Source organism: Staphylococcus sp. FSL W8-0304, from assembly GCF_038006565.1.
Lineage (GTDB): Bacteria > Bacillota > Bacilli > Staphylococcales > Staphylococcaceae > Staphylococcus > Staphylococcus epidermidis.
The window spans coordinates 1,211,104-1,268,774 of the sequence record NZ_JBBOVL010000001.1 but is presented as its reverse complement, the minus strand read 5'-3'; the positions used below and the strand labels follow the sequence as shown (position 1 = coordinate 1,268,774).

The following is a 57,671-nucleotide window of genomic DNA, read 5'->3' as shown; positions in this document are numbered from 1 at the left end:
CTATTTAGTTATAAGTAAAAATTTTGAATACGAATAAAGCTCCTATCTTAAGTTTTAACAACAAAAGATAGGAGCTTTTTATTGATAAATTTATTTTAAGATCTTTCATTATAATAGAAATCTTTTTACAATGAATCTTTTTCTAATCTATTTAATTGGTTTATTAATTTTTGACTTTTAAAAAACATACCAGCATACTCACGATAAAGCATGATAAGTAGTTCAGACATTTCATTTAATATGTCTTGCTGAATATTTAAATGATTCATCTTACTTATAGGTAATTGCTGCAGGATATTAAGAAGATATAAGGTGCGATTAGAGAGATGAAAAGCATGTTGATCCTGATATAATGCAGATTCTGAAATAGCACCGTCAAATTTAAAACTATACGCTATAAGTTTTGATTGATCTTGAATGCCGGTAATTGCACAGTGATCAAATGAAGCTGTGAATCCAAATTTAGACATATTTTTTAATAAGACGATTACAGACATTAATTGTGCAGGGGTTCCTTCGTTAATTTTGGAAAGAACAAATTGAAGTAAGTCATAGTTATATTTTGAAACCTCATTCTCTTCCATTGATCGGTCAATTGTTTCAGCACATAAAGATGCATAGCTACTTTCAAATAAGTCGAGTTGGAGTTCATAATGTTGATTAATCACATCAACAGAATTTAGTGTTCCCATGCCTCGCCATTTATTATATATAAATAAGCCATATACGAAAAGCTGTGTATTTGCTTGAAGTCCAGACTTAACTTTTTTTGCTCGTCTGGCCATTAGTGGTATTTTAGCTCCGTATTCATTTAAAATTGTAATGATTTTGTCTGATTCACCATAATCAACAGATTTGATAATGATGCCCTTTTGTTTCATTAGCATCAGTTGATCACCAACCTTCTATTGATTAATCTTGATCTTCAACATATCCAATTTGTCTTATAAAATTGACCTTATTTCTCCAATCACGTTGTACTTTCACCCATAATTCAAGATAAACTTTCGAGCCAAGTAACATCTCGATATCTCTACGTGCACGTTTACCCACTTCTTTAAGCTTTTTACCACCTTTACCTATTACTATACCTTTTTGTGAATCTCTTTCAACATAAATTGTCGTCTCAATACGTACTCTATCTTCATCCTCTTTAATCATACGATCGACATTGACACCAATTGCATGTGGAATTTCTTCACTAGTCAAATGTAGAATTTTTTCTCTAATGATTTCACTCACCACAAATTGCTCAGGATGGTCTGAAATTTGATTGTCAGGATAATATTTAGGCCCTTCTGGTAAAAAAGATTTTAATACATCAATAAAGTGATCAACATTCAACCCTTCTAAAGCAGAAATTGGAATTATGTCTGTAAAATCCATATATGACTGATATTGTTCAATTTTTGGCATCAATGTATCTGGATGAACCAAATCAATTTTATTTAAAACTAAAAATATAGGTGTTTTGACGTTTTTTAGCATTTCCATTATATACTCGTCTCCTCTACCTATATCTTCATTTACATTAACCATAAACATAATAGCATCAATTTCAGAAAGTGTGTTTTTAGCTACTCTCATCATGTAATCTCCCAATTTATGTTTAGGCTTATGGATACCAGGTGTATCGATAAAGATGATTTGAGCATCATCTCTTGTCATCACACCTTGTATTTTATTTCTAGTCGTCTGAGCTTTATCTGACATAATAGCAATTTTATGTCCTATTACTCTGTTTACAAAGGTAGATTTACCTACATTAGGTCTACCGATAATTGAAACAAATCCTGATTTATGTTCTGTCATTAATTTAAATCCTTTCCAGAAAATCCTAATGGTAATAATTCATCAACTGTAGCTTCTATCATATCTCCGTTTTGATTGGTCATATATACAGGCATATCTTTATCACAAAGTTCCATCATCACCTGGCGACATGCGCCACATGGGGATGATGGTTTATCAGCATCGACAGTAACTGTAATGGATTCAAAATCACCTGGTTGATAACCTTCTGATATAGCGCTTACTAAACTTGATCTTTCTGCACATATTCCCATCGGATATGCAGCGTTCTCAACATTTGCTCCATAAAAACATCGACCATCTTTCGTCTTTAAATAAGCACCAACTTTAAAGTTACTGTATGGTGCGTAAGCATTTTTTTGTGCCTCTCGGACTTCTTTAAAGTAGTGTGATTGATAACTCATTACATTCCTCCCTTAAATATTTCTAATATATATGGTAAAAAAACGATTAACCCAATACATATTGAAACGATTGAAACGATGACAACACTAAACGCAGCTATATCTTTAGCGTATTTTGCATATTCATGATAGTCAGTTGTAATTAGGTCAACAACAAATTCAATTGAGGTATTAATAGCTTCAAAACTTAAAACAAGTCCTATAGCTACGATGATTAATATCCAATCTATACGATCAATATTTAACACAAATCCTAATATGATAATAATTATGGCCGCTAAAATGTGTAATAAGAAATTTTGGTCTTTTTTTAAAATTGCGCAAAAACCCTCATATGCATATTTAAAACGTTTCATATTAATTTCTAGTTAGACCAAATTCGTTTAGTATAGCATCTTGTCGACCAAACATTTCTTTTTCATCATTATCATTCATATGATCATATCCTAGCAAATGTAAAAAGCCATGTAATGCTAAAAATCCTAATTCACGCTCAAATGAGTGTCCGTAGCTTTCTGATTGTTCTTTGGCAACATCTGTACATATAATAATATCACCTAGAACACGTGGTATATCAAAGTCATTGAAATCTATTTCTGGTTCATCTTCTTCTAGAGCAAATGAGATGACATCAGTAACTTTATCTTTGTCGCGATATACTTTATTTATATTTTGAATTTCATCTTTATCTACAAAAGTTACTGACAATTCGGCATCATTATGAATATTTTCTTTCTTCTTAGCGAATGTTAATAATTGATCTATTTGGTCCAACCAAGACGTTTCTACTAGACCTGTATGGTCACTAAAATCTATAGTAAACATTTATTCAACTCCTTCATAACGATTAATAATTTTACTTACAAGTGGATGTCTAACTACATCACTTTGATCCATTTTCATGATACTTATGCCGCTGACACCACTTAGTTTTTTTACCGCTTCTTTCAAACCACTTTTTACACCTTTTGGTAAATCGATTTGAGTTTGATCACCAGTGACAACCATTTTTGATCCAAATCCTAAGCGGGTAAGAAACATTTTCATTTGTGCATGTGTCGTATTTTGAGCTTCATCTAATATAACAAATGCATCATCTAGGGTTCTACCTCTCATATATGCTAATGGCGCAATTTCTATTACACCTCGTTCGATGAGTCTTTGAGTTTGCTCTCTACCTAAAACAGTATTTAACCCATCGTAAAGAGGTCTTAAATATGGATCTACTTTTTCTTTTAAATCGCCTGGTAGAAATCCTAGAGATTCACCTGCTTCAACAGCAGGTCTCGTTAGAACAATACGCTTAACAGATCCTTTACGTAGTTGTTTAGCCGCATATACGACTGCTAAAAAGGTTTTACCAGTTCCAGCTGGACCAATGCCAAATACTAAATCATTACGTTTCATAGCATTAATATATATACGTTGTCCCATAGTCTTAGCACGAATTGTTTTACCATAAGCATCTTTTGTAATTTCTTCATCGTATAAATCTAATAAATGATGAATTGTATTATTGTCGGCCATTTTTATAGCAGCTTCTACATCTTTAAGCGTAATTGTATTACCTAATTCAATTACTTTAAGTAAATTCTTTAGAACTAATTCTGCTTTTTCAACATGCTCTATTTTTTCACCTTTAACAGCAATTTCTTGACCTCTAGCATGTATTACGACATTAAAATGTGCTTCAATCGCTTTTAGGTTTTCATCGTTATTTCCTATTAAAGCTTGAGATTGATTAATATCGTCAATTTGAATTATTCCTGGCATAAACGCGCTCCTTTTCAAGTTACGTAAATTTAATGTTTCATCAACATGAGATAAATTTCATAATATAAATTTTAGCTTGATACATCAATATTGTATCATGCTTGCTATAAATAAATGTTGAATTAAACTCTTATTATCATTCATAGCTAAAATTCATTTTAAATCTTAATTAAATTTTACTAAAATACGTGTTTTTAGACAAACTAAAAAGAGAGTATACCGTAATAAATTACAATATACTCTCTTATATGCTTAAATATTTAAATTAATGTTTGAAAAAAATAATTAAAGCTGTTTTGGTTTATTTAAAATTTCTGACCAAATAATACCATTAATAACTTCATCACTATCATATTGAAAAGCAGAGCGCGACATGTTTTTCTCAACATTCCTAGAATTTAGTAGTTGTTTTATTCTATATCGTTTTGTTCTTTCTGAAAGATATTTATCGTTGATAATGTCTTGAGCTTTCCTCTCAATCATAACAAGTTGCTTTTCTTTTTCTTTATCAATTTCTTTACGTACGTCAATTAAATTTTTAGTTACATCTTGTTCAAGTTCTTGCTTAAGTTTTTCATAATTATCATCTCTTGATGTTGTTTTATCTGGCTGAGGGATATTTTGATGTTCATGAGTAGACGTTGTTTGACGTTTGGATTGTGAAGTATTTTGTTTTTCTTTATGATGTGATGTTTTTTTCTTTTCATTTTCATTCCAATCTTCGTTCAGTGGTGGTAATGAAGTTTCAAAAGGTTTACTCTGTTTTTTTTCAGGTTCATCATTTAATTCGTCACTAATTTCTTGAAAAGTTTTTTCTAATTTTTCAAAGAAACCACCTTCTTGATGTTGCTCGTTTGAGGTTTTTTGATTGGGTCTTTGATTTTGTCTGTCCTCGTGACTTTTATCTCGTAATGCGCTAACACCTGTAATTATCACAGATATGATGAAAATGATAATGCCAATATTCATCTTATCACCTCTTCATTATTGTTGTGGTGATTCATCATCGTTTTGATCAGTGCGCTTATTTATTGCATTTCTCATACCTGTATCCGCTTCAATATTTTTAAGGTTATAATAATCTTTAACTCCAATATTGCCTGATCTTAATGCTTCCGCCATAGCTAAAGGCACTTCGGATTCAGCTTCAACAACTTTAGCTCTCATTTCTTGAACACGCGCTTTCATTTCTTGTTCAGAAGCAACAGCCATTGCGCGACGTTCTTCTGCTTTAGCTTGTGCAATGTTCTTATCAGCAAGTGCTTGTTCTGTTTGTAAATCAGCACCGATGTTTTTGCTAATATCAACATCGGCAATATCGATAGATAGAATTTCGAATGCAGTTCCAGAGTCCAAACCTTTACTTAGTACTGTTTTTGAGATATTATCTGGATTCTCGAGCACTTCTGTATGATGCTCACTAGAACCAATTGTAGATACTATACCTTCTCCGACCCTAGCAATGATTGTTTCTTCACCAGCACCACCAACAAGTCTTGCTATGTTAGCGCGTACGGTAATACGAGCTTTCGCCTTAACTTCGATACCATTCATCGCTACACCTGCAATAAATGGCGTTTCAATAACTTTTGGATTAACTGACATTTGTACTGCTTCTAATACATCTCTACCTGCTAAATCAATGGCAGCGCCTCGCTCAAATGGTAAGTCGATATCTGCTCGTTGTGCTGCAATGTTTGCATCTACAACACGATCAACATTACCGCCTGCTAGGTAATGAGACTCAAGTTGATTTGTAGTTAAGTTTAAACCAGCTTTATGCGCTTTGATCAGAGGTGCGATAACTTTTCTTGGTGAAACCCGTCTTAAACGCATCCCCACAAGTGTGCCTATTCCAACATGTACTCCAGCAGCTAGTGCTGAAATCCATAATCCGACCGGAACAAATGAAAACAGAATGAGTAGTGCAACTACTATAATGACTGCAATGATTATAAAACCAATACTAAACATTAAATCGCTCCTTTTTATTTTTCGATTTCTCTAACAACAACACGTGTACCTTCAACTTCAAGAATCTTAACTTGTCGATTACGTAAAATAAATGATCCATCAGATACTGCGTCTATTCGATCATTGTCACAAGTTATAATTCCTGCTGGTCTTAAATCGGTAACAGTATGTGCAGTTTTTCCTACAAGATGAGAGCGGTCGTCATGTGAACGATAACCTGCTTCAGAATTTGTTGAATCCTTTAAAATAACTTTATCTAAAAATGGAATTTTTCTATTGAATATTTTCACTAAAATCACCCATTCTACAATTGATAATATTAATGCAACTATAACATTTCCAAGCATTAATAAAATATTGTCACCAAGTATAATAATACTTAGTGTTATTAGAATAATACCAATAATACCTATTACAGCGCCTATAACAAATAATTCAACAATCAGTAGTATGAGGCCAATTGTAAACAGTAATACTGACATCACATTGACATCGCCATTAATTAGGAATGCTAAAAATAAAAGTAGTAAAGCAAGTAATGCTATTATTCCCATTAAGTTTATGCGCTTTGAATATAGTTGGTATAAAAAGCCAATAAATATAATACAAGTGAAAATAAGAGAAACAAAAGGTTGAGTGATAAACTGTGCAAGGTTTTCAACCCAATTCATTCCATTTAAAGGTTTTGCCATAAATAGCATATGTATTAGATGTAAGTTATCCATTTTTTCACCTCGCCCTCAAAATAATTATACATGAAATGAAACATATCATATAGTCATTTACTTATCTATAATAAAAATAGTATGTTAATTTAGTAAAATAAAAACGCAATATTAGACAATATAAAATCAAAGCATTTTAACTATTACTCAAACGCATTTAGATTTAGTTACAACAGTTTGTTATAGGTACAAGCGTGAAGTCGGGGCATAAAAATAAAAAACTGAGCATAATTAATAACACACGCTTGAAAAGAATGGAAACTTTCTATCATAGTATTATGGTAATTTAGATATGCACAATACTTTTATTATCAGTTTGGATAGATATTTTAGTTTTAAGTGCTCCACTAATTCAATCATTTTTGCTGATACCGTTTTTTCATTACCTTATACTCTTTTAATCTCCAATTCTATATCTTTTCTGATATTTTCTAGTATGTTGAGAAAATGTGTAGCTTATAATATTTTTATATCATCGCCAACAATACTTAACTTGTGTATGATTTTGAATATTCAATGGTTCCATAATTGTTTTAAATTATACTCATCTACTTTCATTTCAACTACTTGATATTTTGTTTCTATTGAATAAGATTTCCTTTTAATAGAAAAACACTTTCGCATGAATCAATTTTAATATGAATTCAACGAAAGTGTTTTTTTCGATATTTGGGACATTGTCCCAAGTTTTTTACTTATTAACAATTAAAGACCAGAACTGAAATAAGTTAAAAACAAATAAATCAGTTCTAGTCTTCATTTTTCGATAGAACAGTGAATTCAATTCAAATTCTGTCCTAATATATAATTAACATTCTTGTTGAGGGAGTCAACAGAGCTATTAATTATTTGAACTTACGTTTACGTGCAGCTTCAGATTTCTTTTTACGTTTTACGCTTGGTTTTTCGTAAAATTCACGTTTACGTACTTCTTGAATAGTTCCACTTTTTGATACTGAACGTTTAAATCTACGTAAAGCATCTTCTAGTGATTCATTTTTACGTACTACTGTTTTAGACATCTGTATTTCCCTCCCTCCAAATATCAACGGAACTTTATAGTCATTGCATAGTAAAACTATGCAGTTATTAGTATAATATAACTCTAAATGACGGTCAATCAGTAAAATTTACAATTTTTTATTAATTAAACAAGTACTTCTTTTTCAGATTGATTCGTTGCATGTTTAACAACACGTATTGCTTTGCCTTCATTAATTGGATAATTGGCTTTAACTATCTTGACCTTTACTATTTGACCTATTAATGAGTCATCTCCTTCAAATCTTACCTTCATATAATTGTCAGCATAGCCAACAAGTGTATGTGGTTCTTCACCCATTTCTTCAGGTATAACTTCTAAAACTTCATCTTCAAATTTAGAAGCATATTCTTTGGCTAATTGATTACTTAGACTAATTAGTTTGTGTACACGAACATTTTTTGTTTCTTCATCAATTTGATTGTCCATTCTTGCAGCAGGCGTTCCTATTCTAGGAGAATAAGGGAATACGTGTAACTCTGAAAAATGATGATTTACGATGAAATCGTAAGTTTCTTGGAATTCATCTTCAGATTCTCCAGGGAAACCAACGATTACATCACTAGTAACTGCTAAATCAGGTAATGCTTGATGTAATTTTGTCAATCTTTCTGAAAAATGTGCCATGGTATATTTACGTCTCATACGTTTTAACACATCATCAGACCCAGATTGTAGCGGTATATGTAAATGACGTACCACCTTATTTGAGTTTCCAATGACATCAATAACTTCATCAGTAAGTTGACTTGCTTCAATAGAAGAAATACGTATACGTTCAAGCCCTTCAATAGTATCTAAATCTCTTAGCAATTGTGCTAGATTATAATTTTTAAGGTCTTGCCCATAACCACCAGTGTGAATACCTGTTAATACAATCTCCTTATAACCAGAGTTAACAAGTTGAGTAGCTTGTTCTACTACTTTTTCTGGATCTCTAGAACGCATCAATCCACGTGCCCACGGGATAATACAGAACGTGCAAAAATTATTGCAGCCTTCCTGTATTTTTAATGAAGCACGTGTTCTATCAGTAAAGTAAGGAACTTCTAATTCTTCATAAGTTCTATTTTTCATGATATTGCCTACACCATTAATAGGTTGTCTCTCGTCCTGAAATTGTTGTATATAGTCTAACAATTTATGTCGGTCTTGAGTACCTACAACGATGTCAACACCAGGGATTTCCATAATTTCGGCAGATGATGTTTGTGCGTAACACCCAGTTACACAAACGACTGCATCAGGATTTTGTCTAATAGCTCTTCTTATTATCTGACGACTTTTTTTATCCCCTGTATTTGTCACCGTACATGTATTAATAACAAATACATCAGCATTTGTTTCAAATTCTACTCTTTCATAATTTGCATCTTTAAATAATTGCCAAATTGCTTCAGTTTCGTAATGGTTTACTTTACAACCTAATGTGTGAAACGCAACTGTTGACATAATCTTCACCCCAATAATTCTTTTTCATAACTTACTGCACTTAAAGCGTAAAGAGGTGCAGTTTCAGCACGCAAGATACGTGGACCTAATCCAACTATAGTACTTACATCACCGAATAATGAAATTTCACTATCTGATAGCCCACCTTCAGGTCCAAATATGATTAAAACACGATCCTGTGTCTTAAATTGTTTAATTGTTTGCTTAAATTGACTTAATTCACCGTGCTTTGCTTGTTCTTCATATGCTATAAGAACATAGTCATATTGACTTATCATACCATAAATTTCTTTTAAATTCGACTTAAATTTTATATTTGGTATTGTTAAACGATAACTTTGTTCTGCAGCTTCCTTTATAATTTTTTGCCATCTCGATAATTTCTTTTCTACTTTAGAATCATTGAGCTTGACCACAGAACGTTCCATGGCTACAGCTATAAACTCATTTGCCCCCATTTCAGTTGCTTTTTGTATCATCCATTCATATTTGTCTGCTTTGATTAAACCACTACATATTGTAATGTTCTGAGGTAGTTCAGTGTTAATTTGTTGCTTTTCTACTAATTTAATTTCAATCGATTGATCGTTTATTGAAATAATTTTACATTTGAATACATTTTCATCTGAAAAAGTGACAATAATATTTTGTCCTTCTTTATAGCGCATAACATTCACGATATGATGATAGTCTTCTTTGTTTTCAATAAAAAAGCACTGATTTTCATCAGCGCTTTGATTCATAAAATATCTTTGCAAATTATCCACTCACTTTCTGACCAACTATACAAACCCAGCCATTGTCATGTTCTACTGAAATAATTTTGAAACCAATACGCTTCATTTGTGATTCTATATCTTGATACTTTTCTTCAATAATACCTGATGTGATAAAATAACCATCTTCAATTAAAGTATTATAAGTATCTTCAATCATTTCTTCAATAATATGAGCAAGAATATTTGCAATAACGATATTAAATTTCTCATTTTCATTTTTTAATAAATTACCTGGAACTGCTTCAATTGCATCATCACAATGATTTTTCTTAAAGTTTTCTTTTGCCACATTTACAGCCATTTCATCTATATCTAATGCCTTTATTCTTTGAACTCCAAGTAAATGACTAGCAATACTTAAAATGCCTGACCCTGTTCCAACGTCGATAACTGAATCAGTTGGTTTTACAAAAGTTTCAATTGCTTTTAAACACATACTTGTCGTTGGATGATCACCTGTTCCAAAAGCCATACCTGGATCTAATTCAATGCACAATTCGTTATCATTTTCTTTAACATATGATTCCCAACTTGGTACTATCGTAAATTGTTTTGAAGCTCTAAATGGATGAAAATAATTCTTCCATTCATTTTCCCAATCTACTTCGGCAATAAGTTTTTCCTGGTAATCATAAATTGTTTTATCAATTTGCTGAAGACTTAATATTTCATAATTGATGTTAGATTTTAAGTTTTCATTATAAGTGAACTCATTAAAGTAAGCTTTTAATCGAACTCCTTTTTCAGGATAGTCTTCAGGGTTTAAGTCATAAATTTCTCCAAACTTATCAACAGGTTGTTCTTCTAAAATATTTGAATCTTCAATTACAACTCCATTAGAGCCATAACTTTCAAGAATTTCTGTAACATCGTATTCTACTTCGTGATTAACTACAATTGAGAGTTCCATCCAATTCATTGACTATTCTCCTTTAAAGAATCTTTTCGCTCTATCTTTGAAATTAGAGGACTGTTCATTTATATTTTCACCATTAATTTCAGCAAATTCTTTTAATAATTCTTTTTGACGGTCATTTAATTTTGTTGGTGTAACCACTTTTATGTTGACAAATAAGTCCCCGTAGCCATAACCATGAACATTCTTTACACCTTTATCTTTAAGTCGGAATTGTTTACCCGTTTGTGTACCTGCCGGAATGGTTAAAACAACATTACTTTTTAATGTAGGTATCTTAATTTCATCACCTAGTGCAGCCTGTGAAAAGCTAATATCTAGATTATAGTAGATATCGTCTCCATCACGTTCAAATGTATTGGATGGTTTAACTCTGAACACCACATATAGGTCACCATGTGGTCCTCCGTTAACACCAGGTGAACCTTCTCCAGCTAAACGAACTTGTTGTTCGTTATCTACACCTTCAGGAACAGTTACTTCTAGTTTAACTGTTTTATTTTCAGTACCTTTTCCTTTACATGTTGGACATGGTTCTTCAAATTCTTGTCCACTACCTTCACATTTAGGACAAACTTGTTCAGTTCTCACTCTACCCAAAATAGTATTTTGTTCAACAGAAACACGACCAGCGCCATTACAATAGCTACAAGTTTTTTTACTTGTACCAGGTTTAGCCCCATCACCGTTACATGTATGACATGTTACATCTTTTTTTATTGATATTTCTTTTTTTGTTCCGAATACAGCCTCTTCAAATGTTATTGTCATTGTGTATTGAAGGTCATCACCTTTGCGAGGTGCATTAGGATCTCTTTGACGTGAACCGCCACCAAAGAATGAGCTGAAAATATCTTCAAATCCACCAAAGTCACTGCCACCAAAGCCTTGACTACCAAATCCACCTTGTGGTCCGTCATGACCAAATTGATCATAATTTGCACGTTTGTTTTCATCACTTAAAACTTCATATGCTTCGGAGATTTCTTTGAATTTTTCGTCTGCGCCTTCTTCTTTATTTATATCTGGATGGTATTTTTTTGATAATTTACGATAAGCTTTTTTAATTTCGTCTTTAGAAGCGCTTTTGCTTACGCCTAAGACCTCATAATAGTCTCTTTTGGCCATAATTACCTCTCCTTTTATACGTTTAACAAGAATAGTTTATCTAATTGTTTCTTAATATCCAAATAAAAAGTCAAAGTCAATGATCGATTGACTTTGACTTTTTTACTAAAAACTTAATAGATAATTATAAGTTAAATACTAAACTTATTTTTTATCTTCGTCATCTTTAACTTCTTTAAAGTCTGCATCTTCAACAGTACTATCTTGAGAACCTTGTTCTTCTTGAGCTTGTTGTTGTGCTTGTTGAGCTTGTTCATAAACTTTTGCAGATAATTCTTGAATTACTTTTTCAAGTTCTTCTTTTTTAGCTTTAATATCATCGATGTCTTCACCTTCTAATGCTGTTTTAAGTGCATCTTTTTTCTCTTCAGCATTTTTCTTATCTTCATCACTAATATTTTCGCCTAAGTCTTTAACTGTTTTTTCAACTTGGAATACTAGACTATCTGCTTCGTTTCTCAAGTCAACTTCTTCACGACGTTTTTTATCTGCTTCAGCATTTTCTTCAGCATCTTTAACCATGCGATCAATTTCTTCATCAGATAGAGATGAGCTTGATTGTATTGTGATATTTTGTTCTTTATTAGTACCTAAATCTTTAGCTGTAACGTTAACAATACCGTTTTTATCGATATCAAATGTTACTTCGATTTGAGGTACACCACGTGGTGCAGGTGGAATGTCAGTTAATTGGAATCTTCCTAAAGTTTTGTTGTCAGATGCCATTGGACGTTCACCTTGTAATACATGAATATCTACCGCTGGTTGATTGTCAGCTGCTGTAGAATAAACTTGTGATTTGGATGTTGGAATAGTAGTATTACGTTCAATTAATGTGTTCATACGTCCACCCATAATTTCGATACCTAAAGATAATGGCGTAACATCAAGTAATACCACATCTTTAACATCACCAGTGATTACACCAGCTTGAATAGCAGCACCCATTGCTACAACTTCATCTGGGTTAACACCTTTATGTGGTTCTTTACCAATTTCTTTTTTAACAGCTTCTTGAACGGCCGGAATACGTGTTGAACCACCAACTAAAATAACTTCATCTATTTCTGAAGTAGATAAACCAGCATCTTTTAATGCTTGACGAGTCGGTTCCATAGTTTTTTTGATTAATGAATCAGCTAATTCTTCAAATTTAGAACGAGTCAAACTAATTTCTAGGTGTAATGGTCCATTTTCTCCAGCAGAAATGAATGGTAATGAAATTTGAGTTTGAGAAACACCTGATAAATCTTTTTTAGCTTTTTCAGCAGCATCTTTTAATCTTTGTAATGCCATTTTATCTTGTGATAAATCAACACCATTCTCTTTCTTGAATTCTGAAACAAGATAATCAATAATTACTTGGTCAAAGTCATCGCCACCAAGTTTATTATCTCCGGCAGTTGATAATACTTCAAATACACCGTCGCCTAACTCTAGAATAGATACGTCAAATGTTCCCCCACCTAAGTCAAATACGAGAACTTTTTGATCTGTTTCAGTTTTATCTAACCCATAAGCAAGTGCAGCAGCTGTAGGTTCGTTGATAATACGTTCAACTTCTAAGCCTGCAATTTTACCAGCATCTTTAGTTGCTTGACGTTCACCATCATTGAAATAAGCAGGGACAGTGATAACAGCTTTGTCTACTGTATCTCCTAAATAGTTTTCTGCAGTGCTTTTTAAGTTTTGTAAAATCATTGCTGAAAGCTCTTGTGGTGTATAAGATTTACCTTCAATATCTACTTTATAATCTGTACCCATATGACGTTTAATAGACTGTACAGTGTTAGGATTTGTGATAGCTTGTCGTTTTGCTACTTCACCTACTTGAGTTTCACCATTTTTAAATGCAACCACTGATGGTGTAGTACGTGCACCTTCTGGGTTTTGAATTACTTTTGGTTCATCTCCTTCTAAGATAGAAACACAAGAGTTAGTTGTACCTAAATCAATTCCAATTACTTTACCCATAATATAATTCCTCCAATTTAATCATTTTATTTATTTCAATGTATTTTCAATCTAATTATTGATTTACTTTTACCATTGATGGTCTTAAAACACGATCCTTAAGTTTGTATCCTTTTTGCAATTCTTGAGTAACTTCACCTGATTTAAAATCAGGATTGTCATCTTGAACGACAGCTTGATGTAAATTAGGATCGAATTCCTTACCTTCAGCTAAAATTTCTTCAAGACCATTGTCTTTTAAAGCTCTTAGTAAACTTTCATGAACCATCTGCACTCCTTTTTGAAGTGATTTGAACGATTCATCATCACCTTCAATTTGTAGTGCACGCTCAATATTATCTATAGACGGTAAAATGTCAGTTAAAACACCTTGAGCTTTATAAGTAGCATTAATTTGATTTTCTTTTTGAATTCGGCGTTTATAATTTTCGAATTCAGCATATAATCTTAAATATTTTTCTTCATTATCATTTGCAAGCTTTTCTAATTCTTTAATTTTAGTATCTTGAGACTCTGACTCTTCATCCTTGATACTTTCTTCTGAATTATTTTCTGAATCGCTAGCATTAGCTTCACTATTATCTGTGTTAGATACTGAGTTTTCAATCTTTGTATCATTCTGATTATCTTCAGTTTCTACATTAATATCTTCCTCAGTATTATTCACTGACTGATCTTTTTCTGACATAGTCTGACCTCCAATACATTTCCAATTACTACCATATACGGTTTAATAATTGAATTACATTTTGATAATGCATTGCAGTTGGTCCGATTACTGCAATTTGACCTTTTAGTGACTCATCAAAATGATACTGACTAGTCACAATTGATATATCGCTTAAACTATCATCAATCTCTTTACCAATTCGGACACTGATTTGAGATGTTGATATATCTTCTAATAATTCAGTTATTTTATTTGATTCTATATATTGAAGAATCGGTTGAATAGATGAAACGTTGGACTCATTTAACGCATCAATAAGTTTAACCTTTCCACCCATATAAATGCTATTACTTTGATTACCAATTTGTAAATTTATCATCTCAACTACTTCATTTGCAAGCAATAGCTCTTCTTTTTGACTAAAGTAAGACTCGATGTTTTGAGTTAGTACTTTGCGATTAAAACTGAAATGTTCAGTCAAAAAGTTTGCTATTTTATTTAAATTAATATTATTTAGTTGAGCATGCGATACAAAATGTATATTTTCAACATGTCCAGAAGAAAATACCATTACTAAAATAATCAAATGGTTGTTAGCACGAATTAGATGTATATCATTTATAACATCTTGCTTGTGATTCGGGCGGACTACCAACGTTGCATATTGAGATTTCATAGATAATTCATGTGCAAAGTTTGAAAGTGCAGTCGAACTATCATAATGATTCTCAATTAATAATTGATTTAAACGTTGAATTTTGTTTTGACTTTGATGAGATGTTTGTTCTAAAAGGCGATTGACATAATATCTAATCCCTGATTCAGATGGAACCCTTCCAGAAGATGTGTGTGTCTTCTCAATGAAATGCATTTCTTCGAGTTGCTTCATTTCATTTCTAATGGTAGCTGGACTCACATCCAAGTGATGACGATGAATTAGAGTTTTAGATCCAATCGGTTGTCCAAAATCAACATAATCTTCAACAATAGCATTAAGGATGCTTAATTGTCTTTTTGTAATCATGTTTTCACCTCATTAGCACTCTTTTGTCTCAAGTGCTAATTATAATTTATCAAATTGGTCAAAGTAAGTCAATGTTAAAGCACTAAAATTTCTAACTTTTTATGAATTTAGCAAAAATGCTTCAAAAACCTCGTTACCTATGACTTTTCCACGTTCGGTTAAAGATATAAATTCTCTTTCCTCTTTTATGAGTCCCCTACACCTCAAATCTTTAATAGTTTCACCAAACACCTCATCGATTAGTTTATTAAACTTTTTCTTAAAACGGCTTTTACTAACACCTTGATTCATTCTTAAACCAAGAAACATTTCTTCTTCCATTCTTTCGTTATAAGTAGGAGATGTTTCAGATAGTATTGGTTTTTTTCCTTCATTTATCGCTTTAATATAATGATTTACTGGATTAAGATTTGTGTAACGTACACCGTTTACATAACCACTTGCACCAGCACCAAAGCCATAGTATTCTTCATTTAACCAATATACTTTATTATGGTTTGATTCATGATTAAGTTTACTAAAATTAGAAATCTCATATTGATGAAATGATGAGTTTTTCATACGATCCATTAAAAATTGATACATTTCTGCCCCTAAATCTTCATTTGGTAATTTTAAATGTCCCTTTCTATACAAATTATAAAACTGGGTTTTAGGTTCAAGAATTAATCCATAACTTGAAATATGATCAATATCCAATGCAATGGCACGTTCTAGGCTGTCTTTAAAATCGTCGATAGTTTGTTGTGGTAAATGGTACATTAAATCCAAACTTATTGATTCAATACCTGCTTTTCGGGCATGACTAACAGCATTATATATATCTTCAGTTTTATGAGTTCTGCCTAAAATTTTTAATAGTTCAGGTTTAAATGTTTGTACACCCATTGATATTCTATTTACGCCATATTGTTTTAAAAGTACAACTTTTTCATAAGTTAACTCATCAGGATTAGCTTCAACAGAAAATTCTCCGCTAATTGTAAATGTTTGATTAATTGCTTTAAGTAGCTTCTCAAGTTGTCTCATATTCAAGGCTGTCGGTGTACCACCTCCGACATACATTGTTTCAAGATTTCTGTTATTATCAACTTGCATCTCGTTAATAAGTGCGTCTAAGTATTCATCGACTGGCTGTTTATCGATAAAGTATTTATTGAAATCACAATAAGTACAAATTCTATAGCAAAATGGAATATGAATATATGCACTTTTTACACTCACTTTATAACCACCAATCTTTAAATCATTTATATAGTTTTCACATTATATGCTTATATCACTCTAGACATTATAAAATGAGGTAAGACATAAAGAATGTCTATACCCCATTCATCTACATTATTCATCATCCATTTTTAATACTGCTAAAAATGCATCTTGAGGAATTTCCACATTGCCTACTGCTTTCATTTTAGCTTTACCTGCTTTTTGTTTTTCTAAAAGTTTTCGTTTACGACTGATATCTCCACCATAACATTTAGATAAAACATTTTTACCCATAGATTTAATGTTTGTTCGTGCAACAATTTTTTGACCAATAGCCGCCTGAACTGGCACTTCAAATTGTTGTCGTGGAATTAATGTTTTTAATTTTTCTACAAGCGCTTTTCCTCTTTCATATGCAAAATCTCTATGGACAATAAAACTTAGAGCATCAACTTTATCTCCATTCAGTAATATATCCATTTTAACAAGATTACTTTCTTTATTCTCAATAAATTCATAATCAAAAGAAGCATAACCTTTTGTATTAGATTTAAGTTGATCAAAGAAATCGAAAACTACTTCAGATAATGGAATTTCATAAACAATATTAACCCTTATATCATCAAGATAATCCATGTTTATAAATTGACCTCTTTTACGTTGACATAACTCCATCACTGCACCTACATAATCATTCGGCACCATCATCGTAGCTTTGACAAATGGTTCATAAATATGTTCTATTTTATCTCTTTCGGGCATTTGTGCTGGATTATCAACTGAAACTTCAGAACCATCTTTTAAAATACATTGATAGATAACAGAAGGCGCTGTTGCAATGAGTTCAATACCAAATTCTCTTTCGATTCTTTCTTGAATAATCTCCATATGTAACATTCCTAAAAATCCAGTTCTGTATCCAAAACCAAGGGCTTGTGAAGACTCTGGTTCAAACTCTAAGGATGCGTCATTAAGTTGTAATTTTTCTAAAGCTTCTCTTAGGTCATTATAGTCTTTATTGTCAATAGGGAATAGACCACAATATACCATTGGATTCATCTTTTTATATCCTTGTAACGGCTTGTCAGCAGGTCTTTCAGCTAAAGTAATTGTGTCACCTACTCTAGAATCATCAACATTTTTGATGCTTGCGATAATGTAGCCCACATCACCAACTGTTAATTCTTCTATCGGTAGTTGCTTAGGTGTATTGATTCCCACTTCTGTAACTTCAAATTCTTTACCGGTAGCCATCATTTTAATTCTATCCCCAGCTTTAACAACACCATCAATAATTCGAATTGAAGATATTACTCCTCTGTATGGATCATATTCTGAATCAAAGATAAGTGCTTTAAGTGGGGCTTCAGGATCACCGTCCGGTGCTGGTACAACATCAACTATTTTCTCTAAAATTTCTTCAATACCTATATTTGACTTAGCACTTGCGAGTACTACATCTTCTTGATCAATACCTATAACATCTTCTAATTCTTGCTTAACTCTATCAGGCTCAGCTGCAGGCAAGTCTATTTTATTAACAACTGGCAAAAGTTCCAAATCATTATCTAATGCTAGATAAACGTTTGCTAAGGTTTGTGCTTCTATACCTTGGGCAGCATCAACTACAAGAATTGCACCTTCACATGCAGCTAATGAGCGAGAAACCTCATACGTAAAGTCGACATGCCCTGGTGTATCTATCAAATGAAATGTATAAGTTTCTCCATCTTTAGCTTCGTATTTTAATCGAACAGCATTTAGTTTAATAGTGATGCCTCGTTCTCTTTCCAAATCCATAGAGTCAAGTAATTGATCTTGCATTTCTCGAGTTTCAACTGATTTTGTATTCTCTAAAATTCGATCAGCTAATGTCGATTTACCATGGTCTATATGCGCAATAATGGAGAAATTTCTAATATTTTCTCTTCTATTGTATCGTTCTTGCTTATCCATTTTATCCTTCTCGCTTTCATCTTTATAACCTTTCACTTCTATGTATCTTTGATATAGTAACGTTTTTATTACTTTAATGCAATATATCTTTGACATAATTAATTAAATGTAAATTCTAACATAACTATTATATCTACTTCAGTAGTTCATTCCAACAATTAAAAAGTAATAAATTCAATTGAAGTTACTTTTAAATAAATGATTGCACAAATATAAGACATTTGATAAAATATTTCTTGTTGTAATCAAATAAATTTTGATAAGTTATGATCACTTTTAGGAGGTGACAGTAATGCCAAACATTAAATCTGCAATCAAACGTGTAAGAACAACTGAAACAGCTGAAGAAAGAAATATTTCTAAGAAAAACGCTATGCGTACAGCTGTGAAACGAGCTAAAACAGCTATCTCTACTGATGCTGAAAACAAAGATGAATTATTAAGATTTGCTATCAAACAAGTTGATAAAGCATCTCAAAGTAATTTAATCCATTCTAATAAAGCTGACCGTATTAAATCTAAACTTATGTCAGCTAATAAATAATGATTATTAAAACAGAGAGGCTGGGACATAATTCCTAGCAAAATAGCCAGTAAATGAGTTTTCATAAATTCATTTACTGGCTTCTTTATTTACAATACTTCGTATTGTTGGCTCGCTTTCTTAGGGGACAGCTTCAGCCTGTAGTCTTCAGCTTGTCCTGATCCCTCAAGAGTCTCGCCAAAATACTTTGTGTTTATATGCCTACACCCAATCTGTGTTTTCAGGACGTAAGATAGAAAAATTACTCAATGATAGTATCCGAATGATGTGGCTATCACAAAATCAAAAGCCTTCTTATAAAACGATTAATCGATTCAGAGTAAATCCCAAAGTAGACGCTTTATTAGAATCATTATTTATTCAATTTCATAGTCAGTGTTTGAAACAAAATATTATAGATGATTAGGCCATTTTTATTGATGGTACGAAAGTTGAGGTAAATACCAATCGATATACATTTGTATGGAAAAAGAGTATTCAAAACCTTGAGTCAAGGATGAATGAAAACTCTAAAGCACTCTATCATGAATTAGTGATAAATAGAATCATACCTGAGATTAAAGAAGAGCATGATAATGACTTAACAAAAGAAGAAATAGATTTGATTGGTAGTCATTTAGATAAAGAAATCGAAGATTTAAACCAACATATCGATAATGAAAAATGTACTAAAATAAGAAAACAAATACGGCTCAAAAGAACTAAAATTAAAAAATACAAAAAGCAAATTAATGATTACTCTAAGCGAAAGCATAAATACGAAGTCCAAAAATCTATTTTAAAGGATAGAAATAGTTATTCTAAAACAGACCACGATGCCACATTTATGAGAATGAAAGAAGATTAAATGAAAAATGGACAACTTTAGCCAGGGTATAATTTACAAATAGCGACAAATTCTCAATTCGTTTTATTTTATGATGTGTATCAAAATCCGACTGATACAAGAACACTAATACCTTTTTTAAATTCAATTCAAGAGACTTACGGTCATTTACCTGAATATATTGTAGCTGACGCAGGTTATGGTAGCGAAGCCAATTATATGGCAATTATAGATAATTTTAATCGAACGCCACTCATAACTTATGGAATGTTTAAAAAAGATAAAACTAAAAAATATAAAAGTGACATCTTCAATACTCGTAATTGGGATTATTACGAAATTAACGATGAATTCATTTGTCTGAACAATCAAAGACTAGGATTTAAAAGATATGCCTATCGTCATGATAAATATAGTTTTAAACGAAACTTTAAATTATATGAATGTGATGATTGTTCAGAATGTCCTCTGAAACAACAATGTATGAACTTCAAATCAAAAACAAATAAAAAAATAATGAAAAATTATAATAGAGAACTAGGATTTGTGCTAATGGTACTTAATATAAGAGAAGTAACAGCTCAACGAGCTGAAAATAATCAAAAAAATTATAACAAAGACAATTTCTATATTATTTCAATAGAAATTGTCTTTGTTTACTTATCCTGGGACTTTATGTCCCACACTCCTTTTATTCCTTTACAAGCAATATTTCTATTGTTGATAGGATATATTTTATATTTGCTACCTCAAACTTTTTATAGAGATAGTATGAATAATTCTAAAATAAGTTGTTTATCCATATAAGATGATTTTAGTTTGTAGTCAGTCTCTGCACAAGCGTTTATGATGTTAAACAAACTTTCTAGTTTATAATGACGGGATTGATTGAGTGCTAGTTTTACTCTATAAGGGTGTGCATTTACAGTCTTTGCAATTTGTTGCCCACTATAGCCTTTTTGACTAAGAATTTTACATTGATAATATAATCTATAATTACTAGTAATTAATGCCAGTAATTTTATAGGTTCCTCTTTCATAATAATTAAGTCATTGACTAATTGTATAGCTTTATTCTTTTTACCTTTTTGAATGTATTCAGTTAGTAGAAAAACATTTTGCTCTAAACTTCTATTAATAATTAGATCGATATCTTCTTTATTAATTATAGGTCTTTCGCCTATGAATAAAATTAACTTTTCCAATTCTTGAGAAACAATATTATAGTTAACACCAGTTAATTCAATAAATAATTCAAGAGCATCTTGCTTAATATCTTTATAATTATTGTTTAGTGTATTTTTAATCCAATGCTTTAATTCCTTCTCAGACATTTGTTCAATTTTCTTAAGTTGTGCATTTTTCTTTAATGTTTTCGTGAGTTTTTTTCGCTCATCTAGTTTAGACTGATACACTTCAAAAATAATGAGATTTTCACCATCATATTTTTCTAAAAATTTTATAAGCTCGTCAGAATTGTGATTTAAATCTTTAGAAAATTTTTCTCCTGTAAAAACATATGAGTTTTTAACAACAATTGCTTTTTTATCCGAAAAAAAAGGCATAGTAAGTGTCTCTTCAATAATCGGAGTTAGGTCACTCTCGTACAAGTTGTATTTTACATAATTAAAGTCATCTATCTCTTGTCCTAGATAATCATTTACAATTTCTTTTGTTTTCTTTTCGACTAATTCTGGTACTTCACCGTAGACAGTGAAGATATTGTTGCTCATACGTACACCTTCCTCTATATATCATACGCATGAATTATATCACTTTACGATACACTTTCTCTAGCTAAACTCTTTTGATTTAAAATATCACGGTAGACTATGTAAACTTCTTCATCTAAATTTATAGTTAATTCCCCGTTGTCTTGAGTATCAAAAACTTTACTACCATAATATTTTAATCTTTGAATAACATCCAAATTAGGTAAATGATACTTATTATTTTTACCACTAGATATAAGACTGATTTTAGGTTCAATATCTTTAATAAATAATTCCGAACTACTTGTCCTACTTCCATGATGACCAACTTTTAGAATATCTATTTTTGGTAAATTATATCTCTTCATAAGAATGTCTTCATTATTAACAGTTGCATCTCCCATCAGTAAAATATTAATATCATTATATTGAATTAATGTAACAATAGAATGTTCATTTTTATCATCACTTAATGGTATAAAACTATTTAAAAAGCTTATCTTACTATTATCAATTTCTATTTTTTTAACTTGGTTTACATCTATGATCTTTATCTCTTTCTCCTTGCATTTTGTCGTAACCTCTTTAAGTAATTCTAATGGGAAACTTTCAATATTTAAAACGAGATTATTCACATTAATATTATTTAAAAAATATATTAATTCACCCATATGATCAGCATGAGGATGTGTAATTACTAAATAATTTATAGTGGTAATACCCTTTTTCTTAATACTGGGTAAAATTTTATATTTGGCAATATTATTATGTTTAAAACTTACATTTTCATTTCTTTTCCCTCCTGTATCAATCAAAACATTTTTATTTGACTTTGTTTTGAATAAAATGCTATCTCCTTGGCCCACATCAAAAAGTGTTAACTCGGCATAATGTGGTCCAATTAAATGTGTAAAAATGATTAAAACAATTAAAAAACTTATTACGGATGTAACAATCCCTCTATAGACAAGTATGTAAAGAAAAATTAACGTTAGTATAATCAAAATAAGTAAACTATATTGGTTTAATTTAGGAATGTACCACTTAAAATGATTTAAATTTAAAAATAAATGAACTATCCAATCGTGAATTTTAAAAAGCATATTTATATAGGTATTTAATAGTAAGCTATGTTGAAAAAAGTGAATTAAAATAAAGTAGATAATGACAGAAGGAAATAATATAAAAGAGTAGAATGGAACAAATATCAAATTAGATAGCAAACCTATCCATTGAAATTGATTAAAATGATAGATATTAATTACAATTGAACCTAATTGAGCCAAAAAGCTAATAATAAATAAACATTTAAGTGGTTTTAAACCACTTATATATGGTTTTGTCAATATAATAAATAAACTTATCAAAAAAGAGAACTGAAAACCAATATGATTAATAAATTGAGGATTTAAGACAATCATTAACACAAATATAAATGAAAGCACATGTATAGAACTTTTCCTAAAATGGATTGGCAACATAAGTATGATGATTGCAATTGAAATAGCACGCATGGCACTGGGTACAAATCCAGTATAAACAGCGTAGATTAATAATAGTAAAATAGTTACACCTTTAATGAGAACTAGAGGTATATTTAAACGTACTAACAGTTGATAAACGAGGACAATAATTGTACCAACATGTGTACCACTTATAGCTAGTAAATGGTAAATACCTATATCTCTGATGTTAGATTTGTAGTATTCATCAATTAGAGAGGTATCACCAGTTATCAACGCTAATATTCTTTCAGGATGCGTGACTCCAGATTTATGAATAATTTTGGTGATATAATTTTGATGATGATATATAGGAGTGAAAATACTGTTTTCCTGGCAAGACTTAAATTGAACTGTTGAAATATTCAACAAGAGAAACTCTTTATCGAATTTAAATTCTCCTTTAACTCGACAACTTTTATGAGTTAAATCTTGCTTCAAATTTGACTTTAATGCTTTATAAAAGTATCTATAGTCTTTATTTTTATAATTTAATATGCCAGTATAGTATGTTGATTTAGGTGTAAAAGATTTAAAACTAACAAAATCATCAATAAAAGGTTCACTATATAAACTATTTAAGTTTTTAATTTCAGTTTGGTTATAGGAACTTATTAAAAAAAATGAACTTATAGCTGAAATAAACATTAATGATAGTATTATAATATTAAGCCTTTTAATCATAATTAGTAACAAAAGCGTTAATATTAAGGAGATAGAGATTACTTTGAATTTTATCCAAAGTACCCCTACCAAAAAAGAAAGAGCAATGTAAAACATTGGTTATTCTTGAGTCAGATATTGAGCAACATATTCAGGTGAAAACGGAATTTTTTTATATTCAATTCCTGATTGCTTCAATAATTTAATGGCATAGTCATGATTATGATAATCTTGTGCATAGTAAATCGTTTTGATACCTGCTTGTATTATTGATTTCGTACAATTTAAACAAGGGAAATGAGTAACGTAAATCGTTGCACCTTCTGTTGATACACCCTGTTTTGCACATTGTAGTAGCGCGTTCATTTCTGCATGAATAGTACGTATACAATGTCCATCTTCAATCAAACATCCCTCATCAATACAGTGCACTTCTCCAGCTACTGAGCCGTTATATCCACCCGCTATTATTCTATTATCCTTTACGATTGTAGCACCAACTGATAATCTTCTACACGTTGATCTTAATGCCAGTAAATGACTCTGAGCCATGAAGTATTCTTCCCATTTAATTCGTTCCATTAACTATGCCTCCTTAAAATAAGTAGTTGTAATATTTATAGCTTAATCATTTAGATTTAATATTGCAATAAATGATGATTTAAATAGTAAAATGTTCTTTCAGTTTTTCAAATGTCTTCTTTCCAAATCCTTTTATTTTCATTAAGTCATTGATACTATTAAATCCATTATTTTTTTCTCTGTAATTTAAAATATCTTTAGCTTTACTTGGACCTATACCTGGTATGTTTTTCAATTGTTCTTCAGTAGCAGAGTTTAAATTCAAAGGTTGATTCGTGTTGATTTTTACGTCACTCGAATTCAATGCTGCTTGCTGTGAGTCTATTTTCATACTATTCTCACCCTTTTTAGGAACATAGATAAGTTTTTGGTCAACTAATTTTTCAGAAAGATTTAATTGTGATAAGTCTGCATCCTTTAATACCTCTGCTTTATTTAAAGCATCAATGACTCTATTCGAAGAAGACATTTCATATACATTCGGATGTTTAACAGCACCTTTAATATCGATAAATATTTTAGTTTCTTTTGTATTATCTTTTTGAATAGACACTTCTTTTTTATTTAACTTTTTGTTGTTTGTTATTTGCTGGTCAGATAATTTAGATTGTCCTTCCTGACTATTCTGTTTCAAATCACTATTGTTATCGTTGAACAAGTAAAAAAAGAATGTTATTAACATTATTAATATAATTAAGATGTAAAATTTCCATTTCATAAAAAAGTCGATATATCGCCTATTAATATTAAACACAAAAAATCACTCCTTCAGTATTATTAACGTACTGAGAAGTGATTTTACTTTTAAAAATTTATTTTTTAGCAACAAAAAATAAACGATGAGCATCTTCTTCATGACTGTGAATGTTAAAGTCTGTAAAAGTCTTAACACTATGATACCCAACATCTTGTAGTAAATTTCGATAGATTTGTTCGTCATATGTTCTTTGATAATGTGATTCGTCAAAGCGTCGATACAATCCATTTTGCTGTGATACAAAGAAAGTCATTTCATGATAAACACTTAATGGTTCTTCCCCACATATTGCATCCCAACCTACAAAAACATTATCAGATTCATCAATATAACTTTTATTATTAAATAATGTTTTCATTTTATGAACAGTATGTACATCAAAAATAAAAACACCATTTTTATTTAAATGCTGATACACTCTTTCGAATGTCATTTTTACATCATTTAATGTTTCTAAATAATTCAGTGAATCACAAAATATTGTAATCATATTAAATTTTTTGTTCAAATTAAAGTGAGTCATATTGCCTTCAATCCACTTCACCTGATTTGTTTTTTGGCTAGCTATTGATAACATATCTACACTAATATCCATACCAGTAACTTCACCTAGTGACGTTAGTAACTGTGTTAAGTTGCCAGTACCACAACCAATATCTAACAAATCATGACTATCAGAAGGTAAGAAATGTTGAACAATATTAAACCACGAATGATACGGTTGATCTTGAGTAAGTTGGTCATAAACTAAACTCATATCTTCATATTGATTCATGACTAAAATACTGCCTGACCATATTCTTTAATAGGTGCATCTTGATACAATTTCTCTAAATTGTAGTAGCTTCTTTCATCTTTATGAAACACATGAACAACTACATTTGCTAAATCAATAAGTATCCATCGAGCTTCTTGATAGCCTTCCATACGTTTAACTTCAATATCATGTTTATGTGCCACTTCTTTAACAGATCTAGCAATGGACTGAACTTGACGTTCATTGTTCCCGTGACAGACTACAAAATAATCTGTCATATCACTAATTTCATTCATATTGAGAGAAATAATATCTTCTGCTTTCTTATTCTCTGCCGCTTCGACAGCAATATTTAATAATTCTTCTGAATTCATTTAATCATCCTTTATTCTTTCATCGCTATAATTATAATAATTTAAACACGCAATTGTGGCGCCATATACAGTAATATCCTTTTCTATTAAAAATAATACAGTACGCTTAGAAATCTCATAAATTGTCTTATCTAAGCTACCTTGATTGTATGCCATATCTCTAATTTCTTCAACTCCAGGCGTTTTTCTACCAGGCTCTATATAGTCTGCAATAAAAACAAGTTTCTCAGTTTTAGTCATTTGTTGACGTCCAGTCGTATGATATTTTATAGCAAGTAAAACTTCTTCATCATTTACATCAAATTCATGCTTCATAATTGCCGCACATACTGGTCCATGAAGAATCTCTCCACCATAACTAAGCAAATCACTTTCAAGGTCATGTTGTCTAACAATTTGATACATTGTACTTAAGTCTTCGTATTTACAGTAATCATGTAATATACCTGCCAACTCAGCTTTTTTGATATCACCATCGTATATTTCTGCTAACTTAACTGCGGTATCCGCCACTCGTAATGAATGTTGATAACGTTTATCAGGCAGTTTTTCTTTTACCAGTTCTTTAGCTTTACTTATCTCCATATAACCCCTCCTCCTTTATATAATTCTCTACCCCTTTGGGTACTAAAACTTTTATAGATTGGTTCATTTTCACTCTATTTCTAATCATTGTGGAGCTTATATCTATTCGAGGTATCTTTATAGAAATCATCTCTTTACTTACATTTTGGTTATCAGTTTCTCTATTCACAACAATAAAGGTTACAAGTTTTTTTAATTCATTAATTTTATACCACTTATCCAATTGTTTATACTGATCTGTTCCAATAATAAAGTATAACTGTGCATTATGATATATTTCTCTGAGATGCAAAATGGTTTCATACGTATAGCTTGGACCTTTTCTATCTAAATCAGTAGTGCAAATTTCACCAAATCCAATCTCCTTAATAGCGAGCTGTATCATTTTTACTCGTTGTTCAGAATATAATTGTGTATTATGATGCTTTAAAGGGGCCATATAACTAGGCAAAAAGAAAAATATATCTGGTTTAATAGCATGATAAACCTCACTTGCTACTGCTAAGTGAGCAGTGTGAATCGGGTTAAATTGACCGCCAAAGAGAACGATTTTTTGATTCATTATGGCAATTTGATTTCTTTATTTTCTTCAGACTCTTTATATAACACAATCATTGACCCGATTATTTGTACCAATTCACTTTGCGTTTGCTCAGCTACTATTGCTGCTAAATCTTTTTTATCATCAAAATTATTTTGTAATATATGAATCTTAATTAATTCTCTCTTTTCTAATGTTTCAGAAATTTGTTGAATCATATTTTCATTAATACCACCTTTACCTATTTGGAAAGTTGGATCAATGTTATGAGCTAAACTACGTAAATATCTTTTTTGCTTACCAGTTAACATCATAATTCTCCTTTCAATTCATGAATTACTACTTTTTTCATTGCTTCTATATCTGGTTCTAGATTAGTCCAAATTTTAAAACTTTCAGCACCTTGATGAACGAACATATCGAGACCATTATAGATTGGATTTCCTTTTTGTTCAGCTTCTATCAGTATTGGTGTTTTATATGGATTATAAACAATATCACTTACTAATGTATGAGAAGCTAAACGATTTAAAGAAATTACAGAATCTTTATTTCCGTTCATACCAGCAGGTGTAGTGTTTATTATAATATCAAATTCATCTAAATGGCGTTCTGCATGGCTTAAATTTATTTTGTTAATATTTAACGACCAATTATTAAAACGAGACATCGTTCTATTTGCAACTGTTAAAGTAGGACGAACGATTTTATATAATTCATTTGCTATGCCTTTACTTGCGCCACCTGCACCTAAAATTAATATATAAGCGTCTTCTATACCTTCATATATTTGTTTTAAACCATTAACATAACCAATTCCATCAGTATTATAACCAATCCACTTACCATCTTTAACTAAAACTGTATTTACCGCCCCAACAGATTTCGCTTGTTCATTAATATCATCTAGGTACGGAATAATACGTTCTTTATGTGGAATAGTAACATTGAATCCATCAATGCTCTTTTCTGAAATTATTTTTTTTATGTCTTGAAATTGATTAACTGGTACATTTATCGCTTCATAAGTGCTTTCCAATTTTAAAGATTGAAAATTAGCATGATGCATCAATGGCGATAATGAATGAGAAATGGGGTTTCCAATTACTGCAAATTTCACTTTTATCACCTCTTTTTAAAGAATTGAATTTCTTAAAATAACATCTACATGTTTTGGAACACGAACTATCACTTTTGCACCAGCATCAATAGTTATGAATCCTAAACCAGATATCATAATATCACGTTTAGTTTTACCGGTTTCCAGTCTTACTGCTTTTACATCATTAAGATTAAATTGTTGTGCATCTTGAGGTGGTGAAAGCAATGCGCCTAATTGAGATTTCCATAAATCATTAGCTTTTTCGGTTTTAGTTCTATGAATATTTAAATCATTTGAAAAGAAACAAACAAGTGGTCTTTTACCACCAGATACATAATCAATGCGTGCCAATCCTCCGAAAAATAATGTCTGTTTTTCATTAAGTTGATACACACGTTGCTTTATTTCATTTTTAGGTATAATGATTTTCAACTCATTTTCAGATACATAGTTTGTCATTTGATGTGATTGAATGATACCTGGTGTATCAAACATAAATGATTTTTCGTCTAATGGAATATCTATCATATCTAAAGTTGTTCCTGGAAAGCGTGATGTAGTTACTACATCCTTTTCTCCCACACTCTGTTCAATTAATTTATTAATTAATGTAGATTTTCCAACATTTGTTGTACCTACAATGTATACGTCATCTTTATTTCTTACGTGGTTTATAGATTGCAATAATTCATCAATCCCCCAACCTTTATTTGCAGAAATAAGAACGACATCTTCTGCTTCTAATCCATATTTACGAGCAGATTTTCTTAACCATTCTTTTACACGTCGATGATTAATTTGTTTAGGTAATAAATCTATTTTATTTGCCACTAATATAATTTTTTTATTACCAACAATCCGTTGTATTGCATTGATGAATGACCCTTCAAAATCAAACACATCTACTACATTGACAATAATTCCTTTTTTTTCAGATAGTCCAGTAAGTAGATTTAAAAAATCTTCACTTTCCATACCCACATCTTGAACTTCATTATAATTTTTCAATCTAAAACATCTTCTACAGATGACATCTTCTCGAAACATATTATGTTCTGGAACATAGCCGGGTGCGTCTTTATTTTCTGACTGTAGGGGTGCACCACATCCAATACATTTTAGTATTTCATTCAATCAATTTTCCTCCCATTTAATATAACCTTTTTTTCTAAAATGATTTAATAATCGTCTTTCAATTAATCGATTAAACTTTGTAATTAATCCATCAGTCCGTTTAACAGGTACTACCATAATTGTATATAAACCATTACAATTGCCACCAAACACATCAGTAAGCATTTGATCTCCTACAACAACAGTTTCTCTCGGTTGGATTTTCATTTTTTTTATAGCCATCTTAAAGGCTTTCCCCATTGGTTTACGTGCTTTGAATATATAATCTACACCTAAACTACTAGAGAAACTTGATACACGACTTTTATTATTATTTGACACAATTGTAACAGTTATTCCTAAATCTTTAGCCTTAGCAAACCACGATTTAACACCGTTAGTAGGTTCTTTAACATCCCAACCAACAAGTGTATTATCTAAATCAGTTATGATACCTTTAACACCACTATCAGCAAGTTTTTCTATATCAATTTCAAATATTGATTTCACATATGCATTTGGCATAAATAAATTTTTTATGATTCCCACTATCTTTTCACCTTTACCTTTATAATGATTCTACTAATAATGAAACTGTCTCACTAGATGATAAAGCTGCTTTATCTAAAAATTCTTCAAAAGAAATATCGGCTTTACCGTTTGCTAAGTCAGAAACAGCTCTAGTTACGATAAATGGTACTTTAAATTGGTAACATGTTTGCGCAATTGCAGTTGCCTCCATTTCGACAGCCATAGCTTCTGGAAATTGTTGCTTAATTTTTTGTCGCTGCTCTGAGCTACCTATAAAACTATCACCACTAACAATCATACCTACTTTACCATTCAGTTGTTGTTGTTCTAATACATGCATTGTTTTTTTCAACAATGTAGGATCAGTAGTATAAGTTTTAGGCATTTGAGGTATTTGTCCATATTCATAACCAAACGCTGTAGCATTAGCATCATGATATAAAACATGGTTACTCACTAATATATCTCCAATAGATAGTGTTTGATCTAATGCACCTGCTGATCCAGTATTGATGACGACTTCTGGATTAAATTTTTCTATTAACAAAGTCGTTGAGATAGAAGCATTAACTTTACCTATACCACTTTGTGTTAAAACCACATCTTTGTGGTTTAGCGTGCCAACATAAAATTTAACATGCGCAATATTTATTTCATTCATATCATTCAATTTACGCTTTAAAATCGTCACTTCTTCTTCCATTGCTCCAATAATTCCTATCATATATCTTTTTACACCTCATTTATAAAGCATTAGCATAAGTATTTTATCACATTTTAAATATCTCCACGATAGTGAGTTTTAAAGTATGAATGCTTAAATCACTATGATTAATTAATATCTCTTCTTATTTATAATTAAAAACTACCCTGCAATTGATTTAAAACAGTTGCGGGTAGTCATTGAACTTTATTATACAATTAACCTTTCCAAAGACTTGCTAAATCTTGTAATGAAAAAATACCAGTCATTATCGTGACAATGACGGCTATAATACCAAAAACAAGCATCCATGTTGGGTGTTGGTAATCACCAACGATAGATTTTTTCCTACTTGCAATGAGAATTGCACCTAATGTGATTGGTAGAATCCAACCATTAATTGCTCCAGCTATTATAAGTAAACTCACCGGTTTACCAATAAATAAGAAAATAAAAGTTGAAATTACAATAAATATAATAACGATAAGATTATTTTTATGGAATAACGATTTGTGTAGTGTTTTTAAAAATGTTGCGCTAGTATATGCAGAACCAATTACGGAGGACATTGCTGCTGCAAATATTACTACACCAAAAATATTTTTTCCTATAGGACCTAATGCATGTTGGAAAACCGATGCTGGTGGGTTATCTGAACTAAGCGTAACGCCAGTTACAACAACACCTAGTACAGCTAAAAACAATAAGGTACGCATAACACCAGTTGTTAAAATACCTGCTATAGCAGAGCGATTTACGAAAGGAAGGTATGTTTTACCTTTTATACCAGAATCTAGAATTCTATGTGCACCTGCAAAAGTAATATAACCCCCTACTGTACCACCAACTAATGTAATTATAGGTAATATAAGTTTGAAAGGATGTTCAGGTGCAAATGTATGTACTAATGCATCTCCATAAGGGGGATTTGAAACGACCATGACATAAGCTACTACTAAAATCATTACGATACCTAGAATCATACTAATAACATCCATTATTTTCTGACCACTTCTACTAACAAAGATAAGAATCGCAAAAATAGCTGTTATTGCAGCCCCCCATTTGACATCAAGACCAAATATTGCATTTAAACCTAAACCTGCACCAGCAATATTACCTATGTTAAATGCGAGACCTCCAAATGCAATTAGAATGGAGATAATAGTACCAAGTCCAGGTAATACTTTATTAGATATTTCTTGACCACGTAAACCAGTTACCACTAATATTCTCCATATATTTATTTGAGCGCCTATATCTATAATAATAGAAATTAATATTGCGAATGCAAAACTAGCATAAAATTGTGCAGTAAACACTGCAGTTTGAGTCAGAAATGCTGGACCAATAGCTGATGTAGCCATTAAAAAAACTGAACCATATAATAATCGTCTATGTCTTTTTGTGAATTTAAAATTTTGTCCATTTTGTTTGAAATCTTGTTTTGTATTTTCCCCCATCTTTTGACCCCCTATAAGGATTGAATATCAATGCCTTCTTTCATTAATTCATTTCTAATTTCCGTAACAAATTCTAATGCGTGTTCACCATCTCCATGAACACAAATTGTATCTGCTTTCAAATCGATAATTTTTCCATTTTTACTTACAACTTTATTTTCCAAAACCATTTTTAATGCTTGTTGGATTGCTTCGTCAGTATTAGTGATAGTGGCATCGGGTTTTTTTCTACTTACCAATTGACCGTCATCTTCATAACGACGGTCAGCAAACACTTCCGAAGCTACCCTAAGCCCCACTAATTCAGCTTCCGAAATAAGTAATGTATTCGCTAAACCGACAAATATTAAATTTGAGTCGAAATCAAAAACTGCTTGAGCAATTGCATGTGCAATTTCTTTATTTCTAGCCCCCATTTGATAAAGAGCACCATGAGGTTTAACATGCATCATTTTTACATGATTGATTTTACAAAAGCCACTTAACGCACCTAATTGATATACAACTAAGTTATAAATTTCATTTGGGGTAAGATCCATTTTACGACGACCAAAGCCTTTCAAATCAGGAAGACCTGGATGCGCTCCAATACTTATATTATTTTTTTTCGCTAATTGAACGGTTTCATTCATAACATCTTCATCACCTGCATGATAACCACAAGCAATATTAGCAGAAGTTATTAATGGTAAAATATGCTGATCTCCACCGAATGTGTAATTACCGAAAGCTTCTCCTAGATCACAATTTAAATCAATTTTCAACTTCATTTCACCTCTTTAATGATTTGATGTTTTTCAAGAAATTTAATATCTACTTTACTTGCATCGCCTTTTGCATATATTGGATAATTTAAAACCGCATATAAAAAGTCAGCTGTAGTAGTAAAACCTTCGATGACCAGTTCATCTAACGCAACTTTTAGTTTATTAATAGCAGTTTGTCTATTAGAATCCTTTACAATCACTTTAGCTACAAGTGAATCATAATAAGGAGAAACTTGATAACCTGTGTAAAGTAAAGAATCTACTCGTATATTAAATCCTTGAGGTAAGTGTAATTTATTAACTTTTCCTGGAGTAGGTAAAAAATTTTTTTCAGGATTTTCAGCATTTATACGTGCCTCAATTACATGACCATTAAATAAAATATCTTTCTGAGTGAATGGTAATTCACCGTGTGTTAATAAATATAACTGAGCTTGTAATAAGTCTCTATCTGCACGCATTTCTGTAACTGTATGTTCAACTTGAATACGAGCATTCATTTCAATAAAGTAATGTGCATCTTCAGTAACTAAAAATTCTATTGTTCCAGCACTACGATATCTTGAAGCTTGAGCTACTTTAACTGCATCACTACATATTCTTGTTCTTCTTTGTTCAGTTAATGCAGCACAAGGCGCTTCCTCTATTAATTTTTGATTCTTTCGTTGAACAGAACAGTCACGTTCACCTAAGTGAACATAGTTATTTTTACCGTCTCCGATAATCTGCACTTCCACATGTTTTGCTACTGGAATGAATGCCTCTACATACACTCGATCATCATTAAAATATTTTTGTCCTTCACTTTTAGCCTCTTTCAATGCCTGATCCAATTGAGATGCTTCTTTAACAATTCTGATACCTTTCCCACCACCACCACTAGCTACTTTTAGTACAACTGGAAATCCAATTTCTTTGGCTAATAATTTAATTTCATCTACACTTTGAACAGCATCATTAGAACCTGGTATAACAGGTACACCTGCTTGTTTCACAGTTTGTCTGGCAGTAATTTTATCTCCCATCATTTCCATAGTTGTCTTACTAGGTCCAATAAAATGTATATGGTTATCTTCAACGGCTTTCGCAAAATTCGTAGATTCCGATAAGAAACCATAGCCAGGGTGAATAGCATTTGATTCTGTAACTTTTGCAGCAGATATAATACGATCAATATTTAAATAACTGTCTAATGGATTTGCTTCACCTATGCATATTGCTTGATCGGCTAAACTTACATGTAAGCTGGTTTCATCACCTTTTGCATAAATGGCAACTGTCTCTATGTTAAGCTCTCTACAAGCTCTTATAATTCTTACTGCTATTTCGCCTCTATTTGCAATCAAACATCGATACATCAATGAATTCCTCCTATTTAACTCTAACTAGTAGCTGATCATATTCAACATTGTCTCCATGTTCTACTAATATTTCTGTGACCTCACCTGAAACATCCGTAATTACTTCATTCATAACTTTCATAGCTTCAATGTAACCGATAACATCTCCTTCAGTTACGGTATCACCAACTTTAATCTTAGGTTCTGTTAATTCTTTACTATCTTGTAAGAAGAATGTTCCAACCATAGGAGATTTAATCTCTTGCTGGTCATTTGATATGTCTTCTTGTTTTTCATCATAGGATTTAATATTATCTTGTTGAATATCTTGAGATGATTGTTGTGAATATTGTTGAGATGCTCCATTAGTAAAATCAAGTTCTATTTCATTATGAGCGTCCTTATACTTAAATTTTTTTACATCATTAGCTTTTACCAATTTAATGACTTTCTCAATTTTTTTAATATCCATTTATCTATCCTCCTTAATTATTTCTGCAATTTTATTAGAAGTATGTCTAATATGATTTAGGTTAAACAATGGTTGCTCATCAAAACGCTTTAGTAATTGTTCAAATTTAGACTTAAATTCTTTAAGCTTTTTAGAAGCTTCTTCAACAGTTATCCATTCAAACTGTATAATGTCTCCAGGCTTCATCTGTGCTAATTTTCTTAAATCTAATTGTGTTACCGTTGCAATTTTTGTATAACCACCAATTGTTTGTTTATCATTTAAAAGAATAATGGGATTACCGTCGCTAGGTACTTGAATACTTCCCAAAGCGACAGGTTCAGAAATGATATCAGCACTATTTTTAGGTGCTACTGTATTACCTTTTAATCTGTATCCCATTCGATCTGATTGATCAGAAATTTTGAATTCACTATTAACGAATTTAGCTATCGTTTCTTCATCAAATTCATTGATTTGAGGTCCTTCAATGACGTGTATGTAATTATTATCAGGTATAGATGAAAAATCAATTGTTTTTCCTAAATTAGTTTTATAGTTATGATTAACTTGAGTTGCAATAACATCGTATTTCTTTAATGCACGACCTTTAAATCCGCCCATTCCACTCCTAACATGTGTAGAATAGCTTTGAGCCACTTTATCAATTTTAAGTGGGTGTCCAAAAACAATATATCCTCTTGCTCCTTCAGTGATTTGACCAATGTCTAATTGATCTCCGTTTCTCACATGATAAACGGTTAGTAAATCAATTTTGTTACCATTAAGTTTCGGTTCTGAATTACCACCGACAATGGCAAAAGTATTGTCTGTTAAAAATTCTATGTTGGGACCTACTAACGTATATTCAATTGCTGGTCCTTGATTTCCGATAAGTTTTTGTGCAATAGAAAAACTATAGTAATCTAAAGCACCTGCTTCAGAAAATCCTAAATCCTGATACCCAATTCTACCTATATCTTGAATTGTTGAAAACAGACCAGGCTTTAAAATTTTAATACTCATCTTGATATGTCACCCACTTATCTATATCAAATTTTCCTTTATTAATATCGTTTGATATTTTTTCAAACTCTTGATAATTAATACTATAAAATTGTATGTAATCACCAGCTTCATATAACGTCATTGGTGACCTATTTAAATCGAAAACTTTTATTGGTGTGCGACCAATAATCTGCCAACCACCAGGTGAGTCCATAGGATATAAACCTGTTTGATTATTTGCTATTCCAACAGAACCAGCGTTAATTTTGATTCTAGGTTCAGATCGTCTAGGTGTGTGCAACTTAGCATCTAATCCACCTAAGTAAGGGAAACCCGGCATAAACCCAAGCATATAGATTAGATAAGGTTGTTGTGTATGTATTTGAATAACTGCTTCCTGACTTAATTTATTAACGTTAGCTACTTCTGATAAATCTGGACCAAAATCTCCACCATATAATACAGGTATATGAATGATACGCTGTTTAAAATGTGATTGTTTTCCACTGTTCAAACCTTCATCAAATTCTAAATTTTCTAATAATTCAGCTCCATTTATCTCTGAGTTATCAAAGTAAATTAGAATAGCACGATAAGAAGGTACAATGTTTGTTATTTCTGATAAATTTTTCGATTTTATGTATTGAATTGTTTGTTGTACCTTTTTGAACGTAGATTCACTAATTTCATTTTCAAAGTAAATCATAATTGTTTGTTCATTAATAAATTGTGTCCTCAAAACAAAATCCCTCCTTTTAAAAATACTAAGGAATTATTTGTTACAACAATTTTATTGTACCATTGCAATAAAGATGTTGTTTAATAATTAATTCAAATAGCTAATAATAACAAATAATAAATTGAATTAAAGTTATTAGGTTATCTTAATTATTGCAAACTTCTAAACATTAAATTTCTATTATCATTTAATCATATTGATGACAGTTTGTCATACTGTGTTGTATAAAACCTCATCAAACATATGTTTAAACTATTCTCAAATTACACAAAAAAAACCTGAGACATCAAAAATAGTCTCAGGTTTTAAAGTGCATTGAAGTGTAATCATAACTATCAAAATACAAGAATAACACTTTTTAAATGATATATTAGAATCTTATATATACAAGGTTCTACTCAAAATTTCTCTATATTACTACCCGGAATCGAGGTTAGAAAGTAATTCAACGATTTTTAAGTTTGACTTCCCGCATTTGGTAAATTATTTACTTAATTTCAACGATTTTAACGTTCATTTCGCCACCGTTAGGAAGTGGAACACGTACTTGATCATTTAATCCTTTACCAATTAATGCTATTGCCATTGGAGATTCGTTAGAAATTTTTCCTTTAAAAGCGTCAGCTTCAGCAGACCCAACGATTTGATAACTTTCTTCTTCATCTCCAGGTAATTCAATAAAAGTAACTGTTTTACCAATTTGAACTACATTGTTATCACCGTTATCTTCAATGATTAAAGCATTTCTAATCATGTGTTCAATACGTTGTATATCTTGTTCAATAAAGCCTTGTTCATCTTTAGCAGCATCATACTCAGAGTTCTCAGATAGGTCTCCAAATGAACGGGCTACTTTTATTTTTTCAACTACCTCAGGTCTTTTAACCGTTTTTAATTCTTCTAATTCTTGTTCAAGTTTCTCATAACCTTCTTGAGTCATAGGATATTGTTTTTGGTTTTCCATAAATCTCATCTTCCTTTACTATAAAAATTACTATTTTTTGCTTACGAGTGATTGGATTTTAGTAGTCATAATATCTATGGCAACTTTATTGCTGCCTCCTTCAGGAATTATGATGTCAGCATGCTTTTTTGTAGGTTCAATAAATTGCTCATGCATAGGTCTAACTACATTAAGATATTGATTAATTACTGATTCCATTGTACGACCACGCTCTTTAGTATCTCTAGTAAGTCTGCGTAAAATTCGTAAATCAGCATCAGTATCAACATAAATTTTCACATCCATCATGTCTCGTAATGTCTTGTTTTCTAAAGCAAAGATACCTTCTACGATAATAACATCTTTTGGATCAAATGCAATTGTTTCTTTACTACGTGTATGTTGAGAATAATCATACGTAGGTACCTCAACTGGTTTTCCATTTCTTAAATCTTTTAAGTTATGAATAAGTAAATCATTATCAAATGCAAACGGGTGGTCATAATTTGTTTCAAGCCGTTCTTCAAATGTTAAATGTGATTGATCTTTATAGTAATAATCTTGTGCTAAGAGTGCGACACTATGACCTTCTAAATTCTTCATAATTGCATTTGTAACTGTAGTTTTTCCAGAGCCCGAACCCCCTGCAATGCCAATAATCGTTGTCTGATTCATTAGCCAATTTCCTTTCTCATCATGTTGTTAGAATAAATAGGCTTATCTACTTTAATTTGTACAATTTGTAATGGATGACGTGCTGCATCTAAAGAATTACCTTCTTCGTCGTAAATCGCTTCAACAACTTGTTTAAAACTATCAATTTCTGGGCCGAAGAACTCAATTTCTTGTCCTGGTTTAAAATGATTTCTCTGTTGTATTGTTGCTAATTGTGTTTCATGGTCATAATCTAGCACGAGGCCACAAAAATCATAAGATGACTTTTTAGACTGTTCTTCACCAAACATTTGCTCTTCATAACCAGGTGTACCTTGAAAGAAAGCTGGTGCTGTGTCACGATTTGCACATTTATTTAATTCCATTAACCATTCCGGTTTTATTTTAAAGTTTTCGGGGTCCTCAGCATATGCATCAATGACTTTACGATATACAGAAACAACTGTAGCAATGTAATGTATAGATTTCATGCGTCCCTCAATTTTTAACGAATCGATGCCTAATTCCATCATTTGAGGTATAGATTCTATTAATTTTAAATCTTTAGGACTCATTGCAAAAGGAGTAACATCACTGTTGTCATAATATAAATCTAGGTCTCCATCACTATCAACTTCAAGTAAATCATAGTCCCATCGACAACTCTGACAACAACCACCTCGATTAGAATCTCGAGCTGTCATATGATTACTTAAAGTACAACGACCAGAATATGCGATACACATTGCGCCATGTATAAACGCTTCTATTTCAATATCGACTTTTTCTTTCATTTCACTCATTTCCATTGCACCAGTTTCACGTGCAAGTACAACTCGGTCTAATCCTTCTTGTTTCCAAAATTCAACAGCTTTATAATTTGAAAGAGATTGTTGCGTTGATAAATGAATTTCTAGTCTAGGCGCAACTTTTTTACAAGTTTCTATGATAAGAGGATCCGCTACTATAATACCTGTAGCACCTGTAGATTCAAGGTTTTGCAAGTACTCTTCTAGTCCCTCCATATTTTCATCATGTGCAATAATATTCGTTGTAACATAAATTTTAGCGCCATAATGATTAGCGAAGTCTACACCTTCAGCAATCTCTTCCATAGTAAAATTATCAGCATTAGAACGTAATCCATATTCTTGGCCACCTAAAAACACTGCATCTGCACCATAGTGAACAGCAATCTTAAGTTTCTCTAAGTTACCAGCTGGTGCAAGTAGTTCAGGCTTTTTCATTATCTTTTGGGTCTTGGATTTAACTTCTTCTAAAGTTTTCATTTTAATGATAAGCCTCCTTAATATACTGTTTGTTTATACAAGAAACCTTCGTCGAATGGACGATGTTCAGGTTGTATTTCTTCTATAGGATCAACGAGCATAAATTTTTCATCTTCATATGCATCCGGATCTTCATTAAATAAATCTATAGCTTCTCGATATTGCTCTGTGACTACATTTATATATTCTTCACTTTGTAAAATACCATCTATTTTAAACGCGTCTATCCCTGCCTCAAAAAAAGGCTCTAATTCTTCTATTAAACAGATATCATTTGGAGACATGATATGCGTACCATTATAATCTTCGAAAACTGGATATTTATTATCTCTTTCTTCATCGTATAATAATAAGTCTCCATGATCATGTTGACGTTCTATCTTCATTTGTCGCTCTTGGAAAGTATAATAATTTCCTAATAGCATTCTTTTGGATTGAAACATACAAGTCATACCATGAACTTGAACTTCTATCTCTACATCAGCATGCTCTTTAATATGAATTATTTCATCTAAACTAAGTTCTCGAGCTAATACTGCTCTATTTGCACCTTTTTTCCCCCAGTAATTACACTGAAAATAATTCGTTACAAGAGTTTCAGCATCCCAATTTAATGGAATTGGATGCTCGTGTTGTTTAACATACATAACGACAGCTGGATCACCAAATATAATGCGATCTACTTGAATATCATGTAAAAAGTTAATATAGTCTTCCAAAGCGTCTAAGTGGTAATTATGGAAAATACCATTCACAGCAGCGTATACTTTTTTGTTATTTTTATGGGCTAATGCTACAGCTTCTTGCATAGCATCACGATTAAATTCTCCCGGCAGTCTTAAACCAAATTTTTGTTCACCAATAACAAATGCGTCTGCACCTTTATCTATTAGTGTTTCCATATGAGTTATTGACTTAGGAGTAACTAATAATTCAACCATAGTCATTCTCCTTTTATAGATATTGCTAATCCATCATCCATATTTATAAAGTTTGTTGTAAATTGAGATTGCTCCATCAACCATTCATTGTACTGTTGCACTTTCTTAACCATTTGTTTCACATTTCTAGAACGAACAACGTCTATATTTGAAACAAATCCATGATATAAAACATTATCAGTAACTACAATTCCACCTTTTTTTAATAACGGTGTATATAGTTGGAAGAATTTCTTTGATTGTGCTTTGGCTGCGTCGATAAATATCATATCATATTGTTTGTCATTGACTTGTTCAAATGCATTCAAAGCATCATATTCAATTATGCGGATTTGATTCTGGTATCGATACTTTTTTATGAACTTTTTTGCAAGATGAATCATGTCCTCATTTCGTTCAATTGTTGTTACATTTATATCTTTAGAAATATTAGCGAATTGCATTGAACTATAACCAATGGCTGTACCAATTTCTAAAATATTTTTAGTTCTATTCATTCGAATGAGTTGTCTTATCAAATCAAGTGTTAATTTATCAACAATAGGAACTTGATTTTCTTCGGCATAAACTCTTAGTTCTTCGATTTCAGTATCAATTGATTGATGTAATTGTGTTAAATATTTTTGATTTGAATCCATATCATTAAAACTTCCTTCATCATTAACAATTGCAAAAACAAAATAAATCAGCCCATGTATTGATTATGTTGATAGTTAATCAATGAAAATGACTGATTATGATAGTAATTCTTCTATACTTTTATATTAGAAGTAAATATGAGTATTCATAGAAATTAACTTAAGACATTTTACCATAATTCAAAGATTTTTATAAGAGGCAATTATACGAATATGTCTTTGAGCACTATTATTAGTAGGGTAAATTCAAATAATTCTAATATTAAAATGCCTGGGACAGCTTTGATTGTCTCAGGCATTTTGAATGTAATTTAAGATAGTAACTAAGTTAAAAATTTAATAATATTAAACTTTCCCTCTCAATATAATTCCATGATAGAGGAGACCTAGAAACTCAATTACACTTCTCACACAACATCTTATAAAGATTATTCGTTAATCTCAGTATTTACAACTTCTTCAATCATATCCCACTCTTCATCTGTTTCAATAGGGACTAATTTCCCTCCATCACCAGAATCATCAGGTTCATTTATCATTGGTACAAGTTCAATCATGTCTTCGTCATCTGATTGTGCACCTTCTTCTGCAAGAACGACATATTCTTTTTTGAATTCTGGATGATAAAATTCTAACATTTTACGGTATAAAACTTCATTTCCGTTTTCATCATATAACGTAAGTAATTCCTCTTCATTATTTATTGTTAATTCAGCATCGTGATTATGTTCTGTCATTTTCATTTTCTCCTTTATTGAATAGAATCTAAATAGCCTTGTAAAATAAATACAGCTGCCATTTTATCTATTACCTTTTTTCTTTTTTGTCTTGAAACATCTGCTTCAAGTAAAGATCTTTCAGCAGCCATTGTACTTAAACGTTCGTCCCACATAACAATATCAATAGAAGGGACAGAGTCTTGTAACTTTTCTTTATATTTTATTGAAGCCTCTCCACGAAAACCTATTGAATTGTTCATATTCTTGGGTAAGCCAATAACAACAGTTCCAACTTGATTATCTTTAATAATCTTCACGAGTTGATCAATTCCTAAATCATCTTGTTCTTCATTGATACGGAGTGTGTCTAACCCTTGAGCAGTCCAACCCATAAGGTCACTTATAGCAATGCCAACAGTTTTACTTCCAACATCTAGTCCTAAAATTTTATGCTTTAGCATATTAATTCTTAGACTCTTTTAAATAGTTTGAAACGAGTTCTTCCATAATTACATCACGGTCTATATGACGTATTTGGTTTCTTGCTTCATTTTGACGCGGAATATATGCAGGGTCTCCAGATAATAAGTAACCCACTATTTGATTAACTGCATTATATCCACGTTCTTCTAATGTACGATGAACATTCTGAAGAACTGATTTGACATCTTCCTTTGGAATTTCTTCATAACTAAATTTCATTGTTTTATCAAAATTTTCCATATACGACACTCCTTCATAAGCGTATTCTGACTCACTTTAATTCTACACCATTATTCATTGGAGTTATAGATTTTTAATGTAATCTTTAATAAAGCGTAATGCTTCTGTTATCTTTTCAGGTTGGGTTCCGCCTCCTTGAGCCATATCAGGACGGCCTCCACCTTTTCCACCAATAATTGGTGTCATGTTTTTGATAAGATCTCCAGCTTTCACTTGATTTGTAAGTGATTTTGGTACAGTAGCAATTACAGAAACCTTTCCATCAACTTGTCCGACTAACACTATAATAGTATCTTGAAGTTTAGATTTAAAGTCATCCATAGTTGAACGTATCGCTTTTGGATCTGGAATTTCTACTTCTGTTGCTAAAACTTTCACATTATTAATCAACTCAACCTGTTCTTCAATGTTCCCCATCTTTAGTGATGTAATTTCTTTGTTGCGTTGTTCTAATTGTTTAAGCAGTCCTTTTTCTTCATCTTGAAGTTGTTTAACTTTTTCAACTACTTGGTTATCAGATTTAACTTTTAAATGATTTTTAATAGTATTGAATTGTGTTTCAATTTCTTCAAGATGTAAGAATGCACCTTTACCAGTTAAAGCTTCAATTCTTCTAACACCAGCGCCTGTTCCAGATTCACTCACAATCTTAAAGAGACCAATTTCCGCAGTATTATTCACATGTATTCCACCGCACAATTCTATTGAAAATGGTGCCATATTGACAACGCGAACAATATCTCCATATTTTTCACCAAATAAAGCCATAGCGCCTATTGATTTGGCTTCTTCAATACTCATTTCTTGAATACGGACATCGATAGCTCTCCAAATTTCTTCATTTACTCTACGTTCTACTAAATTAATTTCTTCTTGTGTCATAGGACCAAAATGTGAAAAATCAAAACGTAGTCTTTCAGGTTCAACTAACGATCCAGCCTGATTAACATGATCTCCTAATACTTCTTTTAAAGCAGCATGTAGTAAATGTGTAGCACTATGATTTTTTTGAATAAGTCGTCTATCTTCTTTGTTAACACGTGCTTCTACTTTCGCGTTTTGTGTTGCTTCGCCAAATTGCACAATACCTTTATGTAAGTTTTGGCCATTAGGCGCTTTAGTTACGTCAGTTACATTTATTTCAAAGCTCTCATTACCAACTGTTCCCTTATCTGCAACCTGTCCACCACTTACTGCATAGAATGGCGTTTCTCTTAAAATAAAGTAAATTGTTTCTCCTGCTTCAGCATGTTTAACTTCTTCACCATTGTATATGATGTGAGTTATTAATGATTGATAGTCCGTAGTTTCATACCCAACAAATTGACTATCATCTTGAATATTTTTTAGTACTTCACTTTGAACTTGCATTGATTGAGAATTCTGTCGAGCTTGTCTAGCTCGATCTCTCTGTTGTTGCATTTCCTGTTCAAAAGTAGACATATCAACAGACAATTTTTCTTGAGTTGCTAATTCTTCAGTTAATTCTATTGGGAATCCATAAGTATCATATAACTTAAAAGCATCATGACCTTTAATAACCTGATTACTATTCTTCGCTTCTTTTATCAGTTCATTTAAAATCGTAAGACCTTCCTCAAGCGTTTCATGGAAGCGTTCTTCCTCTGATTTAATGACACGTTTAATAAAGTGGGACTTGTCTTTGACATTTGGATAATATGGTTCCATGATATCAGCGACTATATCAACAAGTTTATACATAAATGGTTCATTAATTCCCAATGATTGGCTAAAGCGTACTGCTCTACGTAATAATCTTCTTAATACATATCCTCGACCCTCATTAGCTGGTAATGCGCCATCGGCAATTGCGAAAGCAATTGTTCTAATGTGGTCTGCGATAACTTTAAATGCAACATCTTGTGCATCATCAATTAAATATTTTTTTCCTGAAACATGTTCTACTTCCTTAATTATAGGCATAAATAAGTCTGTTTCATAATTTGTTCTTACATTTTGTGAGATAGAAGTCATACGTTCTAATCCCATGCCAGTATCAATATTTTTGTTTGGTAGTGGTGTGTAAGTATTGTCTTTATTGTGATTAAACTCACTAAACACTAGATTCCAAACTTCTAAATATCTTTCGTTTTCACCACCAGGATACATTTCTTCAGCAGGATCATCATTTCCATAATCCGATCCACGATCATAGAAAATTTCTGTATTCGGTCCAGATGGTCCTTCTCCGATATCCCAAAAATTGCCCTCTATTCGAATAATACGACTTTCCTCTAAACCAATGTCTTCATGCCAAATTCTATAGGCTTCAGTATCTTCAGGATGAATAGTTACATATAACTTCTCAGGTTCCATGCCCATCCATTTATCGCTTGTTAGAAATTCCCAAGCAAATTCAATCGCTTCATGTTTAAAGTAGTCACCGATTGAAAAATTACCTAGCATCTCAAAAAAAGTATGATGGCGAGCAGTAAAGCCGACGTTTTCTATATCGTTTGTTCGTATAGCTTTTTGAGAATTGACAATTCTTGGTTTTTTAGGAGTTTCACGCCCGTCAAAGTATTTTTTTAAGGTAGCTACACCAGAATTAATCCACAATAATGTATCATCATCGATAGGTACAAGTGGTGCAGACGGTTCAATCATATGCCCTTTTTCTACAAAGAAATCCAAATATTTTTGCCTAATTTCACTAGCTTTCATTTTTTTCATAAATAAAAACTCTCCTTCATACGTTTTTGTTATCGCAGTTAGATAGTCATAGTTGAGTATTATTCAAGAATATAAAAACGTTCATCCACAAAGGGACGAACGTTATCGCGGTACCACCCTAGTTATAAGAATTGTGACCTATTTACATACTTGAATTTTGTTTGTCTACTATTTCTTATCACTTTGTATACTTTATTTACCTAATATAGAGTAGCATTCAATAATTTTGTTTGTACTTTTCACCAACCAGTACATCTCTATAATTCAAAAGTTATTTACTCGTCTCTATACTTACTTAGCTTTATTTTATTTTCTTTTCATTGATTTGTCAACGTTCAACGAAGTCATATGGCGTCATTTCCCCCATATTAATCATTGGATCAATTTGGAAAATTGTCGACTCGTTTAATTGGATATCATTTTCTTTTTCATTATTCAAATCCAGATGATTTTCATTTTGTTTATGCTCGTTAATAGGTTGTTTATTTGTATTTAAATTATCTATGTTTTGTCCAAAATACGATTTTAACAAATCATTTAATTGTGTTAATCGTGTTTGTCCATTTGTTTTTAAACCTATATCAAACGCTTCTTGTTCACCAAGCAAAACAAGTGATTGTTTAGCTCTAGTTAATCCTGTATAAAGAATTGGACGTTGTAACATCCTATAATATTGTCTAACAATAGGCATAATAACAATAGGAAATTCTGAACCTTGTGATTTATGGATAGATGTACAATATGCATGTGTTAGTTCCATTAAATCTTGTTTAGTAAATGTAATTTCATTACCTTCAAAATCTACAACTAACACATCTTTATTTAGAGCATTTTCTTTGGCCCAAAATATACCTACTATTATACCTATATCCCCATTAAATATATTATCATTAGGTCGATTAACTAACTGAAGTACTTTATCCCCTTTTCGAAACACCGCTTCACCAAATTCTATTTCACGATTATCTTGTTGTTTCGGATTAAGAATGGATTGTAGAACTTGGTTAAGTCTCTTAATACCAGCGTTACCTTTATACATAGGAGCCAAAACTTGTATATCACTCATATCATAGCCTTTAGCTACAGCGCTTTTAACTACTTTATCAACAACGTCTGGTATTTGATTCGTACCACAACTAATAAAACTACGATCATGATAACGTTTAGTAATATCAATAGGTTCATTTAATTTCATACGGTGAGCTAAGTCAATAATACTGGAACCATCTTGCTGACGATATACTTCGGTAAGATTAACACGCGGTATTATTTCAGAATCAATAAGGTCTTTAAATACCTGTCCTGGACCTACTGATGGTAACTGATCTTCATCTCCGACAAATACAATTTGTGCTTCTAAAGGCACAGCACTTAAAAATTGATGGAACAACCATGTATCTACCATTGACATTTCATCGATGATAATGAGTCTTGCATTAATTTCATTTTCTAAAATATCCTGAGGTTGTGTATCTTGGTTCCAACCGATTAAACGATGTATTGTCATTGCTTCTAAACCTGTCGATTCATGAAGGCGCTTAGAAGCACGACCTGTGGGTGCGGCTAACACTACTGGATAATCATCTTCATTGTAATCATCATAATCGAGAGAGAGCCCATGTATTTCTGCATATAATTCAACTATACCTTTAATGACTGTGGTTTTACCGGTGCCCGGACCGCCAGTTAAAAGCATAATTTTAGAATTTATTGCTGTTTCAAGCGCTTCTTTTTGAGAGGCAGAGTAATTAACCTTATTTTGTGACTCAATATCACCAATATGTATTTGTAAATCAGACTGTTCTATTTCTTTTAATTTAGATGTGTTTGTTTTAATTCGGTATAAGTTTTGCACACTTTTCAATTCTGAATAGTATAAACTTGGAATTGATACCTGATCAGCTTCAGATACTAATTTTTTCTCTTCTGATAAAACGTCAATTATTTCTAGTAATTGCTCTGTTTCAACTGGTTTCTCAATATCTTCATTGAGTAAATTTTGTGTTGTTTCTATAACAATGGTACGAGGTAGATATGTATGTCCTTGTTTAATACATTCTTCTTCTAACGTAAATAATAATGCTGCTTTTAATCTTTCAGGTGAATGTGGCTCAATACCGACATTTCGAGCGAGTTGATCAGCCTTATTAAATCCAATACCTTTAATGTCATATACTAATTGGTAAGGGTTTTTATCTAAAACATTTAAAGTATCACCCATATAGAACTGATATATAGCCATTGATAATTTCGGACCAAACCCTAGGTCGTGTAAACGTATCATAATTTTCTCTGATTCTTGGTTTGCATTAATCTGATCAGCAATTTGTTTTTGTTTCTTCTTTGGTAAACTAGGAACATTTTCCAAGATTTCTGGGCGAGTTAAAATATCATTTATAGCATTTTCACCTAGTGTATTTACAATGTTTTGAGCCGTTTTTTTACCGATGCCTTTAAATAAATCACTTGATAAGTAACTAATAATAGCATCTTTAGTTTGAGGTAACTCTTTTTCAAATGTTTCAGCCTTTAATTGCTTACCATAACGTGGATGTTGTACGACTTGTCCCTTAAAAGTATAAACATCGCCTTCAACTACATTGGGAAGAAACCCTACCACAGTTGGCATACTATCAAATTTTTCGTTTGATTCGATAGTATCTACTTTTAGAACAGTATAAAAATTATCCGTATTTTGAAATAAAATAGTATCAACTGTACCTTTGATCATTGAATAATCAAAAAGTGTAGGGTCAGACATATTATTCCTCCTCTTTCATAGTTTTGAATGTCTTTAATGCATGTTGGCTAAGTAAATGTTTTTCATCAATTGATATTGCTTGTTCAAAATATGCAATTGCTTCATCTAAATCTTCATTTTTCATATATGTTGCTAAACCAAGATTATATATACCATCTACATGTTGTGAATCGATAGAAAGAACCTTATTTAATTGTTTAATTGCTTCATCAAACATTTCGAGTTGACATAGTACTAACCCATATTGAAATTGTACTTCTAAATCTCTATCATCGTCCAATTCAGCTGCAGTCATTAAAAACGGTAAAGCTTCTTTAAAAGCACCTAGTTGATTAAATGACATACCAATCATATAATTACAATCTTTTTTCGCAATTTCATATTGTAGTGCAGTTTGATATAGCTTTATTGCTTCGTTATAACGTTCTTCATTATAATAAATATTTGCCAAGTTGTAGTAAACAGCACCATTTTCAGGTTCAATAGTTAATGCCTTTTGAAAAAAACGTTCTGCTTTTTCAATTTCTCCAACATCTGATAATACAATACCTGCGTTAATATAATTTTCAACAATGGCTGGATTTTCTTCTATATTTTCAAATAAGTCTTTCAAGGCAGTATCTAATTTACCATCTTTAATGTTTTGGTATATCTTACTTTGTTCGTGCATTTTTTCTCCCTCATTTCTACACGATTATAACATGATTATTGAAATATGTATTTTCAGGACATTTAAGTCAATATTTCTTTATTTATATATTTTTTATTAAAAAACAAGTCATAAAAAAACCGTTAATACAAGAATTTCTCATGAATTAACGGTATAAACAATTTATACGACGTAACTTAATTGACCTTCGTTTTTATAAACATCATCAATTGTAGCGCCACCTAAACATACTTCTTGATTATAGAAGACAACTGCTTGACCAGGTGTGATTGCTCTTACTGGTTCAGCAAAAGTTACTCTAATGGAATTCTCGTTTTCGCGTTGAACATAAACTTTAGTATCTTTTTGGCGATAACGGAATTTAGCTGTACATTCAAAACCTTTTTCCAAATCAATTTCACTTGGATTAACAAATGAAAAATCAGAAGCTATAAGATAATCACTATAAAGTGCATCATGGTGGAATCCTTGTTCAACATATAATATGTTATCATTTAAATTTTTACCTACAACAAACCATGGATCTCCATCTCCACCGATGCCTAAGCCGTGACGTTGACCAATTGTATAATACATCAATCCGCTATGCTGTCCCATTTTTTTTCCGTGCAATGTCAACATTTCACCAGATTGAGCGGGTAAGTACTGTGATAAAAATTCTTTAAAGTTTCTTTCACCGATAAAACAAATACCTGTTGAGTCTTTTTTCTTGGCAGTAGCTAAATTTTGCTCTTCTGCAATACGTCTTACTTCACTTTTTTCAATATCTCCAATTGGGAACATGACTTTGGATAGTTGTTCTTGGGATAATTGATTTAAAAAGTAAGTTTGATCTTTATTATTATCAACACCTCTTAGCATTTCAACATGCCCATCCTCATGACGACGTATACGTGCATAATGACCTGTAGCGACATAATCAGCACCTAATTTTAAAGCATGTTCTAAAAATGCTTTAAATTTAATTTCTTTATTACACATTACATCAGGGTTAGGTGTACGACCTTTTTTATATTCATCAAGAAAATAAGTAAATACTTTATCCCAATACTGTTCTTCAAAATTAACAGCGTAGTATGGGATGCCAATTTGATTACATACTGCAATCACGTCATTATAATCCTCAGTGGCTGTACACACTCCATTTTCATCAGTATCGTCCCAATTTTTCATAAATATACCTATTACATCATAACCTTGTTCTTTCAACAAGTATGCAGTAACAGAGCTATCCACTCCACCAGACATGCCCACAACTACGCGTATATCTTTGTTAGACACTATGATTCCTCCTTAAATTTATGATAGATTTTATGAATTTCAGCTACTATATATTTAATTTCTTGTGTTGTTGTTTGTTCATTAAAGCTAAAACGTACTGAATGTTTTGCTCGTTCTTCATCTTCAAACATAGCTGCGAGTACATGAGATGGTGTCGTAGAACCTGCTGTACAAGCAGAACCTGAAGATACATATACATGGGCTAAATCTAGTAATGTTAACATTGTTTCAACATCTATAAATGGAAAATAAATATTTAAAATATGCCCCGTTGAATCTGTCATCGAACCGTTTAATTCAAACGGAATTGCCCTTTCCTGTAACTGAACTAAAAATAATTCTTTTAAATTCATTAAATGAACATTATTTGCATCTTGATTAGTTATAGCTAATTCAAGTGCCTTTGTTAATCCTACAATTTGAGGTAAATTTTCTGTACCTGCTCGACGTTTGGTTTCTTGTTCACCACCAACTTGATTATATGCTATTGGTGTATGCTCTTTTACTAATAGCAAACCAACACCTTTAGGACCACCAAATTTGTGTGCTGAAATACTCATCGTATCAATTTTAAAATTATGAAAATCTAAATCTAAATGTCCAATGGCTTGAACAGCATCAACATGGAATAATGCATGAGTGTCTGCAATAATATCTTCAATATCATAAATATTTTGTACTGTTCCAATCTCATTATTTACAAACATAATTGATACTAAAATTGTTCTATCATTAATTGTTTCTTTTAATTGGTCTAAATCAACTGCACCAGTATCATCTACATCTAGATACGTAACATCATAACCTTCTTTTTCAAGTTGCTCATATACATGTAATACTGAGTGGTGTTCAATTTTCGTGGTAATAATATGATTACCTAATTGTTCATTCGCTTTCACTAATCCTTTTATAGCAGTATTATTTGATTCTGTTGCACCACTTGTAAATATTACTTCATTTGGATTCGCTCCCAACAATTGTGCAACTGTACGACGTGACTGGTCAAGATATTTACGCGCATCTCTACCAATAGAATGTATTGACGATGGATTACCAAAATGAGATTGATATATTTCCATCATAGCATCTATTACTTCTTGTTTTACTGGCGTAGTCGCAGCATAATCTGCGTATACTTCCATGTTTGGACACTCCTTGTCAAATTATCAATGTTCCTATAATAGCACCATTATTTATTTATTTCTACTTTTCTGTTTTTCCAATGAAAGAAAATGTAAGTCATTTAAATTTTAACATCTAACCAACCAATTTATCGAATATCATTTTTGTATATAAAGTTAAAATAATTTGAGCAATTCAATATTGAAAATCGAAAATGATTGTTATACTTCAACTATTATTAATAATGGAAAGGAAGCATTTTGTATGAAAAATATAAAATTATCTGCATTAAACTTAGTACCTATACGTGAAGGTCAAGAAGATAAAGATGCAATTAACGACATGGTTACACTCGCTCAAGCATTAGATGACTTAGATTATGAGCGCTACTGGATTGCAGAGCATCATAATGCTCCAAATTTAGTTAGTTCAGCTACTTCTCTATTAATTCAACATACATTAGAACATACTCATTCTATCAAAGTAGGTTCTGGAGGCATAATGTTACCGAATCATGCACCATTAGTCGTAGCAGAACAATTTGGGACATTAGAAACATTATTCCCTCAACGTGTGGACTTAGGATTAGGACGTGCTCCTGGTACAGATATGATGACTGCGAGCGCATTAAGAAGAGATCAGCATAATGGTGTTTATCAATTTCCTGAAGAAGTTGAACAACTGCAACAATATTTTGGACCGGGTCATCAACAAGCATATGTACGTGCTTATCCTGCGGTAAATAAAAATGTACCAATGTATATTTTAGGTTCATCTACAGATTCTGCACATTTAGCTGCACGTAAAGGGTTACCATATGTTTTTGCAGGACATTTTGCTCCACAACAAATGAAGGAAGCACTACAAATTTATAGAGAATTATTTGAACCTTCAGAAGTACTAGATAAACCTTATGTAATTGTTTGTTTAAATACAATTGTGTCAGACTCTGATGAACAAGCAGAATATTTAGCAACTACGATGTCTCAAATAATGGTGAGTATAACACGAGGAAAAATGCAACCTGTCCAACCACCAACAGATGATTTAAAGGCCCTATTAACACCGCGCGAATATGAATTAGCGCAACAACGTATAAAAGGGTCACTTATAGGATCTGAAGATACAGTTAAACAAAAACTTGAATCGTTCATAAAAGAATACGGCGATATCGATGAACTCATGGCAATTAGTTATATCTATGATCAAGACAAACAAATAGAATCATATCGAAGATTAGAACGTGCAATTAAATCATAGTAAAATGTTAACACCTTACCAATGTTTACTGAGGGTTAGACATTCAATATTGTCTCACTCTTTTGATGAATTTTAATAAGTTAAATATGATTTTCATAACTTTATATATAAATCATTTTGTATTAAAAAATTAATAGCTACCAACACAGTTTCAAACTGTGTTGGTAGCTATTTAACCTTTTAAAATCATTTAGGAGCTTTTTTTATTTATCCTTTTTGTCGTTTTTATCTTTGTTGTCTTCGCCACCTGTATATTCATTTATTTTATCTTTTACTTTGTTAACTTGTTCGTTATCACTATCTTTAAATTTTTCAGCAGCTTCTTTAGCTTTATCCATAAAACCCATAAAATTTACTCCTCTCAGTTATAAAAGTTTATTTATAGCAACAATAAAATGGATTAAAAATGTGAATCCATGATTGCTATGTTTTGTTATAACCTCAAAAAATATTAGTTAAACATTGTAGGCAAAATTTTTACGAGTAAATAATAAATGGTCATATCTATGTATCTATTTAACCACTATAAAAATTTAAATATAGAACATATAACCATCTAAGTCTTCATTCGTATCTTTGTAATCTGCAAGATATTTTAATGTAGTATGATCTAAAACATCTCTTACAGCGTCTCTCATTCTAATCCATAGTTGCTTTTGTGCAGGCGGTTCTGAATCAATACTCTCTACAAACGTAATCGGTCCTTCTAGTAATCGGATAATATCTCCTGCAGTAATTTCTTCTGATGGAACTCTAAGTTGATAACCACCTTTAGCACCTCGAACGCTTCGAATTAATCCAGCATTTCTTAAAGGGCCTACTAATTGTTCAAGATATAAATCACTTAGTTTATTTTCTTCAGCAATTGTTTTTAGTGATACACAACCTTGACCTTCTCTTTTAGCAAGAGATATCATCAATGTTAATCCGTATCTCCCTTTTGTTGATATTTTCATTGTATAACCTCACTTAATTCGAATAGTATCTGTTACCATTCTATCATTTTTTACGTTAATATAATATTAGAAAGGTGTGAAAAATGTGAGTACAGAACCATTAGCATCTCGAATGAGACCGAAAAATATAGATGAAATTATATCTCAACAGCACCTGGTTGGTCCGAAAGGTATAATAAGAAGGATGGTAGATACTAAACGTCTTTCTTCTATGATTTTTTATGGTCCACCTGGAATTGGTAAAACAAGTATTGCAAAAGCAATTTCAGGAAGTACACAATTTAAATTCAGACAATTAAATGCCGTAACTAATACAAAGAAAGATATGCAGTTAGTTGTCGAAGAAGCGAAGATGTCAGGACAAGTTATCTTACTATTAGATGAAATTCATCGTTTAGACAAAGCTAAACAAGATTTTTTATTACCTCATCTTGAAAATGGTAAAATTGTATTAATCGGTGCGACAACTTCAAATCCTTATCATGCGATAAATCCAGCGATACGATCTAGAGCACAAATATTTGAGCTTTACCCATTAAATCAAGATGATATAAGATTGGCATTAGATAGAGCTATAAATGATAAGGAAAGGGGTTTGAGTACTTATCATCCTATTGTAGATGAAGATGCTATCGAATATTTTTCAACGCAAAGCCAAGGCGATGTTAGGAGTGCATTAAACGCTTTGGAATTAGCTGTACTAAGTGCTCATATTGATGAACAAAACGAAAGACATATTACTTTAGATGACGCAAAAGATTGCTTACAAAAAGGTGCTTTTGTAAGCGATAAAGATGGCGACATGCATTACGATGTCATGAGTGCTTTTCAAAAATCAATTAGAGGTAGTGATGTCAATGCAGCACTCCATTACTTAGCACGTCTAATTGAAGCTGGTGACTTACCTACAATCGTACGTCGATTACTTGTAATTAGTTATGAAGATGTTGGGTTAGCATCACCTAATGCTGGTCAGAGGACTTTAGCAGCGATACAATCAGCTGAACGTCTAGGTTTTCCAGAAGCACGAATTCCCCTTAGTCAAGCGGTAATAGAATTATGCTTATCACCTAAATCAAATTCTGGTATCACAGCAATAGATAAAGCTCTTGGAGATATAAGAAATGGACATATAGGTCAAATACCGGATTATCTGAAAGACGGTCATTATTCAGGCGCTAAAAAGTTAGGACGGGCTATAGGTTACAAATATCCTCATAACTATGAAAATGGTCATGTTGTACAACAGTACTTACCAGAAAAATTAAAAAACAGAGTGTATTATGAACCAAAAACCACATCAAAAAGTGAACAACAATTTAAAGCAATTTACGATAATTTACGAAATAAAACATAATTATATTCATTGAAAATATGTAGCGAAGATTAATATGTTAGTTGCAAAAAACCTGGGACAATGGTGATGTCCCAGGTTTTTACAATGAGTTATTGTAGATTTATTTAAACGATGCATCAAATTTTACAAAAAATAGAAGATGATATTTTTCTTGCAATGAGATAAATGACTTTAATTTTGTCCTTTATCTTTAATACGCCTCACAGGTATATCTTTTAAAATATCATTGACAACGTAGCTTGCACAAATGAGGCCTACTACACTTGGAACAAATGCATTAGAAGATGGAGGCATTTGCCCTTTTCTGTTGATTGCATTTTTATCTCCTACAGTTTCTTTTACGTCCTCGCGTATAACAATAGGACTTTCATCAGAGAATACTACTTTAACACCTTTACGAATACCAAGGCGTTTTAAACGATTTCTAATTACTTTAGCCATAGGATCAGTATGTGTTTTTGAAATATCTGCAATTTCAAAACGTGTCGGGTCAGTCTTATTTGCTGCACCCATACTTGAAATTAACTCAATTCCTCTTTCTAAACACTCTTTCATGAGATGAACTTTATAAATGATTGTATCGCTCGCATCAATAAAATAATCAATATCATAATTATTAAAAATATCTTTGTATGTTTCCTCAGTATAAAACATATGCAAAGAAGTAACTTTACAATCAGGATTTATTAATTTGATTCTTTCTTCCATTAGCGTGACTTTACTTTGACCAATAGTTGATGTCAGTGCATGGATTTGCCTGTTCACATTTGTAATATCGACATCATCTTTATCTATAAGTATGATGTGCCCAATATTAGTCCGAGCTAATGCTTCAGCTGCAAATGACCCGACGCCGCCAACGCCTAAAACTGCAACAGTCTTATTTTTTAGTAAGTCCAGCCCTTCTTGTCCTATTGCTAATTCGTTCCTTGAAAATTGATGTTTCATCTTTAGCTCCTTTAATTCCAATTCATTATATCTATGTCTCTTTATAATTATTTACACAAAAATACGCAAGACAAAAGTCTTGCGTACCGATAGAGTCCGTTGATGCCGTAGTTATAAATAGCTTGATCATTCGGCCTGCTATATACAGGTGGGTGCCCTGTTTCTCGTTTTGCAAGTCCTCCTATAGAGGCGTGTGCGCTGCGAGAAAACCTATTGGGCTCCCTGATCAAAGAGTGTTAGGCCCAAATAAAAAGCAAACTTACGAACACCACAGATGACTATCTTATGAAAATATCATACCATATTTTAAAAAGAGAAGTAAATTTTAAAGACTTATCATTTAACTCTAATGTGTATTAGTTTCTCATACATTTTAAACTAGTTACCAAAATTAGAATATAATGTCTGATTAATTATATTACACATCGTTGTTTTACATTCATTTCTTACGATTGAGCTCTCTGTGCCAATCTCTTAAGAACCATTAAATTAAGGCCCTAGTCCCAACTTGCTTTGTCCGTTGAATTTCTTTGTGAAATTCTCTTTGTTGGGGCCCTAGTCCCAACTTGCTTTGTCTGTTGAATTTCTTTGTGAAATTCTCTTTGTTGGGGCCCTAGTCCCAACTTGCTTTGTCCGTTGAATTTCTTTGTGAAATTCTCTTTGTTGGGGCCCTAGTGTCTGATTCTTAGTGAGAGTTCTTGGAGTTGTTTATCAGATACTTCTCCTGGAGCGTCAGTTAAAAGACATGTAGCTGATGCTGTTTTAGGGAATGCAATTGTATCTCTTAAGTTTGTTCTATTTGTTAATAACATCACAAGTCTATCTAGACCTAACGCAATACCACCATGAGGTGGAGCACCGTATTTAAAGGCATCTAATAAGAAACCAAATTGCTCTTGAGCTTGTTCATTAGTAAATCCTAAAACTTCAAACATTTTTTGTTGCAATTCACCATCGTGTATTCTTATAGAACCACCACCAAGTTCATAACCATTTAGAACAATATCATAAGCGTTAGCTTGTACATTTTCAGGTTCTGTGTCTAGCTTTTCGATATCTTCTCTTTTAGGTGAAGTAAATGGATGATGTGCAGCTACATAACGTTTTGCATCTTCATCATACTCTAATAACGGCCAATCAGTTACCCATAAGAAATTTAATTTTGATTCATCAATTAAACCTAATTCTTTTGCTAATTTAATTCTTAAAGCCCCTAAACTTTGAGCAACAACATTAGGTTTATCAGCTACAAACATTACTAAATCTCCAGGTTTAGCTTCTGTTAATTGTTTAAGTGTTTCAACATTAGTATCTTCGAAAAATCTAGCAATTGGGCCACTTAAACCATCATCAACAACTTTAACCCAAGCTAATCCTTTTGCACCATATATATTTACAAACTCTGTTAATGCATCCATGTCTTTACGTGTATATTTATCTGCAGCGTCTTTTGCGACAATTGCTTTAATTTCGCCGTTGTTGTCTACAGTATCTTTAAAAACTTTAAAATTCATTTCTTTACCAAGCTGTGACACATTGATAAGTTCCATACCGAAACGAGTGTCAGGTTTATCTGAACCATAACGATCCATAGCCTCTGCATACGTCATACGTGGGAAAGGCCCACTAACGTCTATTCCTTTTACATCTTTAACAACTTTACGTAACATATCTTCACCCATGGCTATGATATCTTCTTGATCGACAAAACTCATTTCAATATCAACTTGAGTGAATTCTGGTTGGCGATCTGCACGTAAGTCTTCATCGCGGAAACATTTAACAATTTGATAATATTTGTCAAAACCACTTATCAT

Annotated in this window: 57 protein-coding genes, 1 other RNA gene and 3 pseudogenes (1 of these 61 running past the window's edge); 4 read left to right on the top strand and 57 right to left on the bottom strand. The window is 31.7% G+C overall.

What is annotated here, in order from left to right; all coding sequences use genetic code 11:
• Positions 1 to 125: 125 nt before the first annotated feature.
• From recO to lepA, 19 genes are all read right to left on the bottom strand, one after another.
• Complete coding sequence (gene recO / locus NST35_RS06015) at positions 126 to 887, bottom strand: DNA repair protein RecO (protein WP_001830983.1); 762 nt, start codon at positions 885 to 887, stop codon at positions 126 to 128.
• Between the two features lie 25 nt (positions 888 to 912).
• On the bottom strand, positions 913 to 1,812 hold the full coding sequence (gene era / locus NST35_RS06010) for a GTPase Era (RefSeq protein WP_002486238.1): 900 nt from the start codon (positions 1,810 to 1,812) through the stop codon (positions 913 to 915).
• Positions 1,812 to 2,216: a cytidine deaminase gene (cdd, locus tag NST35_RS06005; RefSeq protein WP_001830967.1), complete on the bottom strand. Its 405-nt coding sequence runs from the start codon at positions 2,214 to 2,216 to the stop codon at positions 1,812 to 1,814. Before cdd ends, era begins: the two co-directional genes overlap by 1 nt.
• Positions 2,216 to 2,572 carry a diacylglycerol kinase family protein gene (locus tag NST35_RS06000; RefSeq protein ID WP_001831257.1) on the bottom strand — a complete coding sequence of 119 codons (357 nt, stop codon included), beginning with the start codon at positions 2,570 to 2,572 and terminating at the stop codon, positions 2,216 to 2,218. Before NST35_RS06000 ends, cdd begins: the two co-directional genes overlap by 1 nt.
• A gap of 1 nt (position 2,573) precedes the next feature.
• A complete protein-coding gene (ybeY, locus tag NST35_RS05995) occupies positions 2,574 to 3,041 on the bottom strand; it encodes an rRNA maturation RNase YbeY (RefSeq protein WP_002486239.1) in 468 nt (155 codons plus the stop codon).
• On the bottom strand, positions 3,042 to 3,989 hold the full coding sequence (locus NST35_RS05990; protein WP_001831049.1) for a PhoH family protein: 948 nt from the start codon (positions 3,987 to 3,989) through the stop codon (positions 3,042 to 3,044).
• A 285-nt stretch (positions 3,990 to 4,274) separates the two neighbouring features.
• Positions 4,275 to 4,958 (bottom strand): hypothetical protein, encoded by a 684-nt coding sequence (locus NST35_RS05985; RefSeq protein ID WP_002456484.1) that lies wholly within the window; start codon positions 4,956 to 4,958, stop codon positions 4,275 to 4,277.
• 15 nt (positions 4,959 to 4,973) lie between these two features.
• Positions 4,974 to 5,963: a flotillin-like protein FloA gene (gene floA, locus NST35_RS05980; RefSeq protein WP_001830989.1), complete on the bottom strand. Its 990-nt coding sequence runs from the start codon at positions 5,961 to 5,963 to the stop codon at positions 4,974 to 4,976.
• A gap of 14 nt (positions 5,964 to 5,977) precedes the next feature.
• Positions 5,978 to 6,688 (bottom strand): NfeD family protein, encoded by a 711-nt coding sequence (locus tag NST35_RS05975; protein ID WP_001831053.1) that lies wholly within the window; start codon positions 6,686 to 6,688, stop codon positions 5,978 to 5,980.
• 845 nt (positions 6,689 to 7,533) lie between these two features.
• Positions 7,534 to 7,710, bottom strand: a complete 177-nt coding sequence (rpsU, locus tag NST35_RS05970; RefSeq protein WP_000048060.1) for a 30S ribosomal protein S21 — start codon at positions 7,708 to 7,710, stop codon at positions 7,534 to 7,536.
• Positions 7,711 to 7,835: 125 nt separating this feature from the next.
• Positions 7,836 to 9,182, bottom strand: a complete 1,347-nt coding sequence (gene mtaB / locus NST35_RS05965) for a tRNA (N(6)-L-threonylcarbamoyladenosine(37)-C(2))-methylthiotransferase MtaB (RefSeq protein ID WP_001831098.1) — start codon at positions 9,180 to 9,182, stop codon at positions 7,836 to 7,838.
• A gap of 5 nt (positions 9,183 to 9,187) precedes the next feature.
• A complete protein-coding gene (locus tag NST35_RS05960; protein ID WP_002456176.1) occupies positions 9,188 to 9,940 on the bottom strand; it encodes a 16S rRNA (uracil(1498)-N(3))-methyltransferase in 753 nt (250 codons plus the stop codon).
• Between the two features lies 1 nt (position 9,941).
• A complete protein-coding gene (gene prmA, locus NST35_RS05955) occupies positions 9,942 to 10,880 on the bottom strand; it encodes a 50S ribosomal protein L11 methyltransferase (RefSeq protein ID WP_001831256.1) in 939 nt (312 codons plus the stop codon).
• Between the two features lie 3 nt (positions 10,881 to 10,883).
• Entirely contained in the window at positions 10,884 to 12,005 is a 1,122-nt protein-coding gene (gene dnaJ / locus NST35_RS05950; protein ID WP_233649607.1) for a molecular chaperone DnaJ, read from the bottom strand.
• Positions 12,006 to 12,149: 144 nt separating this feature from the next.
• Positions 12,150 to 13,979: a molecular chaperone DnaK gene (dnaK, locus tag NST35_RS05945; RefSeq protein ID WP_002446567.1), complete on the bottom strand. Its 1,830-nt coding sequence runs from the start codon at positions 13,977 to 13,979 to the stop codon at positions 12,150 to 12,152.
• Positions 13,980 to 14,034: 55 nt separating this feature from the next.
• Positions 14,035 to 14,667 carry a nucleotide exchange factor GrpE gene (grpE, locus tag NST35_RS05940; protein WP_002457748.1) on the bottom strand — a complete coding sequence of 211 codons (633 nt, stop codon included), beginning with the start codon at positions 14,665 to 14,667 and terminating at the stop codon, positions 14,035 to 14,037.
• Positions 14,668 to 14,695: 28 nt separating this feature from the next.
• On the bottom strand, positions 14,696 to 15,673 hold the full coding sequence (hrcA, locus tag NST35_RS05935; protein ID WP_002457749.1) for a heat-inducible transcriptional repressor HrcA: 978 nt from the start codon (positions 15,671 to 15,673) through the stop codon (positions 14,696 to 14,698).
• Positions 15,674 to 15,772: 99 nt separating this feature from the next.
• Positions 15,773 to 16,897, bottom strand: a complete 1,125-nt coding sequence (gene hemW, locus NST35_RS05930) for a radical SAM family heme chaperone HemW (protein ID WP_002457750.1) — start codon at positions 16,895 to 16,897, stop codon at positions 15,773 to 15,775.
• A gap of 117 nt (positions 16,898 to 17,014) precedes the next feature.
• Entirely contained in the window at positions 17,015 to 18,838 is a 1,824-nt protein-coding gene (gene lepA / locus NST35_RS05925) for a translation elongation factor 4 (RefSeq protein ID WP_002457751.1), read from the bottom strand.
• Positions 18,839 to 19,130: 292 nt separating this feature from the next.
• Between lepA and rpsT the strand changes: the two genes are divergently transcribed.
• Together rpsT and NST35_RS05915 are read left to right on the top strand one after the other, a co-directional pair.
• Positions 19,131 to 19,382, top strand: coding sequence for a 30S ribosomal protein S20 (rpsT, locus tag NST35_RS05920; RefSeq protein WP_001831221.1), 252 nt, complete (start codon positions 19,131 to 19,133; stop codon positions 19,380 to 19,382).
• A 193-nt stretch (positions 19,383 to 19,575) separates the two neighbouring features.
• Positions 19,576 to 20,895: pseudogene (locus tag NST35_RS05915) on the top strand (IS1182 family transposase); the annotation flags it as partial.
• A 71-nt stretch (positions 20,896 to 20,966) separates the two neighbouring features.
• Here the strand turns inward: NST35_RS05915 and holA are convergent.
• The 33 genes and pseudogenes from holA to NST35_RS05755 form a co-directional block, all read right to left on the bottom strand.
• Positions 20,967 to 21,941, bottom strand: a complete 975-nt coding sequence (gene holA, locus NST35_RS05910; protein ID WP_002457753.1) for a DNA polymerase III subunit delta — start codon at positions 21,939 to 21,941, stop codon at positions 20,967 to 20,969.
• A 44-nt stretch (positions 21,942 to 21,985) separates the two neighbouring features.
• A complete protein-coding gene (locus NST35_RS05905; protein WP_002457754.1) occupies positions 21,986 to 24,202 on the bottom strand; it encodes a DNA internalization-related competence protein ComEC/Rec2 in 2,217 nt (738 codons plus the stop codon).
• Between the two features lie 3 nt (positions 24,203 to 24,205).
• Complete coding sequence (locus tag NST35_RS05900) at positions 24,206 to 24,667, bottom strand: ComE operon protein 2 (protein WP_002446577.1); 462 nt, start codon at positions 24,665 to 24,667, stop codon at positions 24,206 to 24,208.
• Positions 24,668 to 24,746: 79 nt separating this feature from the next.
• Complete coding sequence (locus tag NST35_RS05895) at positions 24,747 to 25,421, bottom strand: helix-hairpin-helix domain-containing protein (protein WP_002457755.1); 675 nt, start codon at positions 25,419 to 25,421, stop codon at positions 24,747 to 24,749.
• Positions 25,422 to 25,479: 58 nt separating this feature from the next.
• The gene (locus NST35_RS05890) at positions 25,480 to 26,199 is read right to left on the bottom strand and encodes a class I SAM-dependent DNA methyltransferase (RefSeq protein WP_002446579.1); all 720 of its coding nucleotides are present in this window, start codon (positions 26,197 to 26,199) and stop codon (positions 25,480 to 25,482) included.
• A gap of 2 nt (positions 26,200 to 26,201) precedes the next feature.
• Positions 26,202 to 26,555 (bottom strand): ribosome silencing factor, encoded by a 354-nt coding sequence (gene rsfS, locus NST35_RS05885; protein WP_002457756.1) that lies wholly within the window; start codon positions 26,553 to 26,555, stop codon positions 26,202 to 26,204.
• On the bottom strand, positions 26,556 to 27,140 hold the full coding sequence (yqeK, locus tag NST35_RS05880; protein WP_020362628.1) for a bis(5'-nucleosyl)-tetraphosphatase (symmetrical) YqeK: 585 nt from the start codon (positions 27,138 to 27,140) through the stop codon (positions 26,556 to 26,558).
• On the bottom strand, positions 27,127 to 27,702 hold the full coding sequence (locus tag NST35_RS05875; protein ID WP_002457757.1) for a nicotinate-nucleotide adenylyltransferase: 576 nt from the start codon (positions 27,700 to 27,702) through the stop codon (positions 27,127 to 27,129). The genes yqeK and NST35_RS05875 overlap by 14 nt, the downstream gene beginning before the upstream one ends.
• Positions 27,702 to 27,992: a ribosome assembly RNA-binding protein YhbY gene (gene yhbY / locus NST35_RS05870; RefSeq protein WP_002496727.1), complete on the bottom strand. Its 291-nt coding sequence runs from the start codon at positions 27,990 to 27,992 to the stop codon at positions 27,702 to 27,704. Before yhbY ends, NST35_RS05875 begins: the two co-directional genes overlap by 1 nt.
• Entirely contained in the window at positions 27,992 to 28,801 is an 810-nt protein-coding gene (gene aroE / locus NST35_RS05865) for a shikimate dehydrogenase (RefSeq protein ID WP_340747275.1), read from the bottom strand. Before aroE ends, yhbY begins: the two co-directional genes overlap by 1 nt.
• 15 nt (positions 28,802 to 28,816) lie before the next feature.
• Positions 28,817 to 29,917, bottom strand: a complete 1,101-nt coding sequence (gene yqeH, locus NST35_RS05860; RefSeq protein ID WP_001832784.1) for a ribosome biogenesis GTPase YqeH — start codon at positions 29,915 to 29,917, stop codon at positions 28,817 to 28,819.
• Positions 29,918 to 30,421, bottom strand: coding sequence for a YqeG family HAD IIIA-type phosphatase (locus tag NST35_RS05855; protein WP_202595933.1), 504 nt, complete (start codon positions 30,419 to 30,421; stop codon positions 29,918 to 29,920).
• 43 nt (positions 30,422 to 30,464) lie between these two features.
• On the bottom strand, positions 30,465 to 31,151 hold the full coding sequence (locus tag NST35_RS05850; RefSeq protein WP_002457760.1) for a 5'-methylthioadenosine/adenosylhomocysteine nucleosidase: 687 nt from the start codon (positions 31,149 to 31,151) through the stop codon (positions 30,465 to 30,467).
• A 197-nt stretch (positions 31,152 to 31,348) separates the two neighbouring features.
• Positions 31,349 to 32,593 (bottom strand): NRAMP family divalent metal transporter, encoded by a 1,245-nt coding sequence (locus NST35_RS05845; protein ID WP_020362631.1) that lies wholly within the window; start codon positions 32,591 to 32,593, stop codon positions 31,349 to 31,351.
• A gap of 11 nt (positions 32,594 to 32,604) precedes the next feature.
• Positions 32,605 to 33,357 carry a 5-oxoprolinase subunit PxpA gene (pxpA, locus tag NST35_RS05840; protein ID WP_002457763.1) on the bottom strand — a complete coding sequence of 251 codons (753 nt, stop codon included), beginning with the start codon at positions 33,355 to 33,357 and terminating at the stop codon, positions 32,605 to 32,607.
• A 2-nt stretch (positions 33,358 to 33,359) separates the two neighbouring features.
• Positions 33,360 to 34,718 (bottom strand): acetyl-CoA carboxylase biotin carboxylase subunit, encoded by a 1,359-nt coding sequence (locus NST35_RS05835; protein WP_002457764.1) that lies wholly within the window; start codon positions 34,716 to 34,718, stop codon positions 33,360 to 33,362.
• 13 nt (positions 34,719 to 34,731) lie between these two features.
• A pseudogene (locus NST35_RS12515) lies at positions 34,732 to 34,983 on the bottom strand (acetyl-CoA carboxylase biotin carboxyl carrier protein); the annotation flags it as partial.
• An 80-nt stretch (positions 34,984 to 35,063) separates the two neighbouring features.
• A pseudogene (locus tag NST35_RS12510) lies at positions 35,064 to 35,172 on the bottom strand (acetyl-CoA carboxylase biotin carboxyl carrier protein subunit); the annotation flags it as partial.
• Entirely contained in the window at positions 35,173 to 36,177 is a 1,005-nt protein-coding gene (locus NST35_RS05825; RefSeq protein WP_002457766.1) for a 5-oxoprolinase subunit C family protein, read from the bottom strand.
• The gene (gene pxpB, locus NST35_RS05820) at positions 36,167 to 36,898 is read right to left on the bottom strand and encodes a 5-oxoprolinase subunit PxpB (RefSeq protein ID WP_002446594.1); all 732 of its coding nucleotides are present in this window, start codon (positions 36,896 to 36,898) and stop codon (positions 36,167 to 36,169) included. The genes NST35_RS05825 and pxpB overlap by 11 nt, the downstream gene beginning before the upstream one ends.
• Positions 36,899 to 37,385: 487 nt before the next feature.
• Complete coding sequence (greA, locus tag NST35_RS05815; protein WP_002457767.1) at positions 37,386 to 37,862, bottom strand: transcription elongation factor GreA; 477 nt, start codon at positions 37,860 to 37,862, stop codon at positions 37,386 to 37,388.
• A gap of 30 nt (positions 37,863 to 37,892) precedes the next feature.
• Entirely contained in the window at positions 37,893 to 38,516 is a 624-nt protein-coding gene (gene udk / locus NST35_RS05810) for a uridine kinase (protein WP_002446596.1), read from the bottom strand.
• Positions 38,516 to 39,784, bottom strand: coding sequence for a peptidase U32 family protein (locus NST35_RS05805; RefSeq protein WP_002446597.1), 1,269 nt, complete (start codon positions 39,782 to 39,784; stop codon positions 38,516 to 38,518). The genes udk and NST35_RS05805 overlap by 1 nt, the downstream gene beginning before the upstream one ends.
• A gap of 17 nt (positions 39,785 to 39,801) precedes the next feature.
• Positions 39,802 to 40,725 carry a peptidase U32 family protein gene (locus NST35_RS05800; RefSeq protein WP_002456168.1) on the bottom strand — a complete coding sequence of 308 codons (924 nt, stop codon included), beginning with the start codon at positions 40,723 to 40,725 and terminating at the stop codon, positions 39,802 to 39,804.
• A gap of 2 nt (positions 40,726 to 40,727) precedes the next feature.
• Positions 40,728 to 41,363 (bottom strand): O-methyltransferase, encoded by a 636-nt coding sequence (locus NST35_RS05795; protein WP_002457769.1) that lies wholly within the window; start codon positions 41,361 to 41,363, stop codon positions 40,728 to 40,730.
• Between the two features lie 428 nt (positions 41,364 to 41,791).
• Positions 41,792 to 42,100 (bottom strand): DUF1292 domain-containing protein, encoded by a 309-nt coding sequence (locus tag NST35_RS05790; protein ID WP_002457770.1) that lies wholly within the window; start codon positions 42,098 to 42,100, stop codon positions 41,792 to 41,794.
• Between the two features lie 14 nt (positions 42,101 to 42,114).
• Positions 42,115 to 42,543 carry a Holliday junction resolvase RuvX gene (gene ruvX, locus NST35_RS05785; RefSeq protein WP_002457771.1) on the bottom strand — a complete coding sequence of 143 codons (429 nt, stop codon included), beginning with the start codon at positions 42,541 to 42,543 and terminating at the stop codon, positions 42,115 to 42,117.
• A gap of 1 nt (position 42,544) precedes the next feature.
• A complete protein-coding gene (locus tag NST35_RS05780) occupies positions 42,545 to 42,805 on the bottom strand; it encodes an IreB family regulatory phosphoprotein (protein WP_001830883.1) in 261 nt (86 codons plus the stop codon).
• Positions 42,806 to 42,868: 63 nt separating this feature from the next.
• A complete protein-coding gene (gene alaS / locus NST35_RS05775) occupies positions 42,869 to 45,499 on the bottom strand; it encodes an alanine--tRNA ligase (RefSeq protein ID WP_002457772.1) in 2,631 nt (876 codons plus the stop codon).
• A 328-nt stretch (positions 45,500 to 45,827) separates the two neighbouring features.
• Positions 45,828 to 48,260, bottom strand: coding sequence for an SF1B family DNA helicase RecD2 (recD2, locus tag NST35_RS05770; RefSeq protein ID WP_002457773.1), 2,433 nt, complete (start codon positions 48,258 to 48,260; stop codon positions 45,828 to 45,830).
• Between the two features lies 1 nt (position 48,261).
• Positions 48,262 to 48,930 (bottom strand): tetratricopeptide repeat protein, encoded by a 669-nt coding sequence (locus NST35_RS05765; RefSeq protein WP_002457774.1) that lies wholly within the window; start codon positions 48,928 to 48,930, stop codon positions 48,262 to 48,264.
• 162 nt (positions 48,931 to 49,092) lie between these two features.
• Positions 49,093 to 50,211: a tRNA 2-thiouridine(34) synthase MnmA gene (gene mnmA, locus NST35_RS05760; RefSeq protein ID WP_032604473.1), complete on the bottom strand. Its 1,119-nt coding sequence runs from the start codon at positions 50,209 to 50,211 to the stop codon at positions 49,093 to 49,095.
• Entirely contained in the window at positions 50,211 to 51,353 is a 1,143-nt protein-coding gene (locus NST35_RS05755) for a cysteine desulfurase family protein (RefSeq protein ID WP_002457775.1), read from the bottom strand. The genes mnmA and NST35_RS05755 overlap by 1 nt, the downstream gene beginning before the upstream one ends.
• Before the next feature lie 244 nt (positions 51,354 to 51,597).
• Here NST35_RS05755 and NST35_RS05750 point away from each other — a divergent pair, with 244 nt between their 5' ends.
• Complete coding sequence (locus NST35_RS05750; RefSeq protein WP_002457776.1) at positions 51,598 to 52,593, top strand: LLM class flavin-dependent oxidoreductase; 996 nt, start codon at positions 51,598 to 51,600, stop codon at positions 52,591 to 52,593.
• A gap of 203 nt (positions 52,594 to 52,796) precedes the next feature.
• Here the strand turns inward: NST35_RS05750 and NST35_RS05745 are convergent, their stop codons facing one another.
• Positions 52,797 to 52,940: an SAS049 family protein gene (locus tag NST35_RS05745; RefSeq protein ID WP_002446608.1), complete on the bottom strand. Its 144-nt coding sequence runs from the start codon at positions 52,938 to 52,940 to the stop codon at positions 52,797 to 52,799.
• A gap of 186 nt (positions 52,941 to 53,126) precedes the next feature.
• Positions 53,127 to 53,549, bottom strand: coding sequence for a cysteine metabolism transcriptional regulator CymR (gene cymR / locus NST35_RS05740; protein WP_002446609.1), 423 nt, complete (start codon positions 53,547 to 53,549; stop codon positions 53,127 to 53,129).
• An 85-nt stretch (positions 53,550 to 53,634) separates the two neighbouring features.
• Between cymR and NST35_RS05735 the strand changes: the two genes are divergently transcribed.
• Positions 53,635 to 54,906, top strand: coding sequence for a replication-associated recombination protein A (locus NST35_RS05735; RefSeq protein WP_002457777.1), 1,272 nt, complete (start codon positions 53,635 to 53,637; stop codon positions 54,904 to 54,906).
• Positions 54,907 to 55,077: 171 nt separating this feature from the next.
• Here the strand turns inward: NST35_RS05735 and NST35_RS05730 are convergent, their stop codons facing one another.
• The 3 genes from NST35_RS05730 to aspS all read right to left on the bottom strand — a co-directional run.
• Positions 55,078 to 55,854: a tRNA threonylcarbamoyladenosine dehydratase gene (locus NST35_RS05730; RefSeq protein WP_002446611.1), complete on the bottom strand. Its 777-nt coding sequence runs from the start codon at positions 55,852 to 55,854 to the stop codon at positions 55,078 to 55,080.
• Positions 55,855 to 55,943: 89 nt separating this feature from the next.
• A non-coding RNA gene (gene ssrS, locus NST35_RS05725) (6S RNA) lies at positions 55,944 to 56,134 on the bottom strand.
• Positions 56,135 to 56,525: 391 nt separating this feature from the next.
• Positions 56,526 to 57,671, bottom strand: partial view of an aspartate--tRNA ligase gene (gene aspS, locus NST35_RS05720; protein ID WP_002457778.1) — the 3' portion only. Its footprint extends 621 nt past the window's final position; the window shows 1,146 of its 1,767 coding nt (coding positions 622-1,767); the start codon falls outside the window, past its right edge — the gene reads right to left on this strand; it ends in the stop codon at positions 56,526 to 56,528.

Coding starts and splice junctions, on each gene's coding strand:
- NST35_RS06000 (WP_001831257.1), bottom strand. CDS start 2,572: ATGAAACGTTTTAAATATGCATATGAGGGTTTTTGCGCAATTTTAAAA.
- hrcA (WP_002457749.1), bottom strand. CDS start 15,673: ATGATTACAAAAAGACAATTAAGCATCCTTAATGCTATTGTTGAAGAT.
- NST35_RS05975 (WP_001831053.1), bottom strand. CDS start 6,688: ATGGATAACTTACATCTAATACATATGCTATTTATGGCAAAACCTTTA.
- lepA (WP_002457751.1), bottom strand. CDS start 18,838: ATGGATAAGCAAGAACGATACAATAGAAGAGAAAATATTAGAAATTTC.
- yhbY (WP_002496727.1), bottom strand. CDS start 27,992: ATGTTAACTGGTAAGCAAAAAAGATATTTACGTAGTTTAGCTCATAAC.
- NST35_RS05795 (WP_002457769.1), bottom strand. CDS start 41,363: ATGGATTCAAATCAAAAATATTTAACACAATTACATCAATCAATTGAT.
- rsfS (WP_002457756.1), bottom strand. CDS start 26,555: ATGAATTCAGAAGAATTATTAAATATTGCTGTCGAAGCGGCAGAGAAT.
- NST35_RS05780 (WP_001830883.1), bottom strand. CDS start 42,805: ATGGAAAATTTTGATAAAACAATGAAATTTAGTTATGAAGAAATTCCA.
- NST35_RS05905 (WP_002457754.1), bottom strand. CDS start 24,202: ATGTTTTACATTGCTCTTTCTTTTTTGGTAGGGGTACTTTGGATAAAA.
- NST35_RS05845 (WP_020362631.1), bottom strand. CDS start 32,593: ATGGGGGAAAATACAAAACAAGATTTCAAACAAAATGGACAAAATTTT.
- NST35_RS05750 (WP_002457776.1), top strand. CDS start 51,598: ATGAAAAATATAAAATTATCTGCATTAAACTTAGTACCTATACGTGAA.
- NST35_RS05835 (WP_002457764.1), bottom strand. CDS start 34,718: ATGTATCGATGTTTGATTGCAAATAGAGGCGAAATAGCAGTAAGAATT.
- NST35_RS05765 (WP_002457774.1), bottom strand. CDS start 48,930: ATGCACGAACAAAGTAAGATATACCAAAACATTAAAGATGGTAAATTA.
- yqeK (WP_020362628.1), bottom strand. CDS start 27,140: ATGGAGATAAGTAAAGCTAAAGAACTGGTAAAAGAAAAACTGCCTGAT.
- greA (WP_002457767.1), bottom strand. CDS start 37,862: ATGGAAAACCAAAAACAATATCCTATGACTCAAGAAGGTTATGAGAAA.
- NST35_RS05875 (WP_002457757.1), bottom strand. CDS start 27,702: ATGAATCAAAAAATCGTTCTCTTTGGCGGTCAATTTAACCCGATTCAC.
- dnaK (WP_002446567.1), bottom strand. CDS start 13,979: ATGGGTAAAGTAATTGGAATTGATTTAGGTACAACTAACTCTTGTGTT.
- NST35_RS05990 (WP_001831049.1), bottom strand. CDS start 3,989: ATGCCAGGAATAATTCAAATTGACGATATTAATCAATCTCAAGCTTTA.
- NST35_RS05855 (WP_202595933.1), bottom strand. CDS start 30,421: ATGCCAAATGCATATGTGAAATCAATATTTGAAATTGATATAGAAAAA.
- rpsT (WP_001831221.1), top strand. CDS start 19,131: ATGCCAAACATTAAATCTGCAATCAAACGTGTAAGAACAACTGAAACA.
- dnaJ (WP_233649607.1), bottom strand. CDS start 12,005: ATGGCCAAAAGAGACTATTATGAGGTCTTAGGCGTAAGCAAAAGCGCT.
- NST35_RS05900 (WP_002446577.1), bottom strand. CDS start 24,667: ATGGAACGAATTAAATGGGAAGAATACTTCATGGCTCAGAGTCATTTA.
- alaS (WP_002457772.1), bottom strand. CDS start 45,499: ATGAAAAAAATGAAAGCTAGTGAAATTAGGCAAAAATATTTGGATTTC.
- cymR (WP_002446609.1), bottom strand. CDS start 53,549: ATGAAAATATCAACAAAAGGGAGATACGGATTAACATTGATGATATCT.
- mtaB (WP_001831098.1), bottom strand. CDS start 9,182: ATGTCAACAGTTGCGTTTCACACATTAGGTTGTAAAGTAAACCATTAC.
- NST35_RS05745 (WP_002446608.1), bottom strand. CDS start 52,940: ATGGGTTTTATGGATAAAGCTAAAGAAGCTGCTGAAAAATTTAAAGAT.
- grpE (WP_002457748.1), bottom strand. CDS start 14,667: ATGTCAGAAAAAGATCAGTCAGTGAATAATACTGAGGAAGATATTAAT.
- NST35_RS05790 (WP_002457770.1), bottom strand. CDS start 42,100: ATGACAGAACATAATCACGATGCTGAATTAACAATAAATAATGAAGAG.
- udk (WP_002446596.1), bottom strand. CDS start 38,516: ATGAATCAGACAACGATTATTGGCATTGCAGGGGGTTCGGGCTCTGGA.
- NST35_RS05730 (WP_002446611.1), bottom strand. CDS start 55,854: ATGAAACATCAATTTTCAAGGAACGAATTAGCAATAGGACAAGAAGGG.
- NST35_RS05985 (WP_002456484.1), bottom strand. CDS start 4,958: ATGAATATTGGCATTATCATTTTCATCATATCTGTGATAATTACAGGT.
- floA (WP_001830989.1), bottom strand. CDS start 5,963: ATGTTTAGTATTGGTTTTATAATCATTGCAGTCATTATAGTAGTTGCA.
- NST35_RS05850 (WP_002457760.1), bottom strand. CDS start 31,151: ATGATAGGAATTATTGGAGCAATGGAAGAAGAAGTGACGATTTTAAAG.
- ybeY (WP_002486239.1), bottom strand. CDS start 3,041: ATGTTTACTATAGATTTTAGTGACCATACAGGTCTAGTAGAAACGTCT.
- rpsU (WP_000048060.1), bottom strand. CDS start 7,710: ATGTCTAAAACAGTAGTACGTAAAAATGAATCACTAGAAGATGCTTTA.
- NST35_RS05800 (WP_002456168.1), bottom strand. CDS start 40,725: ATGGTTGAATTATTAGTTACTCCTAAGTCAATAACTCATATGGAAACA.
- NST35_RS05890 (WP_002446579.1), bottom strand. CDS start 26,199: ATGAATCAATATGAAGATATGAGTTTAGTTTATGACCAACTTACTCAA.
- NST35_RS05825 (WP_002457766.1), bottom strand. CDS start 36,177: ATGAGTATTAAAATTTTAAAGCCTGGTCTGTTTTCAACAATTCAAGAT.
- NST35_RS05805 (WP_002446597.1), bottom strand. CDS start 39,784: ATGAAAACTTTAGAAGAAGTTAAATCCAAGACCCAAAAGATAATGAAA.
- era (WP_002486238.1), bottom strand. CDS start 1,812: ATGACAGAACATAAATCAGGATTTGTTTCAATTATCGGTAGACCTAAT.
- recD2 (WP_002457773.1), bottom strand. CDS start 48,260: ATGTCTGACCCTACACTTTTTGATTATTCAATGATCAAAGGTACAGTT.
- cdd (WP_001830967.1), bottom strand. CDS start 2,216: ATGAGTTATCAATCACACTACTTTAAAGAAGTCCGAGAGGCACAAAAA.
- prmA (WP_001831256.1), bottom strand. CDS start 10,880: ATGAATTGGATGGAACTCTCAATTGTAGTTAATCACGAAGTAGAATAC.
- recO (WP_001830983.1), bottom strand. CDS start 887: ATGCTAATGAAACAAAAGGGCATCATTATCAAATCTGTTGATTATGGT.
- holA (WP_002457753.1), bottom strand. CDS start 21,941: ATGAGCAACAATATCTTCACTGTCTACGGTGAAGTACCAGAATTAGTC.
- ruvX (WP_002457771.1), bottom strand. CDS start 42,543: ATGCTAAAGCATAAAATTTTAGGACTAGATGTTGGAAGTAAAACTGTT.
- NST35_RS05755 (WP_002457775.1), bottom strand. CDS start 51,353: ATGGAAGTATACGCAGATTATGCTGCGACTACGCCAGTAAAACAAGAA.